Consider the following 44,455-nt stretch of genomic DNA (forward strand, 5'->3'; position numbering starts at 1 on the left):
CGACCTCGCCCAGCGCCAGCATCACCGTGGCCAGCACGACCGGATCTTCGAGCTGCTGCTCGGCCATCGGCGCGTTGAGGTTCTTGCTTTTGCGCAACGCGACCATGGGTTCGACATAGCGGCTGCGGATCAGCTCGGGGTCGAGGATTTCCAGGTCCGCGGGCAAGCTGATGCCTTGCGCCCGCGCGACCGCCTCGACCTCCTCGGGCCGTGCCAGCAGCACACAGCGGGCGATGCCGCGGGCCTGGCACAGGGCCGCGGCCTGCACCAGCAAGGGCTCGGCGCCTTCGGGCAGAACGATACGTTTGTTGGCCTGTTGCGCACGCTGGATCAGCTGATAGCGGAACACCGCCGGCGACAGCCGCAGTTCACGCGGCGTACCGCAGCGCTGGTGCAGCCAGGCGGCGTCCAGATGGCTGGCGACAAAATCGGTGATGAACTCGGCGCGCTCGCGGTCATCGATGGGGATCTCGCGGTTCAGCGAGTTCAGCTGGGTGGCGGTGTCGTACGAGCCGGTGCTCACCGAGAGGATGGGCAGGCCCGCCTGCAGGGCGCCGCGGCACAGGCCGAGGATGCGTGGGTCGGGCTTGCTGTCGCTGGTCAGCAGCAGGCCGGCGAGCGGCACGCCGTTGATGGCGGCCAGGCTCACGGCAAGAATGATGTCGTCGCGGTCGCCCGGGGTGACCACCAGCGTGCCCGGCTTGAGCAGCGGCACGGTGTTGGCCACGGTGCGCGCGCAGAGGATGATGGTGTTCATGCGCCGTTGCTCGTAATCACCGGCGTTGAGCACCTGGGCACCGAGCAGGTCGGCCACATCGCGCGTGCGCGGTGCGTTCAGTTCGGCCTGGAACGGGATGCAGCCCAGCAGACGGAAGTCGCCGCTGCGCAGCAGCGGCGAGTGGTCGCGCAGGCGCTGGGCGAACTCGGCCATGGGATCGGCACTGCGCACCTTGTTGAGGATCACCCCGAGCACTTTCGGGTCGCGCGGGCCGCCAAACAGCTGCGCCTGCAGCTCTACGCGGCCAGACAACTCGCTGAGCACCTCGTTTTCCGGCGCCGAAACCAGGATCACCTCGGCATCCAGGCTCTTGGCCAGGTGCTGGTTGACGCGCGCGGCGTAGCTGGCGTGACGGGTCGGCACCATGCCCTCGACCACCACCACGTCCTTGCCGATACACGCCTGCTGGTACAGGCGGATGATCGATTCGAGCAGCTCATCGAGCTGGCCGTCGCCGAGCATGCGCTCGACCTGGCCAAGGCTCAGGGGCGTGGGCGGCTGAATACCGTGGGTGCGCGCCACCAGTTCGGTGGAGCGCTCGGGGCCAGTGTCGCCGGGGTGCGGCTGGGCGATCGGCTTGAAGAAGCCGACCTTGAGCCCGGCGCGCTCCAGGGTGCGTATCAGGCCCAGGCTGATCGAGGTCAGGCCGACTGCAAAATCGGTCGGCGCGATGAAAAATGTCTGCATGTGTGCGTCTCGGCTGTAGGCGGGCACAGAATCAATCGGCAAGGGTAGCGCTATCGACCCCCTGGGCGCACCAGCCGCACGGAAATGCTTCACCGATGCGCTGTTGCCGTGCGGTGGGGTCAAGCACCCACGGCCGCGATTGCCACGGCGGTTGGTGGCGCAGGTGCTGAGTATGGCCACAGCTCAGCTCGACCACCCAATGGCCCGCTTCGTCGCGATGAAAGCCGCTGATGTGGCTCACCGGTCGCGGCTGACTACCGTTGGGTCGTGCCGAAGCCTTGGCCGGTTCGCAATCAGGCGATGCCTTGGTTACACTTCCAGGTTCTACATTCTTTTGCAAAGGTCTCGCCCCATGCTGATCGCCGCCAACAAGGCTGTCTCTATCGAATATACCCTGACCAATGACGCTGGTGAGGTCATCGACAGCTCCGCCGGTGGTGCGCCGCTGGTGTATCTGCACGGTGCTTCGAACATTATCCCAGGCCTGGAAAAAGCCCTGGCAGGCAAGCAGACCGGCGACGAGCTGAACGTTTCCGTGGAGCCCGAAGACGCCTACGGCGAATACTCGGCCGAACTGGTCAGCACCCTGAACCGCAGCCTGTTCGAAGGCGTCGACGAGCTGGAAGTCGGCATGCAGTTCCACGCCTCGGCCCCCGATGGCCAGATGCAGATCGTCACCATCCGCGACGTTGACGGCGACGACGTCACCGTCGACGGCAACCATCCGCTGGCCGGTCAGCGCCTGACCTTCCAGGTCAAGGTCGTTGACGTGCGCGACGCCAGCGAAGAAGAAGTGGCTCACGGCCATGTTCACGGTGAAGGTGGCCATCAGCACTGAGGGTTCTGCGCTAAGCTCAGAACGTCACCAGGCGCTCGACCAAGCCGGACCTCCCCCTCGGGAGGTCGACCGGCTTGGCCTGGCGCCTTTTTGCTGGGCGCGGTTTGCCCTCGGCGCCGCGCGCAGGCCATTGGGGGAGAGGATCATGAGTGCATTCCACGAGGTGAAACTGCAGGCCCTGGAAGGCGGCGAGCTGTCACTGGTGCCGTTCAAGGGGCAGGTGCTGCTGGTCGTCAACGTGGCCTCGAAATGCGGTCTGACGCCGCAATACGTTGCGCTCGAGCAGCTGCAGCAGCGTTACAAGGGCCAGGGTTTCAGCGTGCTCGGCCTGCCGTGCAATCAATTCGCCGGTCAGGAACCTGGCAGCGAAACCGATATCCAGACCTTCTGTTCAAGCCAGTATGGCGTGAGCTTTCCCATGACCGCCAAGGTCGAGGTGAACGGGCCGCAGCGCCATGCGTTGTATCGCCTGTTGGCCGGGGAAGGGGCGGAGTTTCCGGGCGAAATCAGCTGGAACTTCGAGAAGTTTCTGGTCGGCAAGGACGGTCGTGTGCTGGCCCGATTCGCGCCGCGTACCTCGCCCGACGACCCGACCGTGATCCATGCCATCGAAGCTGCATTGCAGTCATGACCCCGCAGCAGACCGAGCCTAGTTCGGCTTGTCTGCCATCGGATAGGCCTTGATGGGCGGCGCCAGGGGGCTGGGGCGTGAGCAAGCCTCGGCCAGATGCCCCTCGAACTGCTCGACAATTGCCGCCCAGCCCTGGTGCAGGGCATGGTGGCGAGCGTTCAGGCGCACCCGACGCAAGGTCTCGTTCTCTTCCAGCAGCCAGCAAGCGGCATCGATGAAGCCGGCGCTGTCCCCTGGCAGGGCCAGGGCGCCGTTGTGTCCGTGCTGCAGGTGCTGGGCCGCCGCGGCTTCGTCGAAGGCGACCACCGCCAGCCCGGACGCCATGGCTTCGAGCACCACATTGCCGAAGGTTTCGCTGAGGCTCGGAAACAGGAACAGGTCGCCGCTGGCGTAGTGCTCGGCCAGGGTTTCTGCACGCTGCACGCCGCAGAACACGGCATCAGGCAACTGCTGCTCAAGCCCTTGTCGTTGCGGTCCGTCACCTACCAGGACCATGCGCAGCCGCCGCTGTGGATAGGCGCGCTGCAAGGCGTGCAGGCACGGCGCGAGCAGGCTGAGGTTCTTCTCGACCGCCAGGCGACCGACATGCAGCACCGCAATGTCATCCGGCCTGAGCCCCCAGCTGTCGCGCAGCGCCTGGCTACGCCGGGCCGGGTTGAACAGCGTGGCGTCGACCCCTCGCGCCAGCACTCCCAGCCGCTCGAAGCCCCGGCGTTGCAGGTCAAGGCGCTGGCTGGCGCTGGGCGCCAGCGTGGTGGCGGTGCGGCGATGGAAGGCGCGCAGGTAGCCGGTCAGCGCGCGGGCTAGAAGACCAAGACCGTATTGCCCGGCGTACTGCGGGAAATTGGTGTGAAAGCCGCTGACGATGGCAATGCCCAAGCGCCGCGCCGCGCGCAGTGCACTCAGCCCGAGCGGGCCTTGGGTGGCGATGTACAGCACGTCGGGGCGTCGCCGCCGCCAGCGCCGCAAGAGCTTGTGCATCGACACCTGCCCCCATTGCAGCCCGGGGTAGCCGGGCACAGGCCAGCCACGGGTGAGCAACAGGTCAGGATCTGCCAAGCCTGTTGTGTCGCCGCTCTGGCGCGGGCGGATCACCTCCACCCGGTGCCCGCGCAGGCATAGCCCTTCGCGCAGCCGGCCGAGGGTAGTGGCCACGCCGTTGATCTCGGGCGGGAAGGTTTCGCTGACCAGCGTGATGTGCAAAGGCGGTGTCTTCATGGAAAAAGTGTCCGCGCGCGGCGTTGCCGTTGCGTGACAATCAGGTGGCGTCCAGTTGACGGCTGCCGGGTGGCGCGCCTGAAGAATATTTAATCGTTTGCCGCTCTCAAGAACTGTCTTTGCATAGCCGATGTACAGGCATCAAATGACAGGTGCTCGGGCGGGTGTGGAATGTTCAATAAGAAATTGAAGCAGCAAATGCAGCAGCTGCGTGAGGACCTGCTCTCGGTCGAGCAGATCAAGGACAGCCTGGACAGCGAAATGCTGGTCTTGCAGCTTGATCCTGAGGGTCGGATTCAGCACGTCAACGACAACTTCGCCAAGGAAATGCACTACACCCCCGACCAGTTGCTCGGGCGCTCGCTTGAACACTTCGTGCCTGCGCATGTGAAATCGCTCGATTTCTATCAGCGCATGCACACTGCCCTGACCCGTGGCGAACACCTGCATGGTGCCTTCCGCTTGCTGCGCGGCGACGGCGACGAAGCCTGGCTGCGCTCGATCCTGCAACCGATCCGCAACAGCGAAGGGCGGCTCAAGTACTTCACCCTGCATTCGAGCGACCTGTCGCGCACCATCAAGACTTCGCGCGAACATGAGAGCCTGATCAAGGCCTTGATGCGCTCCACCGCCGTGATCGAATTCAGCCTCGATGGCGAGGTGCTCACCGCCAACGATCGCTTCCTCCAGGCGGTGGGCTATCGTCTGGATCAGGTGCGCGGCCGTCACCACCGCATCTTCTGCGAACCGCAGGAGGTCAGCTCGCCTGCCTACCAGACCTTCTGGGAAAAGCTGCGCCGCGGCGAGTACATCGCCGACCGCTTCAAACGCGTCGATGCCCATGGCAACACGGTTTGGCTGGAGGCGTCCTACAACCCGATCTTCGATGCCCACGATGTGCTGTACAAGGTGGTCAAGTTCGCCACGGTCATCACGGATCAGGTGAACCGCGAGCAAGCCGTGGCGCAAGCCGCCGACATCGCCTATTCGACCTCGCTGGACACCGACGCCAGTGCCAACAAGGCCACCCAGGTGGTGACCCAGAGTGTCGAAGTGATGCGTGGACTGGAAGCGTCGATGCAGCGCGCCGCCGAGGGCATTCAGGCGCTGGACAAACAGTCGCGGGTGATTGGCGCGATCATCAAGACCATCAGTGACATCGCCAGCCAGACCAACCTGCTGGCGCTCAACGCCGCCATCGAAGCGGCGCGTGCGGGTGAGCAGGGCCGCGGCTTTGCCGTGGTGGCTGACGAGGTGCGGCAACTGGCCTCGCGCACCAGCAGCGCCACCGAAGAAATTGCCCGCGTGGTGCAACAGAACGAGCAACTGGCGCAGGCGGCGGTGGACATCATCGACACCAGCAAGCGTCAGGCTGAGCAAGGCCTGAACCTGGCGGACGAAACCGGTGGGGTGATTGGTGAGATTCAGGACGGGGCGAAGAAGGTCGTGGATGCCGTAGGGCAGTTTTCCAACCAGTTGAATGGCTGATCGTTGACGCTTCAAAGCCTGAAGCCTGAAGCCTGAAGCCTGAAGCCTGAAGCCTGAAGCCTGAAGCCTGGGCTGGCCGGCCAACCCAGGCGGGTGGGGCGGGTCAGCCTTGCAGTTGCGCGTAGACCGCAGCCGCTAGGGCGACCGCTTCATCCAGTGGCAGCGCGGCGTCTGCGCGGTGGGCATCGGCAAACGATGCCCTGACGTAGAAGAGCCCGGAAAAAGGCTCGCTGGCCCTTGGCGCATCACCGTCTTGCACGGCCCGGACCACCAGCTCGACCAGCGAGACGTGGTCGATCACCACACCCTGGCCATCGTCGGAGTTGACGAACAAGTCGTCTGCGGGGGTATCGACGCCGGCGCCGGCGAGGGCTTCATTGAGGCGCCAGCGGGCCTTGTGCCCCAGGTGGCGCAGGCCCTGCAGGTGAGCAGGAATGTCGCTGAGGTCGAGGTAGTCGCGGTCGTCGTTCATGGACTTATCCTTTGGTAGCTGGCGGCGTGAGTGCAGCCAGGCGCGCATTGGAAACCTCATCCCTCAGGCACGCGGCATAGATAATTGCCACTTGCGCTCACGTTCGCGCATCCACAACAACGTGACCCCTGCCACAGCCGCCGGCATCCTCAGGATATCGACGAACGCAATCGGCAACACCAGGCGGATAACGCATGCAGTGGGACCCTTTTCCAGCCGCCTGCGGCAGTGACGCTGGACGCCGGTACAGGCCGGTGGTGGGGCTCTTTCAGGCACCTCGAACAAGCGCTGGCCGACCAAGGGCAGGGGCAGCCGCTGCCTGATGGGGTGGCTGCAAGGCCGATTCAGCCGAACGACTCGACTACCGCCAGCCCATCGCCCACACCTGGGCGTCGCGCAGCACCCGCCAGTCCAGCCACTCGCTGCGCAGGCTGTGCACTGCCTGCAGTTCCACACGCAGCAGGAGGCCCGCTTCGTCATGCTCCAGGTCTGTTACCAGGAAATGCTTTTCACGATTCACCGGCTGCGTCGCGGTCCATTTCGACAGTTTGAGTTTGGCGGGGTTGAAGCGATTCATGGGAAGCTCCGGTGCAGGCGGTAGGGTCGCGTCGGGGTAGGCTCAGGCTCGATGCTCGGGCGTTCGGGTAACACGGGTGTCACCTTTTTCTCGCACCCAGAACAGCGTGGCCCCGGCCACCGCTGCCGGCATCATCAGGATGTTGACGAACGGAATCAACAGCGCCAGGTAGGTCACCCCGCCGAAGCTCAGCGACTGCCAACGCTTGCTGCGCAGCCAGGCGAGCATGTCCTGCCAGCTCATCTTGTTGTTGTCGGCCGGGTAGTCGATGTACTGGATGGCCATCATCCAGATACCGAACACCAGCCACAGTGGCGCGGCAATGACGTTGACCACTGGAATCAACGACAGGATGAACAGCCCGATCGCACGTGGCAGGAAGTAGCCCAGCTTGCGCATTTCGCGCGAGAAGGTGCGCGGCACCATGGCTGCCAGTTCGCCCCAACTGAAGGGCGGGAAGGTGTCTTCGCCGCGGGCGACCACTTCGACCTTCTCCGCCAGAAAGCCATTGAAGGGCGCGGCCACCACGTTGGCCACCAGGGTGAAGGTGAAGAACACCATCAGGATCACCAGCACCACGAACAGCGGCCAGATGATGTAGGTCAGGAAACTCAGCCAGTCAGGCAGGCTGGGCATCAGCGCGTCGACCCAGAGGCTGAACTGATGGCTGACGAAATACACCAGCGCCCCGAACAGCAAGAGGTTGACCGCCAGTGGCAGCAGGACGAACACCCTAAGACCTGGGCTCAACACCAGCTTGAGGCCTTCGCGCAGGTATTGCGGGCCGGACAGAACAGGGGCTTGCATGGAGAAACTCCAAAAGGTCAGGAAAACGCGCAGACCTTACCGAGTTTGTGGACACCGGGGAAGGTGCCGCCTGAGCCGCCAGGGTCGCCGCCAGTCGGCTGACGCGCTCTAGCCTGCGGCTGTGGTGCATAGAGCGTGCCTATAAGGTGGATTGTCTAAGGATATTTCCTTACTCTCTGCCACCTCGCTACAGTCTGCCTACCGCTTTCTGAGGCCTGTGCAGCGCAGCGTTGCACAGGCCCCTACAATTCCAGCCTGCCCATCCGGCGCCCAGTGCCGGCGCTCGGCAGGATCGACAGGAGTTCGACATGTCTGAAGTTCGTCATTCGCGCGTCATCATTCTGGGCTCCGGCCCTGCCGGCTACAGCGCGGCGGTCTATGCGGCCCGTGCCAACCTCAAGCCGCTGCTGATCACCGGCATGCAGGCGGGTGGCCAGCTGACCACCACCACCGAAGTCGACAACTGGCCGGGCGACCCCCATGGCCTGACCGGCCCTGCGCTGATGCAGCGCATGCAAGAGCATGCCGAGCGTTTTGAAACCGAGATCGTGTTCGATCACATCAACGCCGTCGACCTGGCTGCCAAGCCGCACACCTTGACGGGCGACAACGGCACCTATACCTGCGATGCGTTGATCATCGCCACCGGCGCCAGCGCCCGCTACCTGGGCCTGCCGTCGGAAGAAGCCTTCATGGGCAAGGGCGTGTCGGCTTGCGCCACCTGCGACGGTTTCTTCTACCGCAACAAGCCGGTCGCCGTGGTCGGTGGCGGCAACACGGCCGTGGAAGAGGCGCTGTACCTGGCCAACATCGCCAGCAAAGTGACCCTGATCCACCGCCGCGAAACGTTCCGCGCCGAGAAGATCCTGATCGACAAGCTCAACGCTCGCGTGGCTGAAGGCAAGATCGAGCTCAAGCTCAACGCCACCCTCGACGAAGTACTGGGTGACAACATGGGCGTCACCGGCGCGCGCCTGAAGAACAACGACGGCAGCTTCGACGAAATCACCGTTGACGGCGTATTCATCGCCATCGGCCATACGCCGAACACGTCGCTGTTCGAAGGCCAACTGACCTTGAAGGACGGTTACCTGGTGGTCAACGGCGGCCGCGAAGGCAATGCCACCGCGACCAACGTCGAAGGTGTGTTCGCCGCCGGCGACGTGGCCGACCATGTCTACCGTCAGGCCATCACCTCGGCCGGCGCGGGCTGCATGGCTGCGCTGGATGTCGAACGCTACCTGGATGGTTTGGCCAACGCGTCGTTCTGAGCCGAGGCTTGATCGATGGCCTCCACGTTTCGCAGGGGGCCATGGAGGAGGGCGAGTACCGGGACGGCTTCGTCGTCCTTGGCGACTGACTGGGCGCCGACCGGCTGCCCCTGCACCCCGATCGCGTTTCCTTCCAGCCTGTCGCGCAGAGAAGAGAACGCATGCCCCTGCCCACCCCAGCCCCGGTAGGCGGCTACCGCCGCGATGGGCGGCAAAGCCGCCCCAAGGCTGCGCCCCCCATACCCTCGCAACCCCAAACCGCCTGGCGACCCAACGGGCTGCCTACAGGCTCAACCGCATCGACAAGTCCACCGCTTTTACATCCTTGGTCATCGCACCAATCGAGATGTAGTCCACGCCGGTTTCGGCTATCACCCGCAGCGTCTGCTCGTTCACGCCGCCGCTGGCCTCCAACTTGGCCTTGCCGGCGTTGATCCGCACCGCTTCGCGCATTTCATCCAGGCTCAGCTCGTCGAGCATGACGATGTCGGCCCCGGCATCCAGCGCCTGGCGCAGTTCCTCCAGGCTCTCCACCTCGATTTCCACCGGCTTGCCTGGGGCGATGCGCTGCGCCGCCTGCACGGCTTGGGCCACACCGCCGCAGGCGGCGATGTGGTTTTCCTTGATCAGAAAAGCGTCGTACAGGCCAATGCGGTGGTTGTCGCAGCCGCCGCAGGTGACGGCGTACTTCTGTGCCAGGCGCAAGCCCGGCAGCGTTTTGCGGGTGTCGAGCAGGCGCACGCCAGTGCCGCTCACCAGGTTGGCCAGCGCCTGAGCGCGGGTGGCCACGCCTGACAGCATCTGCAGAAAATTCAGCGCCGCGCGTTCGCCGCTGAGCAGCGAGCGCGCCGGGCCTTCCACGTGGAACAGTACCTGGTCTGCCGTGGCCTGCTGGCCATCCACCACTTGCCAGTGCACCGCTACACGTGGATCGAGCTGGCGAAACACCGCGTCGACCCAGGCGGTGCCGGCGATCACACAGGCCTCGCGAGTGATGATGGTGGCCTTGGCCAGACGCTCGGCAGGGATCAGCTGCGCGGTGATATCGCCACTGCCGATGTCTTCGAGCAAGGCCCGACGGACATTGGCATCGATTTCGGCGGTCAGGTCGGCGAGGCGTAGGTTCGGCATGGTCGGCTCCACAGGCAGGCTCAACAGGCAAAGTGCCGGCGATTATAGGGCAGGGCAGCGGTCAGTACACCTGCGCGGGCAGTAACCTTTTATCGGCTCGAAGGCATCAGTGGAACATCCCACGGTCATCTGTATCGAACTTCGCAGCGATCGTCATGACTGACCATGAACCTGACTCCCCCCGACATTGCGCACACCGTCAAGGAATGACCACTTCTCATGAACAGCAAGGAGCTAGACATGCGGCACGAAGCCAACGTGATCTCACTGACGTCGGTGATCGACCGCCGTGCTGCGCTGCTGATGCCTTCGTTGCCCATGTTGCTGCTGCGCATTCGTGACAGCGCGGCCCAGCACGTCAGCAATGGCCTGCAGGCCTTGTTCGACATGACCGAAGAGGTGTTGATCGAGCAGGTCGACAAGGCTCATGACGTCGTCGAGCAGCGTCGCAGCCTTCAAGCCATGCGCGATGTACGGCTCAAGCGCAAGCATGTCGAACACGGTGTGCTGGATGCCTTGCACCAGGCATTCAGCAGCCTGACGCAAAGCGCAAGTGGCGCATTGCTCGATGCCGACCTGTCCCGCCATGCGCGAGCCAATGCTGCTCAGCACGCGCTCATACAGGCCATGGTCGAGCGGGTCCTGAGTCGCGAAGGCGCGGTGTTGGCGCAGTTGAGTGCCCGTATCGAAGCCATGCTCGACATCGCCCTCACGGGCGCGCGCTGCAACCCGCTGAGCCCAAGCAGTTTGTGCCAGTATTTTGCCCAGGCGTGCAGCATGTTGAAGGTCGATGAGCCAACCATGACCGTGCTGTTCGGTCTGTTCGAGCAACACGTGCTGGGCCGGATCGGCCCGTGCTATGTCCAAGCCAACCGATTGCTCGCCAGTGAAGGCGTGCTCCCAGGGCTCAGCCCTGCGCCGAGCATGGCGCTGGCGCCACGCGCGGGCGTGGTGTCGATCGCGGCTGGGCACGTGCGCACTGGCACTCTGCAGGCGGCCGCCGAGGCGTTCTTCGAACGTCTGCAGGCGTTGCTGGCGCCACTGCGCGGCCAACTCACGCCGCGTCTGCGCCGCGACGGCGCTGTGCCGGTCTCTGCGCAGGATCTGGCGCGGATGCTATCGCACCTGCAGCACCACGCCGGTGAAGGGGGCGCCGCCCGGCCACTCGATCTCGGCCAGGCGCTGCAGCACCTGTTGCTCAAGATCAGCGCCCGCAGCTGCACCCGCCGCTGCCTGAGCGGTGACGATGAAGACACCATCAACCTGATGGGACGACTGTTTGCCGTCGTCGAGCAAGACCCGAACCTGCACCCGCGCATGCGTGCACTGCTTGCCCGGTTGCACCTGCCACTGCTCAAGGTGGCAATTCTCGACAAGAGCCTGCTGACCCGCGCCAGCCATCCGGCCCGACGCCTGGTCAATGAGCTTGGCGCTGCTGCCATTGGCTGGCAGGGCGACCATGACACTACGCCAGACAGCCTGTACCTGCGCCTGGAGGGGGGCGTCCAGCGGGTACTCGATGACGTGGCCGAAGACCACGTGGCATTCAAGAGCCACCTGGATGCGTTTCTGGCTGCGAGTCTGGAGGAGCGCCGTCGGCATGACCTGCTGGAGCAACGCGCGCGCGATGCAGAAGAGGGTCATGCGCGCATGCAGCAGGCCCGTAGCCGCGTTGAAGACGTACTCAATCAGCGTGTGCTCGGCCAACGCCTGCCCCGTGTTGTGCTGGCCATGCTCCGCGACGCCTGGAGTCAGGTGCTGGTGATGGCGTGGCTCAAGCAGGGCGAGCAGTCCGCGCTGTGGCAGTCGGCACTCGCTACGCTCGACGCGCTGCTGGCAAGCGTCGCCCCGCACCCGCAGGCCCAGGCGCGTCAACGCCTGTTGGCGCGCTTGCCGGCGCTGCTCAAAGCGTTGCGTGAGGGCCTGGGCAGCATTGCCCTGTCGTCACTGAGCACCCGCGAATTCTTCCGCGACCTTGAGCGGCTGCACGTGCGTGCCTGCGCGCTGCCGGGGCAGCCGATGGCGCCCAGCGCAGGTGCGCTGCGCTGCGTACGCGTGAACCAGCCGATCCGCCTGCCCGGCGCCGAGCCGGCCCCGGCGCAGGCCGCGTTGGACAGTGCTATACCCCGCAGTGTGCTCAAGGTGTTGGAGCGCCTGCGCATCGGCACCTGGGTCGAGGTGCGTGAAGGTGACCGCGTGCTGCGCTGCCGCCTGCTGGCGCGCATCGAGGGTCGCGACCGTTACGTTTTCGCCAACCATGCCGGGGTCAAGCTGCGCGAGTGGACCCGTGCAGAGCTGGCCGACGCCATCAAGCGCAATGCGGTGGCGGTGCTCAATGGCGGCCGGGTGTTCGAGCGCGCCTTGCGCACGGCCCTCGAGCAACTGGCGGCTCGCGAGCTGCACTGAGCCTGCTGCGGGACCGTGCAACATTCCCAGGACCGGGGCGCGCGCGGCATACTGGTCGCCCCAGATGTTCTACAGGATCAATTTCCCATGCAACTGGACCCTGCCACTGGCTGGTTCTGCGGCGCGATTCACTGCCCGTCGCCCAATTGCAATGCGCGCCCGCCGGGCGAGGCCATCTCCTTGCTGGTCATTCACAACATCAGTCTGCCCCCGGCCTGCTTCGGCACGGGCAAGGTGCAGCAGTTTTTCCAGAATCGCCTAGACCCCGATGAGCACCCGTATTTTCAGGGCATCCAGCACCTGACCGTGTCGGCGCACCTGTTCGTCGAGCGCGACGGCGCGGTGACCCAGTTCGTGTCCCTGCTCGAGCGTGCTTGGCACGCCGGCGTGTCGACCTTTGCCGGCCGTGAAGGCTGCAACGATTTCTCCATCGGCATCGAGCTTGAAGGGACTGACGAGCTGCCCTACACCGACGCCCAGTACCAGGCGCTGGAAACCCTGACCCGGCAGATCCGTCTGGCCTGGCCGGTCATCGACGGCGCGCACATCTGTGGCCACAGTGACATCGCCCCGCAACGCAAGAGCGACCCGGGCCCGGCGTTCGACTGGTCGCGCTACCGCAAGGCCCTGCGCGTGAATGAGGACAGACCATGAGTTTTCTGGTGTTGGTACTGGTGCTGTGGATCGAGAAGTTCTCGGCCCTGCGCCGCCGTGTGCAACGTGACGGCTTTTTTCGCGGTGAACTGGTGCGCCTGGAGCGCAGCGGCAAGGTGCAGCCCGGCTGGAGCCTGACGATTCTGATTCTGCCGCCCGTGCTGTTGCTGGTGTTGCTGCTGCACGTGCTGGAACCGGTGGCCTATGGGTTGATGGCGCTGCCGGTGCACCTGCTGGTGTTGCTCTACAGCCTTGGGCGCGGCGATGCCAAGGCAGCGCTGGGGCCGTTGCGCGATGCCTGGCGCCGGGGCGATGAGCAGGGCGCCTTGCATGTGGCCGAGCGCGATCTGGGTCTGCGCGCCGAGGATGCCAGTGGCTTGCATGCGCAAGTGCAGGGCTATCTGCTCTGGCAGGCATACCAGAGCTTCTTCGCCGTGATCTTCTGGTACTGCCTGCTGGGGCCGGCAGCGGCACTGGCTTACCGCTTGCTGGCGCTGTGCATCGAGCACAGCCGGCATGGCGCCTTGCAGGCCCGTGCCGAGCAACTGCGGCACGTCATGGACTGGCTGCCGGTGCGGGTGCTGGGCATGAGTTTTGCGCTGGTGGGCAATTTTGTCGCGGTCGGGCGAGTGATGCTGCACGAGCTGCTGAATCTGCAGCGGCGCGCGCCGTCGCTGGTCGCCGAGCTGGGCCGCGTGGCGGACGACATCCCCGAACAGGATGCACCCGAGCAAGGTGTCGCCCGGCTGAACAGCCTGTGGGAATTGCTGCTGCGCTGCGCGGTGCTGTGGTATGCGGCCTTCGCGGTGTGGACGATCTTGCGCTGAGGCCGCCTTTCAGCAGGGCCAGCCGAACAGGGCGCAGGCATTGCGGGTGCAGGCGTGGGCCAGCCGCTCGGCGTCCACGCCCATGACCTCGGCCAGGGCGGCAGTGATCTGCGGCAGGTGCACGGGGCTGTTGCGCAGGCCCGGGAACATGGCGGGGGGCATGTCGGGCGCATCGGTTTCCAGCACCAGGCTGTCCAGCGGCAGGCGCGGCAGGGTCTTGCGCAGGCGCAGGGCCTGCGGCCAGGTCGCGGCGCCCCCCAAGCCCAGTAGAAAGCCCAGCTTGATGTACTCACGGGCTTGTTCGTAGCTGCCGGCAAACGCATGAATGATGCCGCCACGCCGGACCCGGATGCGTTTGAGGGTGGCGATCACCTCAGCGTGGCTGCGGCGCACGTGCAATAGCACCGGCAAGTCGAAGTCTTGGGCGATCCGCAATTGCGCCTCGAACCAGCCTTGCTGTTGTTGCCGGTCGAGCTCGGGCAGGTAGAAATCCAGACCGAACTCACCCACCGCGCACAACCGCGGATCGCCCTGCAGGCGCCCGAGCCAGTCGCGCAGTTGCGCCAGATGCTCGTCGCGGTGTTCATCGAGGTAGACCGGGTGCAGGCCCAGCGCTGCGTGCAGCCCAGGCTGGGCGCAGACCGTGTTCCACACGCGTTGCCAGTTGGCCTGTGCCACGCCCAGCACCACCACGCGCTCGACCCCACTGGCGCGCGCCTCGGCCAGCAAGGCCGCGCGGTCGGCGTCGAAGTCAGGGAAATCCAGGTGGGTATGGGTGTCGATCAGGCGCATGCTCAGGCCCGGTGCAAGCGTTGCTTGAAGGTCCGCGCCACGGCATGCACGCCAGGCTGGTAGCTTTTTTCTTCGATGGCAGCCACCGCCAGCTCCAGCGCCGTCGCCGCGATCAGACCATGTTGCTGAGCCATGGCATTGACCGGCAGCGGCAGGAAATCGAGCAGTTGGTTGTCGCCGAAGGTGCCCAGCTGCAGCGCGCGCTGGCCGGCGGCGCAGCCCTGAAGCGCGTCGAACACCCCTTGCAGCAGCACATAGGAGGTGGTGACCAAGGCATCGGGCAGGCCGCCGAGTTCGTCGATCAGTTGGGTCATCAGGCGTTGGCCGCAGTCGCGGCTGAAGGCCTCGCCCTGGTAGCGCCGCACATCGCCGGCATGCTGCTGCAGGGCTGCGTCAAAGCCTGCCAGGCGCGCCTGGCTCACCGACAGTTCCGGCCGCGCGCCGATCAATGCAACGCGCTGCGGCGCGTCGTGCAGCAGGCTCTGGGTCAGCAGCAGGCTGGCGTGATGGTCGTCACTGATCACCGAGCAGAAGTGCGCCGGGTCCAGGCTACGGTCGATGCCGATCACCGGCAGGCCGTTGGCCTGCACGTCGCGGTAGCTGTGGTCGTCGGGTGGCAGGCAACTGGCCACGAACAGCGCATCGCAGCGCCGCGCACGGAACAGCTGCTGCAACTGCCGCTCGCTGTCGGGCTGGTCGTCGCTGCTGGCGATCAGCAGCTGATAACCACGAGCGCGGGCGCCGGCTTCGAGTTGCTTGGCGATGCGTGCGTAGCTGGGGTTTTCCAGGTCAGGCAGGATGAACCCCAGCGTGCGCGTATGCCGGCTGCGCAAACCAGCAGCCTGCGGGTTGGGCATGAAACCATGGGCGTCGACCACTGCGCGCACGCGCTCCACCGTGCTGCTGCTGATGCGCTGCTGCTCGGCCTTGCCATTGATGACGTAGCTGGCGGTGGTCACTGACACACCGGCCAGACGGGCGATATCGCTGAGTTTCACCGAAGGTTCCTTGTGATGACATGGAAACAGGCTGCGCGGCCTGGCCTGCTTGCTCTGTACGAAAGGCCTCTGCATCTGGCACTGCTGCATTGAAACATCCATCGCACTGCTCGTGTGCCTTGCGGTCAGACCGCGTCGGCCGTTAGTGCCGTGCAGGGCGTGCGCGTAGACACAGTGGGTACAGAGCCCAGTTTTACCCAGGCGGTGCACGCTGCGCAGACGACCAACGTCGCAATTGTCCGACAAGCTGGGGCTGTTTAGTCGCAAGATTATCGAGTAACGTGGCCGCCGAATCAGATTAAACGTTTCAGCTTCGGAATACTGCCCACTTTTCTTCCGGCCTGAAACGACATCGCGATGCAAACCGACGGTCTGTGACCCATTCTGGTGACCAGGCACAACGCCTGCACTCGCGCTTTTGGAACGTCACGCGTCCACAACAATACCTCGGCCTCCCGATGGGGCTGGAAAAGGAGAAGGTCATGCTCGAGCTCGCCAAAGAGCAGATAGCCATGGGCCAGGTAGCGGCCGACAAGGCCCAGGCGTTGCGCCTGCTGGCGGATCGATTGGTCGCCGATGGGCTGGTCGCCGACGGCTACCTCGAAGGGTTACAGGCCCGCGAGACGCAGGGCTCGACCTTCCTCGGCCAAGGCATCGCCATCCCCCACGGCACCCCCCAGACCCGCGACCTGGTGTTCAGCACCGGCGTGCGCCTGCTGCAGTTTCCTGACGGTGTCGACTGGGGCGATGGCCAGCGTGTCTATCTGGCCATCGGCATCGCCGCGCGCTCGGACGAGCACCTGCGCCTGCTGCAGCTGCTGACCCGCGCCCTGGGTGAGACCGATCTGGCCGAGGCCCTGCGCCGCGCCACCTCTGCCGAGGCCTTGTTGAAGCTGCTGCAAGGTGCGCCGCGCGAGCTGGCGCTGGACGCGCAACTGGTCAGCCTCAGCCTGCCCGCCGACGACTTCGATGAGCTGAGCTGGCGGGGCGCGCGCCTGCTGCAAAAAGCCGGCTGCGTCGAGCCAGGCTTCGCGGCTTTGTTGCAGCAAGCCGAGCCGCTGCCCCTGGGCGATGGCCTGTGGTGGTTGAACAGCGACCGTCAGGTACTGCAACCGGGCCTGGCCTTCATCACCCCGCAACAGCCACTGCGCTACCGCGACCAGCCGCTCAATGGCCTGTTCTGTCTGGCCAGTCTGGGTGCGGCGCACCAGGCCCTGCTTGAACGCCTGTGCGAAGTGCTGATCGAAGGCCGCGGGCAAAGCCTGTACCAGGCCACCGACAGCCGCACCGTGCTGCAAGTGCTGGGCGGTGAAGTACTGCCGGACTGGCCCAGCGCGCGCATCGTGCTGGCCAACGCGCACGGGCTGCACGCCCGTCCGGCCAAGGTGCTGGCGCAATTGGCCAAACGGTTCGAGGGCGACATTCGCCTGCGCGTGGTCGACGCTGGCGAGGCGGCCGTATCGGCCAAGAGCCTGAGCAAGCTGCTCAGCCTCGGCGCACGCCGTGGTCAGACGCTGGAACTGCTGGCCGAGCCCGACATCGCCGGCGATGCCTTGCCGGCCCTGCTCGAAGCCATCGAGCAAGGCCTGGGCGAGGAGGTCGAGCCGCTGGACCCCGCTCCGGCCGCGCAGCCTGCGCCCAGCCCGGCCGCCGCCGAACCTGTGCTCGCGCCGAGTGCCGGCAGCGTCATTCAAGGCGTCGCGGCCTCGCCCGGGATTGCCACCGGCCCTGCGCATGTCTGCGTCGAGCGCGCGATCGACTACCCCCTGCGCGGCGCCTCGCCGGAGCAGGAGCGGCTCAAGCTGCGCCAGGCTGTCGAGGTGGTCGACGCCGAGCTGCACGCGCTGATCGCGCGCAGCGACAAGGCCATCGGCGAAATCTTCATCACCCACCAGGAAATGCTCGCCGACCCGGCTTTGGGTGAAGAGGTCGAGCTGCGCCTGGTCCAGGGCGACAGCGCGCAAGCGGCGTGGATGGCGGTCATCGAAGCGGCTGCGCGTCAGCAGGAGGCGCTCAACGATGTGCTGCTGGCCGAGCGCGCAGCAGACCTGCGCGATGTTGGCCGTCGTGTCCTGCATCAGTTGTGCGGCGTGCAAGAAGCGCGTGAGCCGGAGCAGCCGTACGTGCTGGTGATGAGCGAGGTCGGCCCCTCGGACGTGGCCCGCCTCGACCCGGCGCGGGTCGCCGGCATCGTCACCGCCTACGGAGGCGCCACTGCGCACAGCGCTATCGTGGCGCGCGCGCTGGGCATTCCCGCCGTGGTCGGGGTGGGCGCTGCGATCCTGCTGCTCGATGCCGGCACTGCGTTGCTGCTCGACGGCCAGCGCGGGCGGGTCAGCGTGGCGCCGGCCGCGGCCGAGGTGCAGCGCGCCCTGGCCGAACGCGACCTGCGCGAACAGCGCTTGCAAGCGGCGTGGGTCGAACGGCATCAGCCAGCCATCACCCGCGACGGGCATGCCCTGGAAGTGTTCGCCAACATCGGCGAAAGCACCGGCATCGCCAAGGTGGTGGAGCAGGGCGCCGAAGGCGTTGGCCTGCTGCGCACCGAGTTGATTTTCATGGGCCACAGCCAGGCGCCGGACGTGGCGGTGCAAGAAGCCGAGTACCGCCGTGTGCTCGACGGGCTGGGCGGACGGCCGCTGGTGGTGCGCACCCTGGATGTCGGCGGCGACAAGCCGCTGCCGTACTGGCCCATTGCAGCAGAAGAAAACCCTTTCCTCGGCGTGCGCGGCATCCGCCTGACCCTGCAGCGCCCGCAGATCATGGAAGACCAGCTGCGCGCGCTGCTGCGCGCCGCCGACAACCGCCCGCTGCGAATCATGTTCCCCATGGTCGGGCAGGTGCATGAATGGCGTGAAGCCAAGGCCATGGTCGAACGCCTGCGCCTGGAGATTCCGGTGGCCGACCTGCAAGTCGGGATCATGATCGAGGTGCCCTCGGCCGCGCTGCTGGCCCCGCAACTGGCGCGCGAGGTGGACTTCTTCAGCATCGGCACCAACGACCTCACGCAGTACACCCTGGCCATCGACCGTGGCCACCCAAGCCTGTCGGCCCAGGCCGATGGCCTGCACCCGGCGGTGCTGCAGCTGATCGACATGACCGTGCGCGCTGCCCACGCCCACGGCAAGTGGGTGGGGGTGTGCGGTGAGCTGGCAGCCGATAGCCAGGCTGTGGCGATCCTGCTGGGCCTTGAGGTGGACGAACTGAGCGTGGCCTCGCGCAGCATTGCCGAGGTCAAGGCGCTGGTGCGCGAAACCGATTTCCAGGCAGCACGCGCGTTGGCGCAGGCGGCATTGCAACAAGACAGCGCGGCGTCCGTGCGCGCGCTGGTGGAGCGAACCTGATGGCCAAGATTCTGACCCTGACCTTGAACCCGGCGCTGGACATCACCGTCAGCCTTGACGTGCTGCGCGCTGGCCACGTCAACCGTGCTCAGGCACAAGCCAGCCACGCGGCCGGCAAGGGCTTGAACGTGGCCCAGGTGCTGGCCGACCTGGGCCATAGCCTGACAGTCAGCGGCTTTCTGGGGCGCGACAATCTGCAGCCCTTCGAAGCCCTGATCGAACAGCGCGGCTTTACGGATAGCTTCGTGCGTGTGGATGGCGAAACCCGCAGCAACCTCAAGCTGATCGAAGCCGATGGCCGAGTCACCGACGTCAATGGCCAGGGCCCGCAGGTCGATGACGCGGCTCAGGCTGCCTTGCTGCGCCGCCTGGAACAGATCGCCCCCGGCTTCGACGCCGTGGTGGTGGCCGGCAGCCTGCCGCGCGGCATCAGCCTGACGTGGTTCGAGCAGTTGCTGCGTCAGCTCAGCGGGCAAGGCCTGAAGGTGGTGCTCGACACCAGTGGCGAGGCGCTGCGGGTTGGCCTGCGCTGCGCGCCGTGGCTGGTCAAGCCCAATGCTGAAGAGCTGGGCGAGGCGCTGGGCATGGCCCTGGCTGACCGCGCCGCCCAGCACACGGCGGCCCGCCAGTTGCTCGACGCCGGCGTCGAGCACGTGGTGCTGTCCAACGGCGAGCACGGCCTGAGCTGGTATACCGCCGCACGCACGCTGCATGCACTGCCACCACCGGTGAAGGTCGCGAGCACCGTGGGCGCTGGCGATTCGCTGGTGGCCGGCATGCTGCATGGCCTGCTCCAGGGTGAAGCGCCGCAGCAGAGCCTGCGCCGCGCCACTGCCATTGCCGCGCAAGCCGTGACCCAAGTGGGCTTCGGCATCTGTGACCACGCGCAACTGGCCCGCCTGGAGGCGGCCGTGCAAGTAGAAGAACAACAGGAGAGTGGTCAATGAACCTCGCCATCGTCACCGCCTGCCCCAACGGGCAGGTCTCCAGCGTGCTCAGTGCACGCCTGCTCACTGCCGAGGCTCACCGCCGCGGCTGGACCGCCAGCGTCGAAGTGGCCGACCCCGAGCACCCCGAACAGCGTCTGACGCCTGAGCAGATCGCAGCCGTGGACTGGGTGCTGGTCATCGCCACCGGCCCGTTGGATCTGAGCCGCTTCATCGGCAAGCGCGTGTTCCAGAGCACCCCCGCGCAAGCCCTGGCCGATCGCGAACGCTTCCTCGACGAAGCCGCCGCCAATGCCCAGCTGCTCGCCGCCACCGACCTCAGCGAAGGCGCAGTCGCGGCGCCGGCCACTGCGGCCGCTCAACCGCGACTGGTCGCTGTCACCGCCTGCCCCACGGGCGTGGCCCACACCTTCATGGCCGCCGAAGCCCTGCAACAGGCTGCTGCACAGAAGGGTTATCAACTGACCGTGGAAACCCAGGGCTCGGTGGGCGCGCGCAATCCGCTGTCCGCCGAGGCCATCGCCCAGGCCGATGTCGTGCTGCTGGCTGCCGACATCGAGGTGCCCACCGCGCGCTTCGCGGGCAAGCGTATCTACCGCTGCGGCACCGGCATTGCCCTGAAACAGGCGTCTGCCACGTTGGACAAAGCCCTGGCCGAAGGCCAGGTGGAAAGCGCCGGCGACGCCTCTGCAGCACCGGCCAAGGCCGAGAAGGCGGGGGTCTACAAACATCTGCTCACGGGTGTGTCGTTCATGCTGCCGATGGTGGTGGCCGGTGGCTTGCTGATCGCCTTGTCGTTCGTCTTCGGCATCAACGCCCACGAGGTGCCGGGCACCTTGCCCGCTGCGCTGATGCAGATCGGTGGGGAGGCGGCGTTCAAGCTGATGGTGCCGTTGCTGGCGGGCTACATCGCCTGGTCCATTGCCGACCGTCCGGGGTTGGCGCCGGGCATGATCGGCGGCCTGCTGGCCAGCACCCTGGGCGCAGGCTTCATCGGCGGCATCGTCGCCGGTTTCCTGGCCGGCTATAGCGCCAAGGCCATCGCCCAATGGGTACGTTTGCCGAGCAGCTTGGAGGCGCTCAAGCCGATTCTGATCATCCCGCTGCTGGCCAGTCTGTTCACCGGCCTGGTGATGATCTACGTGGTCGGCCAGCCCGTGGCGGCCATGCTCGCCGGCCTGACGCAGTTCCTCGACAGCATGGGCACCACCAACGCCATTCTGCTGGGTGTGTTGCTGGGCGGGATGATGTGCGTCGACCTCGGCGGGCCGATCAACAAGGCTGCCTACGCCTTCTCGGTCGGGCTGCTGGCCTCGTCCAGCTACGCGCCAATGGCGGCCACCATGGCCGCTGGCATGGTGCCGCCCGTCGGCCTGGGCATCGCCACCTTCATCGCCCGACGCAAGTTCGCCCAGAGCGAGCGCGAGGCGGGCAAGGCGGCGCTGGTGCTGGGGCTGTGCTTCATCTCCGAAGGCGCCATTCCGTTCGCCGCCAAGGACCCGCTGCGGGTCATTCCGGCGAGCATCGCCGGCGGTGCGCTGACCGGTGCGCTGTCGATGTACTTCGGCTGCAAGCTGATGGCGCCGCACGGTGGGCTGTTCGTGCTGCTGATTCCCAATGCCATCAACCACGCCCTGCTGTACCTGTTGGCGATCGTGGCGGGCAGCCTGGTGACGGCAGTGATCTATGCGTTGATCAAGCGCGGCGAGCCGGTGGAACTGGCGGTGGCCGCACCGCAGCGTTAAGCGCGGCGTTGCGTCGATAACCCATCAGGGGCGCCATGTGCGCCCCTGATGCGTTTCAGCGCCGCGGTGGGCCCTTGCGCAGGGGCGTGAGCAAGTCCATCAGGCCGTTGTGGTCGATCTCGTGCATCAAGGCCAGCAATCCGCCCAGCTCGCCAGAGGGAAATCCTTTGCGCGCGAACCAGGCCAGGTAATCGCCGGGCAGGTCGGCGATCAGCCGGCCCTGGTATTTGCCAAAGGGCATGGTGCGGGTGACCAGCAGGTGCAGCGTTTCGGGGTTCATGCGAGGCGCCAGATACGAATGAGTCGCGACCCTACTGCAAACTGCACGACCCGCCAACGGCAATCATGCAGAACGCGACACATGGCGTTTGGCCTTACCTATTTAAATCATTGATATATAAGGTTTATTTATTTTAAGAGAACTGGCACGAAGGCTGCTCTCATCTATGTACTAACCAATGCCAAGGAGTCTGGACCATGAGCAACCCGAACAAAGACGTTATCGATGTCCTCAATGACCTGATCGAGTACAGCAAAGACGGCCAGAAGGGTTTCGAGAAGTCGGCTGAAGATGTGAAGAGCCCACAGCTTAAATCGTTCCTCGTCGAGCGTGGCGTAGGTTGCGCCAAAGCGGCCAGCGACCTGCAGGCCGAAGTCCGTCACCTGGGCGGCGATCCGGAAACCTCCACCAGCTTCACCGGTGACCTGCACCGTGGCTGGATCGACCTCAAGTCCAAGTTCACCAGCCATGACGACGAAGCGGTGCTGAACGAGACCGAGCGCGGCCAGGACTATGCCCTGAAAGCCTACAAAGAAGCCCGCGAGAAACTGGTCAAACTGAATGTGCCTGCCGCGGCCAACGCACTGACGCTGGTCGATACCCAGCTGCAAGGCGTGCAACGCAACCATGACAAAGTCAAAGCGCTGCGTGACGCTGCCCGCGCCAACCACCACTAAGCCGGCGGGCCTTCCACCCGGTTACGGCCCATAGCCTTGGCCCGGTAGAGCGCCTCGTCAGCCAAACCCAGCACGGTCGAAAGATCGTGCTGGGTTTTTTCTGTGTACAGCGCAATGCCGATGCTGACCGTGATGGTCGAGCCGCTTTGACCAAACGCTGGCAAGGCCTCGACCGCTGCGCGAATGCGCTCGGCAATCAGGCGTGCGCCCGGTGCATCGGTTTCCGGTAGCACCACCTGAAATTCCTCGCCCCCATAGCGCGCCGCCAGGTCTGCAGGCCGGCGAATGCAGCGCTCCAGCGTCTTGGCCACCTCGCGCAAGGCGTGATCCCCGCCGGCATGACCGTGGCGCTCGTTGAACGCTTTGAAGTGATCGATATCCACCATCAACACCGCCAGTGGCTTGCCGCTGCGCTGCGCGCGGGCCCATTCGAGCCTGAGCGTCTGGTCGAGGCGACGGCGGTTGGGCAGGCCGGTCAGGCTGTCGGTGGCGGCGAGTTGCGCAAGGTTCTGCTCGGCGCGCTGGCGTCGGCGCAACTCGCGGCCCAGCAGCACCGTCAGCCAGAGCATGCCCAGGCACAGCGCGCCGGTTGCGGCGCCGACCATCCACGCGGTGCGGCGCCACGACTGGAACACCTCATCGGCCGAGTGCACCACCAGCACGATCAGCGGCAAGTCGGTCACCTTGGCGAACGTGTACATGCGCATGGCGCCGCCCCGGGCTTCGGAGGCGGCGGTAAAGCTGCCGTTCTGCTCAGCGATGATCCGCTCGAAATTGGAACGTCGCCGGTAATTGCCGCCCACCTGGGGATCGTTGTCGCGCACCGGCTCGCGCGCCAGCAACTGACCTTCGGCGGTGAACAGGTTGATGCTGCTCTGCACACCGATGTCCAGGCGCTGAAACAGGGTCGTGAAATACGACAACGGCAACGCGCCCATGGCAACGCCATGAAACGCGCCACTGGGTGAGGAAATGCGCCGGCTGAAATTCACCGACCAGTCCAGTTCGCTGAGTTGCAGGGGGGACGGCGGGCTGATCAGCAGGCCCAGATCAGGCTGGTCACGGTGCGCCACAAAGGCGGCGGTTTTCGCAAAGCTGGTCTGGCGCGACAGGGTACCAGTGGAGTCGCCCCGCACCTTGCCTTGCGCATCCAGCCACAGCAGGTCGCCCTGACCGGGTGGGGTGATCGCCCGGCGGAACAGGATCTGCTGGCGCAGCTGCGGCGTCAGGCGCAGCAGTTGCGGATGCGAGACGCCCCAGATGACCCCGCGCAGGGCTTGGTCGTAGAGCTCGACGTTGCGCAGGATGTCGCTCTCGATCAGCTGCACGATGTTGTTCGATGCCCGAATGGCAGACTGCTCGACACTGTCGCGCTCGCGCCCTAGCAGGTAGCTGACAATCGCCACAATGGCGAAGACGGCCAGGAAACTGCCCAGCGTAAGGGTGCGTTCGGGACGGGATTCGAGCGACGCAAGCAGCGGGGGAGGCGAGGGCAACGGCAGGCTCCCTGGGAATTGAACCCTCTTGAGGTGTGAGGGTCGGCATGAGCGAGGCCGTTATTCTAGGGAAGCGGGGATTGTCGAACAACCGATAGTGGGTGTCGTTGAACGGCTGATTGCCGCACCGCGAGGCGGCACGCGTCGCTGCGAAGGTGTCTGGGCTCAGGAGGGCGGCGCTTGCGGGGAGGGCGTTGCAGCGCAAGTGTGCGTTTGCTGGGGGAGCAGCGGGGGGCGCGAAGGTCTACGGCGTGGCCCGGAGGACTGCGCAACGCGCGTAGAGCACTACACGAGACGGCGTGGAGACAGCGATGGAGCGACGCACCCAATGCCACGGCTGTCAGCCTGCCGATCTCTACTTTCGGTTTTTGTAACAATCACGCGCTGTATCAACTGTCGGCGTGACCATTTTCCACCGCTTTGGAGGCCGCCTGCGCCTCGCCGTCTGCCGGGTCGGCCTGCTGCGCGAACAATGCTTGCGCCTGTTCGGCAATGGCCTGGTTGCGCGCGGCGAAAACCGGTGATTCCTCGGCCTGAGCCAAGGGTGACAACATCAGCGCCGAGAGAACGAACGCACTGGCAATACCCATGCTGTTGGACATTTTCAAACTACCTTCTTGCAATGCAAGTGTTGTGTGGATGCGTCTACGGTAGTCCTCGGGCCGAGGGGGAAACAGCGTCATCCGCAATAAGCACTGTTGCAAAAAAGGTAAGGATCGGCAGAAAAAATTCCACGGCGCCTTGCAGGCAACCCACCTGTACCGGCTATGGCAGGCGGGCTAGAGCCCTTGCGGTATGTGAAGTGCTGCTGCTGCAGGTGCTGCTCAGCGTGCAACGCTGCAGGCGCCCGTTGGTCGTGCTGCTGGCCGCCACACTCAGAAGCCGATGAAGGTGTAGTAGGTCGGCGTCTGCGCCGTGACCTGCAACCCACAGGCGCCAGCGGCTTGCGCCAATGTCGGGTCTTCGACATGCAACTGCCATGGCGCGCCCGCGCCGTCTGGGCAATGCTCCAGCGCCTCGGCAAACGCCACCATGTTCGGTAGCCAGGCGGTGAAACCATTGCCTTTGAGCGCGCTGATGGTCATCCCCAGGCGCTGGCACACCGCGACCTTGGCGCCGATGTCCTCGCGGTCGGCCTGGCGCGACGCCTCGATCAGCGCGCGCAGTGCCGGGTCGACCAGTACCTGCCCGTGGATCAGCTCGGGGCCTTGCTCCCACGCCTCTGCCGGGCAGTCCTTGGTCTCGGTGCGCAGCGGAATGTGCGGGTTGATTTCCGCCGGATAGATACGACACACCAGCGGTCGGGATTCATAGATGCCGCAACGATCGGCGGCGTCGAGATGCCGGCAGCGGCCGGGATTGAACGCGGCAAAGGTGACTGCCACCTGCACGTGGCCGGTGCCGCAGGCCACTGCCGACGACCGGCGCAGGGCGTGCTCGCGCTGATCGACCGGCATACCGGGACCGTCCGTGACGAACCCTTCGATCAGCACGATGACCTGTCCGCCCGCCACGGCCCACTGGCGCGCTTCGCTGAGGGTCAACGGCACATGATGGCCGTTGCAGCATTTGCCGCAGCCGGTGCAGGCGAAGCGCACCGAGGCACTCATGACTTGCCGGCAGCCCACTCGCTGACGAAAGCCTTCTGCACGCGGCGGTCATACAGGCACAGCTCGGTGCCGGTGCGGCCTTTCATGTACTTCTGTGGGTAGACGCCCTCGATGAGCAGCGCGCTATAGCCGACCTGGTCATCGAATTCGGCAGGTTTGCCGAGGGCGTGGGCGTCCTTGAGCTGGCTGGCGGCCAGGCAGGACTTGAGCAGCGACTGGCGGTATTCATTCCAGGCCTGGCTGCTGGAGGCTTGCACAACACCACTGGCCAGGGCGCAGGTGATCAAGATGGAGCAAAAAAACTTCATACGCGATACCAGCATTTTCAACGGAAGACGTTGGATTATGCCCGACTAGTGTCAGGCATCAACCCTGGGGTGATGTCTTCATCTCTGCGCAGGCGTTGCTGGTCAGCCGCCACCACTCAGTGCTCGCCAAACACCACCGCGCGGGCTGCGACCAGCAGACAATCGGTCAGCTCCGGCGAAGAAAACTTGGTGAGGATCGCATTGGCTCCGGCCAGGTGTGCTTTTTCACTGCTCATCGCGCTGTCCAGCGAAGTGTGCAGCAACACGTACAGGTGTTTGAAGTCCGGCGTCTCACGCAGGGTGCGGGTGAAGGCATAGCCGTCCATCTCGGACATTTCGATGTCCGACACCACGATGTTGATCTCGTTGGCCGTGCCTTGCAGCTCCAGCAACACATCGATCGCGTCCTTGGCGCTGCGCGCGGTGCGGCACTCGATGCCGAGGTTGCGCAGGGTATGAATCGACTGCTGCAGCGCCACTTGACTGTCGTCGACCACCAGAATGTTCGAGGCGGCCAGCAGGCTGGCGGCATCGTGGTCCAGTGCAGTGTTCGGCGGCACGTGGGTTGGCGGGGCAATGCCGTGGATGACTTTCTCGATGTCCAGCACTTGCACCAGGGTGTTGTCGACCCGGGTCACGCCAGTGATGAACGAGCGGCTGCCCGAGCCGAACGGCGGCGGCTTGATGTCGGTGGTCTGGCAATGCACGATGCGCACCACCGCCTGCACGTGCAGGCCCTGCCGCGAACGGCTGATTTCAGTGACGATCAGGCAGCCGCTGTTCGGATCGTCCAGCGGGCGCTCGCCGATGGCGCGTGACAAGTCGATCACCGACAGCGGGTTGCCGCGCAACGTGGCCACCCCTTTGACGTGCGGATGGGATTCGGGCAGCCGGGTCAGCGCTGGGCACGGAATGATTTCGCTGACCTTGAGCAGGTTGATCGCCATCAGCTTGCCGCTGCGCAGGGTGAACAGCAGCAGCGACAGCGAGTCTGCACGGGCGGTTTGGGTGGCCATGGGGCGCGCTTGCACTCAATGAGGGAGGATGCCGGGTTATCGGCCTGGGGGCGTGGGGCTTTAGGACTGAAGAGAGAACACGCGCCAAATCCAGTGATGACGCAACAGGGTCGCAGGCTGCTCGTGTGGCCTGCCCCAGGCAGACCCTTGCTCGACCCGCCGGCCAGCGCTGGCCGAGCGCCAGCCCTGCACACCCGCAAGCCTGTCGACCCCAGATGATCCAGACGGTCAGGCAACTGCTGACACAGCAACGCTCAGGCCATCTGCAGCCGTTGAGCCGCGGACTTGCCCTGAAGCCAAATACGCTGGCCTCCTAACGCTCCCGCAATGCCTCCCGCGCCCGATTCATTGGCTTGATCAGGTAATCCAGAATCGTCTTCTCACCTGTGCGGATGTCCACCGTCGCCACCATGCCCGGGGTGATGGCGAACTGCTTGCCCGCCTTGTTTTGCAGGCTGTCGCGGTCGGTGCGGATGAACACGCGGTAGTAGTAGATCTCTGGTTTCACTTCGTCCTGCAGGGTGTCGGGGGAGATGCCGACCACCTTGCCGTCAAGGCTGCCGTACACCGAGTAGTCATAGGCGCTGATCTTCACCTTGGCGGCCTGCTCGGGGTGGATGAAGGCGATGTCGCGGGGCGAAATGCGCGTTTCGATCAGCAGGCGGTCGTCCATCGGCACGATTTTCATCACCTGGCCGCCGGGCTGCACCACGCCGCCGAGGGTGTTGACTTCAATGTCCTTGACGATGCCGCGCACCGGCGAGCGCAGCGTCAGGCGGGTGAGCGAATCGGTGCGGCCGCGGATCACCGCCTTGAGGCTGTCGGCCTCGGCGCTGGCTTTGGCCAGTTCCTCGCGGGCGCGCACCAGGTACTCCGAGCGCGCTTCGGTGGCCTTGAGTTCCAGCTCCGAGCGCTGACGGTTCAGACGGATCACTTCGACCCGGCTGGAGGCGCCGAGCTTGGCCAGGTTTTCGGTGATCTGCAGCTCGCTGCGCACCAGGCGCAACGAGTCCTGGATGCCGGCCAGGGTCTGCTCCAGACCGCGGCGGCGGGTCTGATACAACGCCGTTTCGGCTTCTTTCAATTCAGCGGAATCGCCGAGGCTGTCGGGGAATACCAGTGGTTTGCCGCTGACCTCGGCCCGCAGCCTGGCGACGCTGGCCAGGGCCGCGCGGTATTTTGCCTCGCTCTCGCCGACCGTGGATTCGGTCTTGGTCGGGTCGAGCTGGGCGAGGACCTGGTCGCGCTGCACCCGGTCGCCTTCGGCGACGTTCATCTGCGCGACGATGCCGCCCTCGAACGACTGGATCACCTGCTCGCGCGAGCTGGGAATGACCTTGCCGGTGCCGGTGGAGACTTCGACGATCTCGAACCAGGCCGCCCAGGCGATAAACGCCGCCAGCATCAAGGCGCAGGCCATGATCACGCGGCCGGCGCGCAGCACGGCATGGTCGTCCTGGCCGTCGAGGTATGAAGCGGGTAGAGAGGGATGGCTCATGCCTGGCCTCCTTGGCTGGGTCGTGCTGGCGCAGCTGTGCGCGCGTCGTGCTGACCTTCGCGGGCCGCTGCGCAGGGGCATGCAGTGCTCATACCTGGCCTCCTTGGCGCAGCCGTGCCAGCGCGGCGTCGCGCGGGTCATCGATGACGATGCGTCCGCCGTCGAGCACCAGCACCCGGTCGACCCGTTGCAGCACGCTCATGCGGTGGGTGGCGATGACCAAGGTGCGGCCCTGGCAGAAGCGCTCGAGGTTATCCAGCAGGGTGCGTTCGCTGACGTCGTCGAGCGCCGCGGTGGGTTCATCGAGCAGCAGCACCTGCGGCTGGCGCAGCAACAGGCGCGAGAGCACCAGCGCCTGGCGTTGCCCGCCAGACAGCCCGACACCGCCTTCCAGAATCAGATGGTCCAGGCCCTTGGGCAGTTGTCGCACGAAGGCCAGCGCGCCGCTGGCAGACAGCGCCGCGACCAGCTCCTGGTCGCTGGCCTGGCCCGCGCCGAGGGTCAGGTTTTCCCGCAGGGTGCCGTGGAACAGCCGCGCGTGCTGGGCCAACAGGCCGACATCGCGGCGTAGATCGGCCGGATCCAGGTGCGCCAAGGCGATACCGTCCAGCGTGACCTCGCCTTGAGTCAGGTCCATGGCACCGCCCAAGGCGTGCAGCAAGGTCGACTTGCCGGCGCCATTGCGCCCAAGCACAGCGATGCGCTCGCCGGGCGCGATGTCCAGCTGGCCGATGTTCAACGCCGGCGCCGCCTCGGGGCTGTAGCGAAACACGGCCTGGCGCAGGTGGTATTCACCCTGGATGGCGGGCACGTGCACCCGCGCCTCGCCTTCGGGATGATCCACCGGGCTCTGCATCAGCTTGTCGATGCCTTCCAGTGCCACCTTGGCTTGCTGCCAGCGGGTCAGCACGTGGGTCAGTTGCGCCATGGGCGCCATCATGCGCGACGCCAGCATGGAGGCGGCGACCAGGCTGCCGGTGGTCAGGTCGCCGGCGATGACCATCGGCGCGCCGACCACCACCACCACGGCGAACACCGCGCCCTGAATGTTCTGCGTCCATGTCACCAGACCGTTGGTCAGGGTGCGCAGGCGCAGGCTGTTGTGCGCGCAGGCCGCGTTGTACTGGTTCCACTGTCGCTCGAAACGCGCCTCGGCCTGCAGCGCCTTGATCTCGTCCAGACCCTGGATGCTCTCCACCAGCATGGCGTTGCGCAGTGCCGATTCACGCATCGAGGCGTTGGCCAGGCGTGCCAGGCGGCGCTGGGCGAGAATGCCCGGCAGGATCATCAACACCAGTGCCGCCAGCGGAATCACCACCAGCACCCCGCCGATCAGCCAGAACACGAACAGGAACAGCAAAAAGAACGGCAAGTCCGCCAGCGCCGTGGCGGTACTCGAGGTGATCAGGTCGCGAATCTGCTCCAGCTCGCGCAACTGCGAGATGAACGAACCGGTGGATTTGGGCCGCATCGAATTGCGCAGGCGCAGCGCGTGGCCGTAGACCAGATCGGAAATGCGCAGGTCCGCCCGCTTGCCCAGCAGGTCGGTCACCTTCAAGCGCAGCAGGCGCATGGTCAGATCGAACACCAGCGCCAGCACCACGCCGCCGAACAGCACGTACAGCGTGGGCAGCGACTCGGCCGGAATTACCCGGTCGTACACCTGCATGGAAAACAGCACCCCGGCCAGTGCCAGCACGTTGGCCACCAGGGACGCCAGCATCACCTGGCCATAAGGGCGCAGGTCACGCAGCACGATGCGTGCAAACCAGTGGCGGTCGTAAGGCGCGGTGTAGTCGTCGGTGCGCACGTCGCGCAGCGGGCGGGCCGGGCGCAGCAGGGCCACGCGCTGGATACGGCCTTGCAGCTCGTCCCGGTGCAGGCGGCTGGCCAGGCCTTGGTCGCCGGCAAAGACCACGGCCAGTTGATCGTCTTCGGTCACCGCGTCGACCACCGCCAACTGGCCGTCATCGAGTTCCAGCACCAGCGGCGTGCGCCACTGGCGCAGGCCCTTGGCGTCGAAGCGCACGAAGCGCAGGGTCAGGCCGGCCTGGCGGGCCATGTGCCGAAGGATTTCATCCAGCGGCCGGGCATCTTCGGCAGCGGCCAGACGAATGCGTTGCGGCGAGACATCCAGGCGATAGTGCTGGGCCACGTGCAGCACGATTTCCAGCCACGGGCCGAGGTCGGGGTGCTCGGGGGTGGGTGCAGGCGCGGCCGGTTCAGTGAAAGTGATGGCATCGTTCATGGCAGGATCTCCACACCTTGCAGGCGATGGCCCTCAAGGCCCAGCACCGGGCGCAGCGCGCCGTTGTTGTACAGGCAGTCGACGTTCAGGCGCAGCAGGTCGGAGCGTGTCGCGGCCATGTCGAAGCGCGACTGATAAATCTCCTGCTCGGCGTTGAGCAGATCGAGTAACGGCCGGGTGCCGAGGTCGAGGTATTGCCGGCCATAGAGCATGCGCGCCTCCTGGATACTGGCCTGGCGCAATTGCAGCGAGCGCAGGCGGCGGCCCAGCCCTGAGGTCTGCGCCTGGGCCTCGGCCAAGCCACGACGGGCCTGCAGGCGGGCGTTGTCTTCGGCGTAATCGGCGGCGCTCAAGGCGTGCCCGGCGGCGCGCGCGCGGGCACTGGTGGCGCCGCCCTGGTAGATCGGCACTTCGACATTGAGGTAGATCCCGGCCTGGGTGCGGTCCAGGCGACGGTTGTCGCGGTTGTAGTCGTTGTCCAGGTAGTGGTTGATCTGCGGCTGCAGCGACACGGTCGGGTAGGCCTCGGCCTTGGCCTGGGCGAGCTCGGCCTGCGATTGCGTGCGTTGTGCCAAGGCCATCAGCACGGCGGGCAGGCGGTCGTCACTGGCCAGGGGGCGTTGGCAGCCCTGGTCCAGTTCGGCCGGTGCTGCATCGGCCAACGGCGGTGGTGCCGCACGCCCGAGCAAGGTGGCCAGCGCCGCCCGCCAGCGTTGGTGCTGCGCCTGGTATTCCTCGAACACTGCCTGCGCAGCGTCTGCCCGCGATTGCGCCTGGACCACATCGGAGCGGGTGCTGGCGCCCATGTCGCTGCGCTGCTGGGCCAGGCCGACGATGTCGCCCACCGCGGTGATCTGCGCGCGGGCAATGTCCATCAACTGCGCGTAGCGCTGGGTCTCGATCCAGGCGTAGGCGGTTTCGCGGGCCAGCTCGTCGATCACCAGCAAAATGTTGGCCTGCGCCCGCGCAGCGGCGGCATTGGCCGCATCGACGGCATAGTCGACTTTGCCGAAGTCATAGAGCATTTGTTTAAGCGACAGATTGAGCGCCTGGCTGTTGCGATCACCGCCACTGCCGGTGTCGTAGCCGCCGCGCAAGCCGCCGGAAATCTGCGGGTAGTAGCCGGAGCGGGCGACGTTGATCCCTTCGCCCTGTTTGTACAAATCGCCGATGGCTTCGGCGATCCGCGGGTGCCACTGCACGGCAAGCAACGCCGCCTCGGCCAGGCCCAGGCGATCCTGGCCCGCCGGCGCCTCGCCGGTGATGGGGCGCGCCGGCGAGGCATGGGGCGTATCCCGTAATAAAGAGGGGCCGATCCGGCGTAGGGCCGGATCGATGTCATCGGCCGCCAGGGCAGCCGGGTGCAGCATCGACGACAGCAGCCCGAAGGCGCCCAATAACAGCGGTAACCGCACACAGCCTGGCTTCACAGCATTCCCTTACTACGACGTCGTCCTTGACCGCCGAGCCTGGCCCGGTGCGATCCGTCCTGACCGGGCAGGGAGCGTTGAGCGCAACGCCACTCCACCCGATCAAGGCGCATCACCCAGCGCCTGACGCCCGGCGCGTTTGCGGGGCCTAGACCACGTGCACCCCGTTCTGAATCCACAACTGCTGGCTTGGGTCTTCCTGCGCCGTGTATTGGTTATAGTCGATTCCGTCCGCCGCTTCCTGGCCGGTCAGGCTCCACAGCCCGCCGAGCAGCACCGAGTCTTCGCCGTCGCCCCTGATCAGCAACGGGCTGGCGGCGGGGTCGGTGACGGCGATCACATCTTCCAGGCTGATGCTCAGGCTCACCGCGCTGGTGGCGTTGAGGTCGAGCACTTCCAGGTCATGCACCTGGCCCACCAGGCTGCCGAGGTCGATGCTGGCGTCGCCGCCTTGCCACAGCAGGGCCTGGCCGTCGGCGGCGTCGTCGACGTGGGCGAAACCCTCGTCGCCCAGCAGGTCCTGTGCCAGCGCGACGTTCGCGGCCGTTGCATCGGTGTGCACAGCGTCGCGTGGGTCATCGCCGTTGGCGTGCCCGGCCTGGCCGTCGGCATCATCGGCCAGGGCTGCCAGCAGCGTGGCCTCGGCGCTCGCTTCGCCCATCGCCAACCGCTGCATGCCGGTGACCACGCCTTCGGTCACGGAGACCTTCAGCTGGGCGGTATCCACCGTGCCGTTGGGGTGGGTGAGGGCATAGGTGAAGGTGTCCACCTGGCCCACCACGGCACTGCCCAGGCCGGAATTGAGCGTGTAGCTGTAGCTGCCGTCGGCTTGCACCAGCAGCGTGCCGTACAGGCCGATCACACTGATGCCGTTGTAGCCCGGCACTGCGTAGGTGTTGGCGGCGGTCTGCACGCTGAAGGTGGTGAGGTTGGAGCCCAGGGTGTCGCCGTTGAGCAGATTGCCAGTGGCGACCGTCGAGCGATCCACCACGAACTCGGTGAGCGACTTGGTGCTGGTGTTGAGCGTGGAGCTCACGCTGGTTGCCCCCAAGCCCAGCACTGAGCTGGCCTTGACCGTCAGCTGGTAGGTGCCTGCGCTCTGGTTGGCGAAGGTATACCCACGGGCGGCACCGCCGACCAGGCTGAGCAAATCGTTGCCATTGACCGTCTGCACGTTCACATACTGACCACTGGCGTTGAGCTTCTGCAGTTGCACCGAGGCGCCGCCGAGCAGCGCCAGCAGGCTGCTGGATGTCAGCACCACTTGCAGGTCGGCCGTGGTACCTGCGGCCACGGTGTGGGTCAGGACGCTGGTTTTGGTCGTGAGCAGGGCCGGCAGGTCGATCCGCGCGAAATCCTGGGTAGCCGGGGTGACTTTGTTGGCCAGCACCACATTACTGCGCCCCACATCGTCCACCGCATCCACCAGTTTGGCGGGTGCTGCCAGGTTGGCGTCGTTCCATACCTCGGTGGCTTGCGGACTGTCGAGGCGCACGTACAGGTTGGCGGTATCGCTCTTGCCGTTGGGGTGCACCAGTTGATAGCCGAACACATCGACCTTGCCGACGCTGGCCGTGCTGCCGCTGGGGGTGTAGGTGTAGCTGCCGTCGGCCTTGATCACCAGGCTGCCGTACAGGCCCTGCACCGTGGTGGCGGTGCCGGCGCTGACATAGCTGCCGCCCTTGAGCACCTGCAGCACGGCGGCGTTGTCGGGGCCGAGCAAGTCCCGGGTGCCGTCGGTGCCCTGATCGGTGATGACGTTGCCAGACACCGCCACACCGCTGCCGGTGAACTGGGTCAGGCTGGTGGTCTCGATGTCCAGGCGGGTGTTGACCGTGGTCAGCACGTTGAGCCCGCCGGAGCGCACCACCAGTTGGTAGTCACCTGCGCGCAGCGTACCGATGTCAGCCTGCACGCCGACACCGGGCAGCAGTAGGAGGGTCAGCAGCGCTGCGTCGTTGCCAGTGCTGATATCGACCCAGGCGCCTGCCGCATTCTTCACCTGCAAGGTGAAGGTCGAACTGTTGAGCAGGCCGAGGGCGTTGTTGGTGCTGAGGGTCAGCAGCGGGTCCACGGTGGTGCCGGCGGCGACGGTCCAGCTGAAGGTCTTGGTGGTGTTGATACCCACCACCAGGCTGTAGCTGTCGATAATCGGCGCCTGGACGCTCACCACAGGCGCCAGGTTGACCGCTGCCGTGGCCAGGTTGTCGCTGGCCACCACCGGGGCGTTGGCATCGATGTCCGGTGCCACCACTGTGGCGTTGCCGGACACGTTGCCGCGCGGGTCGGTGAGGGTCACGGTGAGTGACTGGCCATTGTCCTGCGGTGGATTCAACACCACGGCAAACAAGCCGCCGGCGCCGATCACCGTGCCGGTCTGCAACACCGTGCCATCAGCGCCGCGCACGGTGACCGTGGCGCCCACTTCACCGCTGCCGGTGAGCAGCGTACCGGTCGCGTTGACGGCCACGCTGCCAGCCACCGCCGGCGCGGTGAAGTCGGGTGCGACCACCGACGTGACGGCCGACACATTGCCCGCGCCATCGGTGAGGGTGACGTTGAGCGTCTCGAAGTTGACCTGCGGCGTGGTCAGGGTCACCACGAAGGTGCCGTTAGCCGCCACCAGCGCATTGCCGACCACCACGCCGGCGCTGCGCACGATCACCCGCGTGCCCGCCTCACCGGTGCCGGTGAGCACGGTGCCTGCCGCGTTGAGGTCGATGCTCGGCGCGGTGGGCGGGGTGCTGTCGGCAGCGGTCAAGGTGCTGCTGGCCGAGAGGTTGCCGGCCAGGTCGGCCTGGCGCACGGTCAGCACCTGGCCATCCAGCTGCGCGGCGCTCAGGGTCAGCTCGAACTGCCCGCTGGCGGCGACCCGAACCGAACCCAGGGCAATGCCATTGCGCCCGGTCACGGTGACCAGTGCCCCGGCTTCGCCGCTGCCGACCAGGCGGCTGCCACCGTCGAGCAGCTGCAGGTTGGCGGGCGCGGCAGGAGCCTGTACGTCCGGCACGTTGTAGCTGGTCTCGGGCGACGGGTTACCTGCCGCATCGGCCTGGCGCACGCTAAGCACCTGGCCGTTGAGCTGCGGGCTGGCGAGGGTCACGGCAAAGGTGCCAGCCATGGTCACCAGCGCGCTGCCGATCGGCGTGCCCAAGGCATTGCGCACGGTCACGGTCGCGCCTGCCTCGCCGGTGCCGCTGAGCACCAGGCCATTGGCCGACAGCGCGGTAATCACCGGTTGCGCCGGCGGGGTGATATCGGCCGCGATCAGCATGAACGGTTGCGACTGGCCGCCGCTGGAGCTGGCGGTGACGTCGAGCGACTGGCCGTTCAACTGCGCCTGTTGCAGCGTGACGCTAAACACGCCAAGCGCCGTGGCCTGGCCACTGCCCAGTTGCACTCCGGCTGCGTTGTACACGCGCACCTGGCTGCCGGCCGTGGCCAGGCCGCTGACGATCAGCCCATCGAGGCTGAGCACGACATTGGTCGGTGCGGCCGGGACCGGTTCCAGCGGCGTGGCGTAAGGCGCCGGCAGGGACACGTTGCCGGCAAGGTCGGTCTGCGTGACGGCCAGCGCGCCGCCCGGTGTGGCGGCGGGGCTCAACACCACCTGGAAGGTGCCGTTGGCCGCCACCACGGCGGTGCCCAGCAGGGTGCCGCCCTCGGTCACCCGCACATTGGCACCGGCTTCGCCGCGGCCGGTCAGCAAGGTGTAGCCGGTGTTGACCGACAGGTTGCTGACCGCCTCCGGCGCAGTGGAGTCCAGTGCCGTCACGGTCTGCGCCGCGGCGCTGTTGCCGGCAGCGTCGGTGGCGACGATCGTCAGGGTCTGGCCATTGGCCTGGGCTGGCGCAATGGGCACGCTGAAGGCACCGCTGGCCGGCACGATGAGGGTGCCGAGCAAGGTGCCGTCTGCGCTGCGCACCGTCACCGTGGCGCCGACTTCGCCGTTACCGGTCAGCAGCGTGCCCGGGGCATTGAGGCTCAGGTTCAGCAGCGGCTCAGGCGGGGTCAGATCGCGGGCAGTGAGAAGCAGTGGCGTGGACGGATTGCCAGTGGCGTCCTGGGCAACCACGCTGAGCACTTCGCCGTTCTGCTGGGCAGTCAGCAGATCGAGGACGAACATGCCCTCGCTGTCGATCACGCCCCGAGCCAGCAGGTTGCCGAGGTTGTTGACCACGGTGATGCGCGCGCCGGCTTCACCGCTGCCGGTGATCTGGGTGCCATCGACATTGAGGCTGGCCAGCACTTGCGCCGGTGGCGTGACGTCGAGGGCCAGCAGCGAGGTGGGCAGTGACACGTTCTGGCTGGCGTCCTCGAGGCTGACGCTGAGCCGTTCGCCATTGAGCTGCGGAGCGTCGAGCGGGATCAGGAAGCGCCCATCGGCCGCCACCGTGCCTGTGCCGATCAGCGTGCCGCCCACACTGACCCGCACCGTGGTGCCGATCTCGCCGGTGCCACTGAGCTGAGTGCCGGCAGCGTTCAGGCTGAGGTTGTCCGGCGCCAGTGGCGGTGTGCGATCCGGAGCGATGACCTGCACCGGTTCGCTGACATTGCCGGGTGGGTCGGCCTGCTGCACGTCCAGCACTTGCTGGTTGATCTGCGGCGGGCTGAGCTCGACACGGAAGGTTTCGTCGGCCTGTACCAGGCCGCGGCCCAGTTCCTGGCCGTTCGCATCGCGCACCGTGACGGTCGCGCCCGGCTCGCCACGGCCGGTCACCACGCTGCCATCGACGCTGATGCGCACCAGGGTGAGGGGCTCGGGCGGGGTGAAGTCCGGGGTGGTCACGCTCAGAGGGGGCGAGACATTACCGGCCACATCGGCCTGGGTCAGGGTCAACACCTCGGCATTGCTCAGTGCCGGGTTCAGGGCCAGGGTGAAGTTGCCGCTGCTGTCGACGGTCGCCGTGCCAAGGGATTGGTTGGCGGCGTTGAGCACGGTGACCACCGCGCCGATTTCGCCACGCCCGGTCAGCGTCACGCCGTCGGAGGAGACCGTGACTTCGCTGAGGATCGCCGGCGGTGTGGTGTCCAGGGCGGTAAGGTCGGTGCCGGTCGAGCGGTTGCCGGCCGCATCGCTGAGCACCACGTGCACGGTTTCACCATTGGCCTGCCAGGGCGTCAGGGCCACTTCGAAGGTACCGTTGGCACGCACGGTGGCGCTGCCCAACAGGGCGCCGTCGGCAGCCATGACACTGACCCGCGCACCCGCCTCGCCAGTGCCCAGCAGCAGGCTGCCGCCGGCGCTGAACTGCAGGTTGGCAGGCGCATCGGGGGCGGTGCGGTCCGCGACCACCAGGCTGATGCTGTCGGAAATGTTGCCCGCCAGATCGGCCTGTTCGACGCTGATGCGCTCACCGTTGAGCTGCGCGGGGTCGAGCGTAACGCTGAAACGCCCGTCAGCCTCCACCACGGCGCTACCCAGCGCGATGCCACCGTTGCCGGTTACGTTGACCGTGGCGCCGGCTTCGCCTTTGCCGCTCAGCACCAGCCCGTCGTTCGACAGCAGCAGTTGCGTGACCGGCAGCGGGGCGATCAGGTCCGGGGCTTGCAGCGTGGTCGGCAGCGACAGGCTGCCATCGATACCCTGCGCGCTGATTTCCAGCAGCTCGCCGTTCGCCTGACGGCTGGTGAGGGTGACGGTGAAGTTACCGCTGGCCTGCACCTCGGCGCTGCCCAGCAGCAGTCCGGTCGGGCCGTACACCTGCACGGTACTGCCCGGACTGGCGAGACCGCTGAGGCTCAGGCCATCGTCGGCCAGCAGCAACTGCGACGGGGTATCGGATGGCGCAATGTTCGGCACCTCCAGCGTTGCAGGCAGCGAGGCATTGTTGCGGGTATCGACCTGCACCACGCTCAGCTCAAGGCCAGGCTCGGCAGGTGGGTCGAGGGGCACGGAGAAGTGGCCCTGCGCATCCACCACGGCGCTGCCGAGGAGGGCATCGTCAAGGCCTGTCACCGTGACCGTGGCGCCGACTTCACCGTGCCCGGTAAGGGTGATGCCATCGGCTGACAGCGCCAGGTGGCTGACCGGCTCCGGCGCGGTGGTGTCTTCTGCCGTCAGGCGGGCGATGGCCGACACGTTGCCGGCCGCATCACGGGCGGTGACCTGCAGCGCTTCACCATTGAGCTGCGCGGTGGCCAGATCGACCCGGAAGGTGCCGTTGGCCTCAGCGACTACCGTGCCCAGGCGCTCGCCAGCGGCATTGCGCACCTCGACGGTGCTGTTGGCTTCGGCCCTGCCGGACAGTTGCACACCGTTCTGCGCCAGCACCAGGTCCAGGGGCGCAGCCGGTGCGGTGAGGTCGGGCGCAATGACGGTCACGGCGCCCGAGGGGACACCAGCCGGGTTGGTTTGCACCGCGCTCAGCCGCTCGGCATTGAGCTGCGGCGTGTCGAGAGTAAGCGCAAAGGTGCCGTTGGCGGCGATCAGGCCGGTGCCGATCAGCACGCCGTTAGCATCGCGCACGCTGACCGTATTCCCCGCCTGGCCCAGGCCCTGCAGGGTCAGCCCGTCGTTGTTGAGCGTGACGTTGCTCAGCGCGGCGGGCGGCTGCAGGTCCGGGGTGCTCAGGGTGAGGGCGGCCGAGACGTTGCCGGCGGTATCGACCTGGGTGACGCCCAGGGTCAAGCCGGCGTTCTGCGGCGGGGTGAAGACGACCGTGAACAGGCCGTCTTCACCGACCCTGACCGAGCCGACCAGCGTGCCGTCGGGCGTGCGAACGCGCACCAGCGCACCGGCCTCGCCGGCACCGCTCAGTTGGCTGCCATCGGCGCTGAGCATGAGCTGCGTGACAGCAAGCGGCGGCGTGCGGTCTGGCGTGGCCACTTCAGCAGGTTCGGAATAATTGCCGGCGCGGTCGGTGAGGGTGACCTGCAGCGGCGTACCGGTGACCTGAGCGGCAGGCAAGGTGATCTGGAATTGCCCTGCCTGGTTGACAGTGCCGCTGGCCAGCACGGCGCCGTTGGCGTCGAGTACGGTCACGCTGGCACCGGCTTCACCCAGCCCGCTGAGCACCGTGGCGGCGGCGTTCAGGGCAAGCCCGGTGGCCGCTGCCGGTGGGGTGAGGTCGGGCGCGGTCGTGGTCGTGACCGACGAAAGGTTATCGGCGGCATCCACCTGGCTGACCCGCAAGGTTTCGCCATTGCGCGGTGCAGGATCCAGCTGGACGTTGAAGCGGCCGTCGCCATCGACCACGGTGCTGCCCAGCAGCCTGCCATCGGCATCGCGCACGTTGACGGTCGCGCCCGTCTCACCGCGGCCACTCAAGGCCGAGCCATCACGCTCGACCAGTAGCTGCGTCGGTGCATCGGGGGCGGTGCTGTCGCGGGCGATGAGGCTGGCCGGCTCAGACACGACCCCGGCGGCGGAGCGGGCACTGACCTGCAGTGTCTGGCCGTTGAGCTGCGCGCTGGTGAGGAACACCAGGAAGGTGCCGTCGCTGCCCACGCTGGCACTCCCCAGGACCTGCCCGCCAGCGGTGACCGTGATCTGCGCGCCGACCGCACCCACACCCGTCAGGCTGAAGCCATCGAGGCTGAGTGCCAGCTCGCTCGGTGAATCGACGGGCACACGGGGCGGCCCGTCGACCTGCACGGGCTCGAGGTTTTCATTGCCTGCGGCATCGATGACCACCACCTCGGCGCTGTCGCCGGTCAGTAGCACAGGATCGAGACGGACCACGAAGCTGCCATCGTTGCCGACCCGCACGCTGCCCAGCTCGCCGGCGCCACTGCGCACCAGCACCGTGCTGCCGGGCTCGGCGCTGCCGCTCAGGCTGCTGCCATCGGCGCTGACCGCCACGTTCAGTGCAGCCTCCGGTGGGGTGGTGTCAGGGGCGTTGAGCGGCAACTCGATCGAGACCCGCCCAGCGCTATCGGTGGCGACCACACTCAGGGCTTCGCCATTGGTCAGCGCCGCCGGCAGCAGCGCCGTGAAGCTGCCATCGGCCTGCACCTGGGCGGTGACCAGCGCTGCGCCGTTGGCATCGCGCACCGTGACGCTGGCCGCCCCGCCAGCGCTGCCGCTGACCGTGAGGCCATCCAGGCTGACGCTGACGTCGGTCGGTGCTTGCGGTGGGGCAGCGGTTGGGGCGGTGACGGTGGTCGCCAGGGAGGTGTTTTCCTGGGCATCGGTCAGGGTGATCTGCAACGACTGGCCATTGTCCTGCGGTGGGGTCAGGTTGATCACGAACAGCCCACCGGCAGGCACCTCGCCGGTGCCGATCACATCGCCGGCGGCGTTGCGCACCGTGACGTTGCTGCCCACTTCACCGGTGCCGACCAACTGGCTACCGGTGGCGTTGAGCTGCACGTTCTCGGGGGCCAGGGGCGCGGTGGTGTCTTTTGCGCTGACGCTGATCGGCGAAGAGGCGTAGCCTGCGCCGTCGATCACCACCACGATCAAGACTTCACCATTGGTTTGCGCCGGCACGCTGACCTCGAAACGGCCATCGGCATCGACCGGTGCACTGCCCAGCAGCCCGCCCTGGGTATTGCGCACCTCAACGGTGGCCCCTGCCTCGGCGTTGCCGCTGAGCAATGTGCCCTCGGCGTTCAATTGCAGGTCCTCGGCGCGGTCAGGCGCTTGCAGGTCAGGCGCCAGCAGCTCGACCGCTGGCGAAACGTTGTTGCCGCCATCGGTCAAGCTCACGCTCAAGGTCTGGCCGTTGAGCTGGGCCGGCGTCAGCGACACGCGGAAACTGCCATCCTCGGCCACCCTGGCAGTGCCGATCACCTCTGCGCCGCTGCGCACGGTCACCGTGGTGCCGGGTTCGCCCAGGCCGGTGAGCACGCCGCCATCGGCAGACACCATCAGCGTGCTGGCCGGCTCCGGCACTTCGGTGTCCGGTGCAGCCACGGCGACCGGCGAGGACAGATTGCCCGCCTCATCGCGCTGCTCCACAGCCAGGACCTGGCCGTTGGTTTGCGCAGGGTCCAGGGCGACGCTGAAACGGCCGTCATCCTGCACTGGCGCGGTGCCGAGCACGGCGCCGGTGGCATCGCGCACGGTGAGGGTGGCGCCGGCTTCGCCAAGGCCGCTGAGTTGAGCCCCGTCGCCGCTCACCAGCAGTTCGCTGACGGGCGCTGGCGCCTGGGTATCGGGCACGCCAAAGGCCACTGTGGCGCGCTCGCCTGCGGCGTTGTCGGCCGCGATGCTCAGCGATTCACCGTTGCGCTGGGGTTCGGCAAGGCTGACGGTGAAGCGCCCGGCAGCATTGACGGTGGCGCTGCCGAGAAGTTGGCCCTCGGCACCGCGCACGGTGATGGTCGAACCGACCTGGCCGACGCCGCTCAGTTGCGTGCCGCCGCTATCCACCGCGAGGCCGGAGGGCTGCAGCGGGCCGAGCAGGTCGGGGGCTGTGACGGTATTGACCTGCGAGACGTTTCCGGCCTCGTCGGTGAGCACCACCTGCAAGGCCTGGCCCTGCAACTGAGCGGGGCTCAGGGTCACGGTGAAGCGGCCATTGAGACGCACCACGCCACTGCCGAGCAATTGGCCGTCTGCGCCGAGCACCTGCACGGCGGCGCCGGGTTCACCGCTGCCGCTCAGCAGGCTGCCGTCGGCACTCGCTTGCAGCCCGCTGGCGGGTTCCGGGGCGGTGATGTCGGGCGCGGTGGTGGGCGCGGGCAGCCCACTGTTGCCCGCAGCATCGACCACCACCACGATGAGGTCTTCGCCATTGGCGCGCGGTGGGTCGAGGGGCAGTTGGAAGGTGCCGTCGGCATCGGCCTGAGTGGTGCTCAGCACAGTGCCCTGGCTGTCACGCACCTGCACCTGGCTGCCCGCCGGCGCGGTACCGCTGACGGTGGCACCGTCTTCGGCGACCTGCACGTTGCCCGGGCTGGGCGGCAGGATGATAGCCGGCACATTGAGGTTGACCGCTGCAGAACTGTTACCCGCCGCGTCGACCTGTACCAGCGCCAAGGCATCGCCCGGCGCTACGCCCACGTCCAGCACGATCAGGAACACGCCATTGCTACCCACCAGGCCACTGCCCAGCAGGGCATCGCCAGCGCCGCGCACTTGCACGGTGGCCCCTGGCTCACCACGGCCGGCGATCAGGCTGTTGGCAACGTTGACCACCACGTCGAGTACCAGCCCGGGCGCTGTGGTGTCCGGCACGCTGTAGTCCAGTGGTGTCGAGCGATTGCCGGCGGCGTCGATCACTTCGACGGTCACGGCTTCGCCGTTGCGCAGTGGCGTTTGCAGGGTCAGCGCGAAGGCACCCTCGGGGCCTGCAAGGGTTTGCCCCAGCAGCTCGCCATCGGCACCTCGCACCTCGACCCGTGCTCCCGCCTCGGCGTTGCCGCTGAGCAGTTGGCCATCATTGAGCGCCACATCAGTGGGCGCTTGCGGAGCGATCAGATCAGGCGAACCGATCACCGCGCTGGCGCTGTTGCCCGCTGCATCGGTCAGGGTCACGCGCAGCGCGCTGCCGTCGATGATCGCGGGGCTCAGGCCGAGGAGGAACTGGCCGTCCAACCCGACCTGGGTCTGCGCCAGCACTTGGCCTTGGGCATCGAGCACGCGCACCGTGGTGCCCGCTTCGCCGCGCCCGCTGAGCAGGCGACCGTCGTCGCTGATCGCCAGCTCGATCGGTGCCCCAGGGGGGGTGGTGTCGATGGGCACATTGATCTGGGGCGCAGTGACTGCGCCGCTTGCGGACGTGTTGCCTGCCGCGTCGACAGCAGTCACTTGCAGCGGCTGACCGGCCACTTGCGGCGGTTGCAGCGCCACGCTGAAGCTGCCGGTGGTATTGACCACGGCGGTGCCGAGCAGGGTGCCTTGCGCATCGACCACGCGCACGGTGCTGCCCGCTTCGGCGCGGCCGATCACCGTGCTGCCATCGGCGCTGACGGTGAGGGCGCTGGGGGCCTCAGGCGCGCTGATGTCGGGGGCGGTGATGAGCACCGGCAACGAGCTGGTGCCATCGGCGCCGATGGCCACCACCTGCAGGGACTCGCCGTTGGCTTGCGCCGGGTCGAGTTCGACCGTGAACGTACCTTCCACCCCCACACCGATGCTGACGATCACCGCCCCATCGGCATCGCGCACCTGCACCGTGGTGCCAGGTGCGGCCGTGCCGCTGAGGCTGCTGCCGTCTTCGGCGAGCACCACATTGTCGGGGCTGAGCGGGATCGGCGTGAGCGGCACGGTATGGTTGACGAAGTCCGAGGCCAAGCCCGCCGCATCGGTCTGCACCAGGGTCAAGGCGCTGCCTGGCAAGACGGCGTCCGTGAGCGGTAACTGGAAGTAGCCGTTCGCGCCCACCACACCGCTGGCCAGCAAGGCGCCGTTGTCGTTGCGCACCGTGACCGTGGCGCCTGGTTCGCCACGCCCGGTCACCAGCAGGCCATCGTTGCTGATCACGATGTTGCTGACCGGGTCGGGCGAGCTCATGTCGGGCACTGCAAACACCCGTGGCACCGAGCTGTTGCCGGCGCCGTCGATCAGGCGCACGTCCAGCGACTCACCGTTGAGCAGTGGCAGGTCGAGCACCAGGCTGAAGCGCCCATCGGCCTGCACACGGCCGCTGCCGATCAGCGTGCCATCGGCATCGCGCACTTCAACCCGCGCGCCGATTTCACCACTGCCGCTGAGCAGGGTGCCACCGAGCAGTTGCAGGTCGCCTGGCTGCTCGGGCGCGGTCAGATCCTTGCTGGTGACGAAGGTCGGATCCGAGGTGTTGCCAGCGGCGTCTACCAGGGTCACCTGCAAGGTACTGCCGTCGATCACCGGCGGGTCGAGGTCAAGGCTGAAGTTGCCCTGCGCATCGACCGTGCCGCTGCCGATGATCGCCCCTTGCGCATCGCTGACCTGCACGCGGGCATTGGTTTCGCCACGGCCGGTCAGGCGGACGCCATCGGCGGTAAGGGTCAACGCAATGGGGGCAGCCGGTGCGCTGGTGTCGATGGGCGCTTCGATGATGGGCGCGGTGACCGGCGTGGTGTTGGAGAGGTTGCCGGCGGCATCTGTGGCGGAGGCTTGCAAGGTTTGACCATCGGTTTGCGCAGGCGCCAACGAGACGCTGAAGCTGCCGGCATCGTTGACGACAGCGGTGCCGATTTCGGCGCCTTGGGCATTGACGACGTGGATGGTGCTGCCGGGTTCGCCGCGGCCGGTGAGGGTGGTGCCGTCGGCGCTGACGGTGAGCTGAGAGGGCTCGACCGGAGCGGTAATGTCGAAAGCGGTGATCGACGTTGGAATCGAGCTCTGGTTAGCGGCATCGATAGCGACTGCGTCAATGGTTTCGCCGTTGGCTTGTGGCGGTTGCAGC

General features: G+C 66.5%; 28 protein-coding genes and 4 pseudogenes (1 of these 32 cut by a window edge). 12 read left to right on the forward strand and 20 right to left on the reverse strand.

The window, feature by feature from the left end; genetic code table 11:
* Positions 1-1,465: the 5' portion of a phosphate acetyltransferase gene (gene pta, locus SJI00_RS18735; protein WP_322463164.1), read on the reverse strand. The gene continues 623 nt to the left of window position 1, outside the view; only the first 1,465 of its 2,088 coding nucleotides appear in the window; the start codon lies at positions 1,463-1,465; its stop codon lies beyond the left edge, outside the window.
* A 31-nt stretch (positions 1,466-1,496) separates the two neighbouring features.
* A pseudogene (locus SJI00_RS18740) lies at positions 1,497-1,819 on the reverse strand (DUF3565 domain-containing protein).
* On the opposite strand from SJI00_RS18740, the gene SJI00_RS18745 reads away from it, so the two are divergent.
* Entirely contained in the window at positions 1,818-2,303 is a 486-nt protein-coding gene (locus tag SJI00_RS18745; protein ID WP_322463166.1) for an FKBP-type peptidyl-prolyl cis-trans isomerase, read from the forward strand. The pseudogene SJI00_RS18740 and the gene SJI00_RS18745 sit on opposite strands and share 2 nt — an antisense overlap.
* 145 nt (positions 2,304-2,448) lie before the next feature.
* Complete coding sequence (locus tag SJI00_RS18750) at positions 2,449-2,934, forward strand: glutathione peroxidase (protein WP_322463167.1); 486 nt, start codon at positions 2,449-2,451, stop codon at positions 2,932-2,934.
* 18 nt (positions 2,935-2,952) lie between these two features.
* Here SJI00_RS18750 and SJI00_RS18755 read toward each other — a convergent pair whose 3' ends face one another.
* A complete protein-coding gene (locus SJI00_RS18755) occupies positions 2,953-4,152 on the reverse strand; it encodes a glycosyltransferase family 4 protein (RefSeq protein ID WP_322463168.1) in 1,200 nt (399 codons plus the stop codon).
* A 261-nt stretch (positions 4,153-4,413) separates the two neighbouring features.
* Here SJI00_RS18755 and SJI00_RS22680 point away from each other — a divergent pair.
* Both SJI00_RS22680 and SJI00_RS22685 read left to right on the forward strand, forming a co-directional pair.
* Positions 4,414-5,100, forward strand: a pseudogene (locus SJI00_RS22680) (PAS domain-containing protein); the annotation flags it as partial.
* Between the two features lie 114 nt (positions 5,101-5,214).
* Positions 5,215-5,640, forward strand: a pseudogene (locus tag SJI00_RS22685) (methyl-accepting chemotaxis protein); the annotation flags it as partial.
* A gap of 103 nt (positions 5,641-5,743) precedes the next feature.
* On the opposite strand, the gene SJI00_RS18765 reads toward SJI00_RS22685, so the two are convergent.
* The 4 genes and pseudogenes from SJI00_RS18765 to cysZ all read right to left on the reverse strand — a co-directional run bounded on the left by SJI00_RS18765 (position 5,744) and on the right by cysZ (position 7,496).
* Entirely contained in the window at positions 5,744-6,112 is a 369-nt protein-coding gene (locus SJI00_RS18765) for a hypothetical protein (RefSeq protein ID WP_322463170.1), read from the reverse strand.
* 63 nt (positions 6,113-6,175) lie between these two features.
* Positions 6,176-6,295, reverse strand: a pseudogene (locus SJI00_RS18770) (sulfate transporter CysZ); the annotation flags it as partial.
* A gap of 178 nt (positions 6,296-6,473) precedes the next feature.
* Complete coding sequence (locus SJI00_RS18775) at positions 6,474-6,689, reverse strand: TIGR02450 family Trp-rich protein (RefSeq protein ID WP_322463171.1); 216 nt, start codon at positions 6,687-6,689, stop codon at positions 6,474-6,476.
* 42 nt (positions 6,690-6,731) lie between these two features.
* On the reverse strand, positions 6,732-7,496 hold the full coding sequence (gene cysZ, locus SJI00_RS18780) for a sulfate transporter CysZ (protein WP_322463172.1): 765 nt from the start codon (positions 7,494-7,496) through the stop codon (positions 6,732-6,734).
* A gap of 308 nt (positions 7,497-7,804) precedes the next feature.
* Here cysZ and trxB point away from each other — a divergent pair, with 308 nt between their 5' ends.
* Positions 7,805-8,767, forward strand: a complete 963-nt coding sequence (trxB, locus tag SJI00_RS18785; RefSeq protein WP_322463173.1) for a thioredoxin-disulfide reductase — start codon at positions 7,805-7,807, stop codon at positions 8,765-8,767.
* 282 nt (positions 8,768-9,049) lie between these two features.
* Here the strand turns inward: trxB and nadC are convergent, their stop codons facing one another.
* Entirely contained in the window at positions 9,050-9,898 is an 849-nt protein-coding gene (gene nadC / locus SJI00_RS18790; protein WP_322463174.1) for a carboxylating nicotinate-nucleotide diphosphorylase, read from the reverse strand.
* Between the two features lie 240 nt (positions 9,899-10,138).
* Here nadC and SJI00_RS18795 point away from each other — a divergent pair, with 240 nt between their 5' ends.
* The 3 genes from SJI00_RS18795 (at position 10,139) to ampE (ending at position 13,785) form a co-directional block, all read left to right on the forward strand.
* Entirely contained in the window at positions 10,139-12,304 is a 2,166-nt protein-coding gene (locus tag SJI00_RS18795; protein ID WP_322463175.1) for a DUF1631 family protein, read from the forward strand.
* An 87-nt stretch (positions 12,305-12,391) separates the two neighbouring features.
* Entirely contained in the window at positions 12,392-12,958 is a 567-nt protein-coding gene (gene ampD / locus SJI00_RS18800; RefSeq protein WP_322463176.1) for a 1,6-anhydro-N-acetylmuramyl-L-alanine amidase AmpD, read from the forward strand.
* The gene (ampE, locus tag SJI00_RS18805; RefSeq protein ID WP_322463177.1) at positions 12,955-13,785 is read left to right on the forward strand and encodes a regulatory signaling modulator protein AmpE; all 831 of its coding nucleotides are present in this window, start codon (positions 12,955-12,957) and stop codon (positions 13,783-13,785) included. Before ampD ends, ampE begins: the two co-directional genes overlap by 4 nt.
* Positions 13,786-13,794: 9 nt before the next feature.
* On the opposite strand, the gene SJI00_RS18810 is transcribed toward ampE, so the two are convergent.
* A complete protein-coding gene (locus tag SJI00_RS18810) occupies positions 13,795-14,577 on the reverse strand; it encodes a TatD family hydrolase (protein ID WP_322463178.1) in 783 nt (260 codons plus the stop codon).
* A 2-nt stretch (positions 14,578-14,579) separates the two neighbouring features.
* Positions 14,580-15,575, reverse strand: a complete 996-nt coding sequence (cra, locus tag SJI00_RS18815; protein ID WP_322463179.1) for a catabolite repressor/activator — start codon at positions 15,573-15,575, stop codon at positions 14,580-14,582.
* A 482-nt stretch (positions 15,576-16,057) separates the two neighbouring features.
* Between cra and ptsP the strand changes: the two genes are divergently transcribed.
* The 3 genes from ptsP to SJI00_RS18830 are packed head-to-tail and all read left to right on the forward strand — an operon-like array spanning position 16,058 to position 21,611.
* On the forward strand, positions 16,058-18,919 hold the full coding sequence (gene ptsP, locus SJI00_RS18820; protein WP_322463180.1) for a phosphoenolpyruvate--protein phosphotransferase: 2,862 nt from the start codon (positions 16,058-16,060) through the stop codon (positions 18,917-18,919).
* Positions 18,919-19,866 carry a 1-phosphofructokinase gene (gene pfkB / locus SJI00_RS18825; protein WP_322463181.1) on the forward strand — a complete coding sequence of 316 codons (948 nt, stop codon included), beginning with the start codon at positions 18,919-18,921 and terminating at the stop codon, positions 19,864-19,866. The genes ptsP and pfkB overlap by 1 nt, the downstream gene beginning before the upstream one ends.
* Positions 19,863-21,611, forward strand: a complete 1,749-nt coding sequence (locus tag SJI00_RS18830) for a fructose-specific PTS transporter subunit EIIC (protein WP_322463182.1) — start codon at positions 19,863-19,865, stop codon at positions 21,609-21,611. The genes pfkB and SJI00_RS18830 overlap by 4 nt, the downstream gene beginning before the upstream one ends.
* 55 nt (positions 21,612-21,666) lie before the next feature.
* On the opposite strand, the gene SJI00_RS18835 is transcribed toward SJI00_RS18830, so the two are convergent.
* Positions 21,667-21,891, reverse strand: coding sequence for a DUF3820 family protein (locus tag SJI00_RS18835; RefSeq protein WP_322463183.1), 225 nt, complete (start codon positions 21,889-21,891; stop codon positions 21,667-21,669).
* Between the two features lie 197 nt (positions 21,892-22,088).
* Between SJI00_RS18835 and SJI00_RS18840 the strand changes: the two genes are divergently transcribed.
* Complete coding sequence (locus SJI00_RS18840) at positions 22,089-22,568, forward strand: ferritin-like domain-containing protein (RefSeq protein WP_322463184.1); 480 nt, start codon at positions 22,089-22,091, stop codon at positions 22,566-22,568.
* Here the strand turns inward: SJI00_RS18840 and SJI00_RS18845 are convergent.
* From SJI00_RS18845 to SJI00_RS18885, 9 genes are all read right to left on the reverse strand, one after another.
* The gene (locus SJI00_RS18845; RefSeq protein WP_322463185.1) at positions 22,565-24,064 is read right to left on the reverse strand and encodes a GGDEF domain-containing protein; all 1,500 of its coding nucleotides are present in this window, start codon (positions 24,062-24,064) and stop codon (positions 22,565-22,567) included. The genes SJI00_RS18840 and SJI00_RS18845 overlap by 4 nt on opposite strands.
* Before the next feature lie 389 nt (positions 24,065-24,453).
* Entirely contained in the window at positions 24,454-24,666 is a 213-nt protein-coding gene (locus tag SJI00_RS18850; protein WP_322463186.1) for a hypothetical protein, read from the reverse strand.
* Positions 24,667-24,939: 273 nt separating this feature from the next.
* On the reverse strand, positions 24,940-25,674 hold the full coding sequence (locus tag SJI00_RS18855) for a YkgJ family cysteine cluster protein (protein WP_322463187.1): 735 nt from the start codon (positions 25,672-25,674) through the stop codon (positions 24,940-24,942).
* Complete coding sequence (locus tag SJI00_RS18860) at positions 25,671-25,982, reverse strand: hypothetical protein (RefSeq protein WP_322463188.1); 312 nt, start codon at positions 25,980-25,982, stop codon at positions 25,671-25,673. Before SJI00_RS18860 ends, SJI00_RS18855 begins: the two co-directional genes overlap by 4 nt.
* 116 nt (positions 25,983-26,098) lie before the next feature.
* Positions 26,099-26,998, reverse strand: a complete 900-nt coding sequence (locus tag SJI00_RS18865) for a chemotaxis protein (protein WP_322463189.1) — start codon at positions 26,996-26,998, stop codon at positions 26,099-26,101.
* 313 nt (positions 26,999-27,311) lie between these two features.
* On the reverse strand, positions 27,312-28,496 hold the full coding sequence (locus tag SJI00_RS18870; protein ID WP_322463190.1) for an HlyD family type I secretion periplasmic adaptor subunit: 1,185 nt from the start codon (positions 28,494-28,496) through the stop codon (positions 27,312-27,314).
* An 88-nt stretch (positions 28,497-28,584) separates the two neighbouring features.
* A complete protein-coding gene (locus SJI00_RS18875; protein WP_322463191.1) occupies positions 28,585-30,744 on the reverse strand; it encodes a type I secretion system permease/ATPase in 2,160 nt (719 codons plus the stop codon).
* Positions 30,741-32,114: a TolC family outer membrane protein gene (locus SJI00_RS18880; protein ID WP_322463198.1), complete on the reverse strand. Its 1,374-nt coding sequence runs from the start codon at positions 32,112-32,114 to the stop codon at positions 30,741-30,743. Before SJI00_RS18880 ends, SJI00_RS18875 begins: the two co-directional genes overlap by 4 nt.
* A 208-nt stretch (positions 32,115-32,322) precedes the next feature.
* On the reverse strand, positions 32,323-44,454 hold the full coding sequence (locus SJI00_RS18885) for a BapA/Bap/LapF family large adhesin (protein ID WP_322463192.1): 12,132 nt from the start codon (positions 44,452-44,454) through the stop codon (positions 32,323-32,325).
* Position 44,455 lies beyond the last annotated feature (1 nt).

This window comes from Pseudomonas gebzensis (genome assembly GCF_034427815.1).
Lineage (GTDB): Bacteria > Pseudomonadota > Gammaproteobacteria > Pseudomonadales > Pseudomonadaceae > Aquipseudomonas.

Excerpts from the sequence above, each read along its gene's own strand:
- SJI00_RS18840 (WP_322463184.1), top strand. The coding sequence starts at position 22,089 with ATGAGCAACCCGAACAAAGACGTTATCGATGTCCTCAATGACCTGATC.
- SJI00_RS18810 (WP_322463178.1), bottom strand. The coding sequence starts at position 14,577 with ATGCGCCTGATCGACACCCATACCCACCTGGATTTCCCTGACTTCGAC.
- trxB (WP_322463173.1), top strand. The coding sequence starts at position 7,805 with ATGTCTGAAGTTCGTCATTCGCGCGTCATCATTCTGGGCTCCGGCCCT.
- SJI00_RS18755 (WP_322463168.1), bottom strand. The coding sequence starts at position 4,152 with ATGAAGACACCGCCTTTGCACATCACGCTGGTCAGCGAAACCTTCCCG.
- ampD (WP_322463176.1), top strand. The coding sequence starts at position 12,392 with ATGCAACTGGACCCTGCCACTGGCTGGTTCTGCGGCGCGATTCACTGC.
- SJI00_RS18745 (WP_322463166.1), top strand. The coding sequence starts at position 1,818 with ATGCTGATCGCCGCCAACAAGGCTGTCTCTATCGAATATACCCTGACC.
- SJI00_RS18750 (WP_322463167.1), top strand. The coding sequence starts at position 2,449 with ATGAGTGCATTCCACGAGGTGAAACTGCAGGCCCTGGAAGGCGGCGAG.
- SJI00_RS18855 (WP_322463187.1), bottom strand. The coding sequence starts at position 25,674 with ATGAGTGCCTCGGTGCGCTTCGCCTGCACCGGCTGCGGCAAATGCTGC.
- pfkB (WP_322463181.1), top strand. The coding sequence starts at position 18,919 with ATGGCCAAGATTCTGACCCTGACCTTGAACCCGGCGCTGGACATCACC.
- SJI00_RS18860 (WP_322463188.1), bottom strand. The coding sequence starts at position 25,982 with ATGAAGTTTTTTTGCTCCATCTTGATCACCTGCGCCCTGGCCAGTGGT.
- SJI00_RS18765 (WP_322463170.1), bottom strand. The coding sequence starts at position 6,112 with ATGAACGACGACCGCGACTACCTCGACCTCAGCGACATTCCTGCTCAC.
- SJI00_RS18850 (WP_322463186.1), bottom strand. The coding sequence starts at position 24,666 with ATGTCCAACAGCATGGGTATTGCCAGTGCGTTCGTTCTCTCGGCGCTG.
- ptsP (WP_322463180.1), top strand. The coding sequence starts at position 16,058 with ATGCTCGAGCTCGCCAAAGAGCAGATAGCCATGGGCCAGGTAGCGGCC.
- SJI00_RS18880 (WP_322463198.1), bottom strand. The coding sequence starts at position 32,114 with ATGCTGCACCCGGCTGCCCTGGCGGCCGATGACATCGATCCGGCCCTA.
- SJI00_RS18775 (WP_322463171.1), bottom strand. The coding sequence starts at position 6,689 with ATGAATCGCTTCAACCCCGCCAAACTCAAACTGTCGAAATGGACCGCG.
- nadC (WP_322463174.1), bottom strand. The coding sequence starts at position 9,898 with ATGCCGAACCTACGCCTCGCCGACCTGACCGCCGAAATCGATGCCAAT.
- SJI00_RS18865 (WP_322463189.1), bottom strand. The coding sequence starts at position 26,998 with ATGGCCACCCAAACCGCCCGTGCAGACTCGCTGTCGCTGCTGCTGTTC.
- SJI00_RS18870 (WP_322463190.1), bottom strand. The coding sequence starts at position 28,496 with ATGAGCCATCCCTCTCTACCCGCTTCATACCTCGACGGCCAGGACGAC.
- SJI00_RS18795 (WP_322463175.1), top strand. The coding sequence starts at position 10,139 with ATGCGGCACGAAGCCAACGTGATCTCACTGACGTCGGTGATCGACCGC.
- ampE (WP_322463177.1), top strand. The coding sequence starts at position 12,955 with ATGAGTTTTCTGGTGTTGGTACTGGTGCTGTGGATCGAGAAGTTCTCG.
- cysZ (WP_322463172.1), bottom strand. The coding sequence starts at position 7,496 with ATGCAAGCCCCTGTTCTGTCCGGCCCGCAATACCTGCGCGAAGGCCTC.
- SJI00_RS18835 (WP_322463183.1), bottom strand. The coding sequence starts at position 21,891 with ATGAACCCCGAAACGCTGCACCTGCTGGTCACCCGCACCATGCCCTTT.
- SJI00_RS18830 (WP_322463182.1), top strand. The coding sequence starts at position 19,863 with ATGAACCTCGCCATCGTCACCGCCTGCCCCAACGGGCAGGTCTCCAGC.
- SJI00_RS18875 (WP_322463191.1), bottom strand. The coding sequence starts at position 30,744 with ATGAACGATGCCATCACTTTCACTGAACCGGCCGCGCCTGCACCCACC.